The following is a 46,120-nucleotide window of genomic DNA, read 5'->3' as shown; positions in this document are numbered from 1 at the left end:
GCGGGCCGGTGAGCAGGCGGACGAGCGCGGCGTTCGCCGTGGGCGCGTCGAGGACCTCCAGCATCGCGACGATCTCGGCGACCTCCGGCACGGTGAGCAGCCCGGTCAGCCCGACGACCTCGACCGGCAGCCCGACGGCCTGCAACGCGGTCAGCAGCGGCGGGATGTCCCCGCGGGCCCGGACGAGGACGGCGATGTCGCCGGGTCCGGTTCCGGCGTCGACGACCTCGCGCAGTCGGCCGGCGATCCAGGCCACCTCGTCGGCCCAGCTCGCGTGCAGGGCGACGACCGTCTCGCCGCGCTCGGCGACGTCGGCCCGCGGGCGCAGCTTGACGACGCGATGGCGCGCGCGCAGCTGCGCCGCCACGGCGTTGGCGAGGTCGAGCAGCCGGCCGCCGCTGCGCTGGTTCACCGACAGCTCGTAGACGGCGGCCGGCTGGCCGTCCGCGCGCGGGAAATGGGTCGGGAAGTGGTCGAGGTTCGCCACCGACGCCCCACGCCAGCCGTAGATCGCCTGGCAGGGGTCGCCGACGGCGGTGACCGGGTGGCCGCCGCCGAACAGGCCGGTGAGCATGCGGCGCTGGGCGACCGAAGTGTCCTGGTACTCGTCGAGCAGGACGACGGCGGCCCGGGCCCGCTCGGCGCGGCCGACCTCCGGCATCGTCTCGGCGAGGCGGGCCGCGTAGGTGACCTGGTCGCCGAAGTCCAGCACGTCCCGCTCGCGGCGGGCGGCCCGGTACTCGGCCACGAGCGCGGCGAGCTCGCTGCGCCCGCGCGCGGCGGCCGCGAACCGGCGCAGCCGCTCCTGGACACCCTTGGTGCCCCGCCGGCCGCCGGCGGCGTCCAACGCGGCCAGCACCTCCTCGAGGAAGGCGGTGTCGAACGCGACGAGCTTCGCCGGGTCGATCAGGTGCTCGCTCATCTCCGCGTCGAGCGCGACCAGCTCGCCGACGACGGCCCCCAACGACCGGGTCAGCGCCTGCACCGGCCCGCCGTAGGCGCGGGCGACCCGCGCGGCGAGCTGGTAGCGCGCCGCCCCGGAGAGGAGCGCGATGTCGGGTTCCAGGCCGAGGCGCAGCGCGTTGTCGACGACGAGCCGCCCGGCGAAGGCGTGGTAGGTGGCGACGGTGGGTTCGCCATCCACCTCGGCGTCGACGGCCGATCCCGGGCCCGACCAGCCGCCGGGGTCGGCGGCGCCGGCCTTGCGCAGCGCGAGACGCACCCGGCCGGCCAGCTCCGCGGCCGCCTTCGTCGTGAAGGTCAGCCCGAGCACCTGCTCGGCGCGCACCTGGCGGGTCGCGACGAGCCAGACCACCCGGGCCGCCATCACCGAGGTCTTCCCGGAGCCGGCGCCGGCGACGATCACCCCTGGCTCCAGCGGGGCGGTCGCGGCGGCGATCTGCTCGTCGGTGTACGGGACCTCCAGCAGGTCGCGCAGGTCCTCCGGGTCGAGCCGGGGACCGGCGGGAACGCCGTGGGCGTCGGCGCCGGAGTCGACGCCGAATCCGGGCAGGAACGGCTGGCGGGACAGCGTCCCCCCGGCTCCCGCGTATCCCCGGCCGGCCGGCGGGGAACCGGAGCCGGACGCGCTCAATCGATCACCTGCCGTCCCTCGGGGCGGGCCGGGCAGCTCGTCTGGAACGTGCACATCGTGCAGTGCTCGCCCGGAGTCGGCCGGAACGCCTCCGCGTCGATGGTGCGCACCGCCTCGCCGAGGACCTCGTCCATCCAGGTGGGCCCCTCGGCGGGCAGCGCCTCCTGCGCCTGGACCTCGGGCGGGCCGGGCGCCTCCCCGGGCAGGCGGGGCCCGGCGCCGGCGCCCGGCGCGTCGCGGCGAAGCTGGACGAGCTCGGCGCCGCCGGGCACCGCGGGGTCCGCCGCGGCGGGGCCGCCGGCGGCGGCGATCGCCGCGTCGAGCGCGCCGGCACGCACGGCGAGCTGGTAGCTGCCGAGCTGCGGGTGGGTGGCGAGCTCGGCGCGGCCGGGCGCGGTCCGGCCGGTCTTGAAGTCGATGACGTGCACCCGGCCGGCGTCGTCGAGCTCCAGCCGGTCGATGAACCCGCGCAGCACTACCTCGCGCCCGGCGACGTGAAGCCGGCAGGTGAACCGGACCTCCGCGTCGACGACCCGGCGCCCGCGCTCACCGGCGTGCCAGGCCAGGAAGCGGGCCAACGCCTCCCGGGCGGCGGCCCGCTCCTGGTCGCTGCGCCAGCGGGCCTCGTAGTCCAGATGCCGCCAGACGGTGTCGAGCCGGGCGTCGAGGGCGGCGAGGTCCGCCGGGGTACGCCCGGTGGTGACCTCGTCGGCGAGGGCGTGCACCACCTTGCCGAAGCCCTGCGCGGTGGAGGCGACGGTGACCGCGTGCGCCTCGTGCTCCAGAAACCAGCGCAGCGAGCAGGTGCCGATGCTCGACAGCGACGAGCCGGACAGTCGCAGCGGCGCCCCCGGCGCGACGACCGGCACGTCGGAGTCGGTCACGTCGAGCAGCCCCCACCAGGTCGCCGGGTGCGCGGCGGGGACGAGCGGGCGGTGGGCGTCGTCGCGGGCGGCGGCGAGGGCGGCGAGGCGGCGGCGGGCGGCGGCGCGCAGGGCCAGGCTGGACGTCGGCTCGGTCGCCAGCCGGCGCAGCGTCGCGACGAGGCCGACGAGGGTCAGCGGCCGGGCCGGGCGGCCGGGGATGTTCTCGACGGCGACCCCGAGCTCGTCGAGCAGCCGGCTGGGCAGGCTGCCGTCGTCGTCCGGGCTGTTGACGGCGGTGACCAGCAGGCGGCGGCGGGCCCGGGTGAGCGCGACGTAGAACAGCCGCCGTTCGTCGGCGAGCAGGTCCTGGCGGGTCAGCGGCGGGCGCAGGCCGCCGCGGGCGGGCGCGTCGAGCTGCTCCGCGCCGAGCAGCGAATGCCGTTCCCGCAGGTCCGGCCAGATCCCGTCCTGGACACCACAGACCGCGACGACGTCCCACTCCAGACCCTTGGCGCGATGCGCGGTCAGCAGCCGCACACCGCGGCGGCGGGCGTCCTCCCCCACCGGCGCGATGGCGTCGGCGGCGATCTGCTGACGGCCCAGCTCGTCGACCAGCGACGCGGCGCCGGTGCCGGGCCCGCGCCGCTGGGCGAGGCGGGCGACGGCGTCGAACAGCGCCACCACCGCGTCGAGATCGCGGTCGGCCGCGCGCCCCGCCGCCCCGCCGGCCGCCGACGCCGCCACGAGCTGCTGCTGCCACCCGCTGGCCGACCACAGCGCCCACAGCGCCTGCTCGGGCGAGCCGGCCGGCTCCCGCAGCGCCCGGCGGGCCACGACGAGCAGGTCACCGACCCGACGGGCGGGCCGAGCGACCGGCTCGGCGACGCGCACCAGCCAACGGTCCGGATCGGCGACGGCCTGGCGGACCAGCTCGGCCGACGGGGCGGGCTGTCCGCTCCCAGCGCCGCGATCGCCGGCGCCGGTGTCGCGATCGAACGCGCCGGTGTCGCGATCGAACGCACGCAGCGCGCGCCCCAGCTCCCGCAGGCCCGCCGGGTCCGCCCCGCCGAGCGGGGAGGTGAGCAGGGTGCGGGCGGCATCGGCGGTGAGCGCACCGGCGGGGTTGTCCGCGCAGCGCAACGCCAGCAGCAGCAGCGCCGCGGCGGGCTCCTGCGCGACGGGCAGGTCGTCACCGTCGACGCTGACCGGCACGCCCGCGGCGGTCAGGACCCGGCGCAGCCGGGCGATGCGGTCCGCGGTGCGGACGAGGACCGCCATCGCGGGCCAGGGGGTGGCGTTCTCCAGGTGCTCGCGGCGCAGCAGGTCGGCGACGGCCTCCGCCTCCGCGCCGGCACTCGGATAGGTCCGGACCTGGACCCGGCCCGCGCCGAGGTCGGTGCGCCCGATCAGGTCGCGGTGGGCCCGGATCTCGGCCACCGGGAGGCCGGCCGCCGGGATCCGCCTGGCCACGTGCCGGCTCGCCTGCAGCGGGGCTGGCGCCATCCGCCGGCCGGTGCGCAGCGCGACGATCGGCGCGCCGCCACCGCGCCCCGGCGCGCCGAACCGCTGCGGGAAGTCGAGCAGGCCGGCGACCTCTGCCCCGCGGAAGGCGTAGATCGACTGGTCGGGATCGCCGAAGACGACCAGGTCGCGCCCGCCGCCGGCGACCGCGCGCAGCAACCGCTCCTGCGCCGGGTCGGTGTCCTGGTACTCGTCGACGAAGACGTGCCGGTAGCGGGCGCGCAGCGCCTCGCCCGCCTCGGCGCCCTCGGCGACGACGACGGCCCGGTGCACCAGGTCGGCGTAGTCGAGCGCGCCCTCGAAGCCCAACACGTCGAGGTACATCTCGTAGAACTCGGCGAGGGCGGTCCAGTCGGGCCGGTCGGTGCGCCGGGCGAGCTGGGCCAGGCCCAACGGCTCCAGGCCGACCTCGCGGGCCCGCGCCAGCAGCGCCCGCACCTCCTCGGTGAAGCCGCGGGTGCCCAGGGCGCGGGCGAGCTGCGGGGGCCAAACCGGACGGCCGTCCTCGCGCGAGCCCTCGATGAGCTCCCGCAGCCGGCTGTCCCGCTCCGGGCCCGACAGCAGCCGGAATCCACCGTGGGGCGCCGGCCGATCGTGCGCCCGCAGCAGCGCCAGGCACCAGGCGTGGAAGGTCCACGCCCCCGGGCCGCCCCCGGCGCCGGCGCCGGCCGGGCCGAGCCGGGCGGTGATCCGCTCCCGCAGCTCGCCCGCGGCCCGGCGACTGAAGGTGAGGACCAGGATCGACCGCGGGTCCGCCCCGGCCTCGATCCGGGCGGCGACCGCCTCGACCAGGGTGGCCGTCTTGCCCGTGCCCGGGCCGGCGAGCACCAGCAGCGGGCCGCCCGGGTGCTCGATGACCCGGCGCTGCGCCGGGTCGGCGACGAACGGGCGCGGCGGCGCGACCGGCGTCGGGACGAGCCGGTGGCCGGCGGGCGCGGCGGGGGCAGGTGCGACAACCACCCCGACAGCACACCACGCGGGTCCGACAGCCTCGCGGCGGCTCCCGACCGTGCCGCGCCACGCGGGGATGCGCCGGGATCGGGGTCGCGTGCACGCGCCGACCGCGACATGGCACTGTCATGGCCCATGACCGAATGCAGCGGCAAGGTTGCGCTGGTGACCGGGGCGGGATCGGGCATCGGCGCCGCCTGCGCCCGCCGGCTGGCGAGCGCGGGCGCCCAGGTAGTCGTCACGGATCGCCACCCGGACGGCGTCAAGGAGGTGGCGGCGCAGATCGAACGGGACGGCGGGGCGGCGATCGCGCTGGAGGCCGACGTCACCGACCCCGACGCGCTCGAACGGGCGGTGCAGGCCGCCGTCGGCACCTTCGGGCGGCTCGACCTGGCGGTGAACAACGCCGGCATCACCGCCGGACGCGAGCCGGTCGGGACGACCCCCGCCGAGGACTGGCAGCGGGTGCTCGACGTGAACCTGTCCGGGGTCTTCTACAGCATGCGCGCCGAGATCACGGCGATGCTGCACAGCGGCGACGGCGGCTCGATCGTCAACATGGCCTCGGTGTTCGGCACGGTCGGCTTCGCCGGGTCGGCGCCGTACGTCGCGGCGAAGCACGGCGTGATCGGGCTGACCAAGACCGCGGCCCTGGAATACGCGACGCGGCGGATCCGGGTCAACGCGGTCGCGCCCGGCTTCGTCGACACGCCGCTGCTGCACGTCGACGGGCGCCGCCAGCGCGGCGCGGCGCTGCTGGCGCCGGTCAACCGGCTGGGCACCGCCGAGGAGGTGGCCGAGGTGGCCGTGTTCCTGCTCTCCGACCGGGCGTCGCTGGTCACCGGCAGCGTCTACCTCGCCGACGGCGGCCTGACCGCCCGATGACCGGCGGCCGGACGGCCGGCGACCTCGCGCCGGCCCGGTCCGGCCCGCCCGGTCAGGCCGGCGAGACCGGCGTCCCGTCCCATCTGGCGGCGATGAGGTCGACCCGCTCGCCGTTCGCCGACAGTGGGGTGCGGTCGGCCGCGAGCCGGCGCAGCGCCTCGGCCGGCGCGGCCGGGTTCGGCTCGCCGGACGCCCGGATGACCCGGTGCCACGGCAGGTCGTCGTCCGCGTAGCGGGACAGCGCCGCGCCGACGGTCCGGCCGGTGCCCGCGCCGACGTACTCGGCGACGTCGCCGTAGGTCATCACCTTGCCGGCCGGGATCCGGGCGACCGCGTCGAGCACCTCGGCGGCGTGCGGGCTCGGCTCGGCCCCGCCGAGGCGGATCCGGGTGCCGAGCCCGGCGGACAGGCTCGCCGGCGGCGCGTCGCGCCGGGCGCGGGGCCGGCTCACCGCGACCCCGCGGACCGGCGCACGCCGGTGACGGACCCGCCCACGGCTCAGTAGACCGGCAGGGACTTGTCGACCTGGGTGGCCCAGGCCGTCACGCCGCCCTGGACGTGCACGGCCGAGGAGAACCCGGCGCCCTTGAGCGTCGCGAGCGCATCGGCGGAGCGCACCCCGGACTTGCAGTAGACGACCACCCGCCGGTCCTGGGGCAGCTCGGCGAGGTGGGCCGGCAGGTCGCCCTTCGGGATCAGCCGGGCACCGGGGATCCGGACGATCTCCCACTCGGCCGGCTCGCGGACGTCGACCAGCTCGATCGGCTCGCCGGCGTCCAGCCAGCCCTTGAGCTCGCTCGCGGTGATCGTCGAACCGGCGGCCGCGAGCTGGGCCTCCTCGGAGACGACGCCGCAGAACGCCTCATAGTCGATCAGCTCGGTGATCGACGGGTTCTTCCCGCACAGCGGGCACTCCGGGTCCTTGCGGACCTTGATCGAGCGGTAGGTCATCTCGAGGGCGTCGTAGACCATCAGCCGGCCGACCAGCGGGTCACCGATCCCGGTCAGCAGCTTGATCGCCTCGGTGGTCTGGATGGAGGCGATCGACGCGCACAGCACGCCGAGCACGCCGCCCTCGGCGCAGGACGGGACCATCCCGGGGGGCGGGGGCTCCGGGTAGAGGCAGCGGTAGCACGGACCGTGGTCCGCCCAGAAGACGCTGGCCTGGCCGTCGAACCGGTAGATCGAGCCCCAGACGTACGGCTTGCCGAGCAGGACGGCCGCGTCGTTGACCAGGTACCGGGTGGCGAAGTTGTCGGTCCCGTCGACGATGAGGTCGTACTGGCTGAAGATCTCCTTCACGTTGGAGGTGTCCAGCCGGGTCTCGTGCAGGACCACGTTGACGTACGGGTTGATGTTGCGGACCGAGTCCCGCGCCGACTCGGCCTTCGACCGGCCGACATCGGACTGACCGTGAATGATCTGACGCTGCAGGTTCGACTCGTCGACGGTGTCGAACTCCACGATGCCGAGCGTTCCGACGCCCGCGGCCGCCAGGTACATCAGGGTCGGCGAGCCGAGCCCGCCGGCGCCCACTGCAAGCACCCTGGCGTTCTTCAGCCGCTTCTGGCCGTCCATGGCGACATCCGGGATGATCAGATGCCTGGAGTACCGGCGAACCTCGTCGACGGTCAGGCCCTCGGCGGGGTCGACCAGGGGCGGAAGGGACACTCTTGCTCCTCGCGTTCGGTGTCGTTCTTCGACGATGCCACATCGCTGCGCGGCCTCGTCGGGAAGTGAGTCATCCAGCGCCGGATCCGCGCGCCCGCTGCCGCTTCCGCCCGGCGGACCTCGCGCTGAACCACTCCCTTCGGTGCAGCGTCTGGCACCCCCGGCGTGTTCCCCGGACCCCGCTGGGTACACCGACGATGACCAGATGACCACACCCCGTGGGGAGTTGAGTGCGGTGTCCTTCGTCGACAAGGTCAGGAACAAGGTGGACGAGCTGCGAGGACGGGGCAAGGAGACGGCCGGGAAGGCCACCGACAACCGGGACCTGCGGGCCGAGGGCACGGGCGAGCGCAGTGTCGCCGACCTGCGCAACGCCGGCGAGAAGGCCAAGGACTCCTTCCGCCGCTAGCCCCGGCCCCGCGCCGCCCACCCGGCCCGGTCAGGCGGAGCGCCGGGTGGGCGCGGCGGTCCTCGGGGGCGTCGCCTTCGGCTTCGCCGTGCCCTTGGTCGCCGTCCCCTTGGACGGCGCGGCCTTCGACGGCGCGGCCCTGGACGTTCTTCCCCTCGACGGCGCGGCCTTCGACGTTCTTCCCCTCGACGGCGCGGCCTCCGAGGACGCGCCGTCGGACGAGCCCGCGTCCTTCGAAGGTCCGTCCGACCCCTGACCATCCACTGCGCCCGTCCTGACCGCGCTTCTCCCGACCGCGGCCCCGTCGGCGGCGGCCTTCTCGCCACCCGCCGCGCCGGTGGGGGCCTCGTCGGCCCCGGCGTCGTCCGGGTGGTCCTGGCGGGCGGCGGTGATACTCGCACGCAGCGCGGCCATCAGGTCCCCGACCGGCTCCTCCTGCGGGCCGGCCGGCGGGCTGACCACCTCACGGCCGGCGATCTTGGCATCGATCACCGACTGCAACGCCTCCCGGTACCCGTCGGTGAACCGGGTGGGATCGAAGTCGGCGGCGAGGGTGACGATCAGCGAGGCGGCCATCGCCAGCTCCTGCGGGTGCACCTCGACGTCCTCCTCGAGGAACGGGAAGTCCGGTTCGCGCACCTCGTCCGGCCAGATCATCGTCTCCAGGACGAAGATGCCGCCGCGCACCCGGAGCGTCGCGAGCTGCTCGCGCTGACGCAGAGCTATCTTCACCAGCGCGACGCGACCCGATTCGGCCAGCGCGTCGCGCAACAGCACGTAGGGCTTCGCGCCGGTGCGGTCCGGTTCGACGTAGTAGCTCTTGGCGAAGTAGATCGGGTCGACCTGCTCCAGCGGGACGAACTCCAGCACGTCGATCGCCCGGGAGGTGGACAACGGCAGGTTCGCGAAGTCCTCGTCGGTGAGCACGACGGTCTGGCCGTCCGGCAGCTCGTAACCCTTGGCTATGTCGGCGTAGTTGACCTCGTCCCCGTCGGCCTCCGCCACTCTGCGATACCGGACGCGGGATCCGTCCGAGCGCCTGACCTGGTGAAACGCGACGTCTCGCTCCTGGGTCGCGGGGTAGAGCCGGACCGGGATCGACACCAGGCCGAAGGAGATCACACCCTTCCAGATCGAACGCATGTTTGCCCCTCACGTCGATTACCCACCATGGTGACCCACCGGACGCCCACGAGTAAGCCAGATGAGGGAAACGCCCGAATTTATCAGCAGACGCGAGCCAGGGCACGGCGGATCGCAAGCGGGGACACGGCACGGACGACACCGAGCGACCGCCGCCGGCACCGGCCGGAAGAGGTGCGGGCGTGACGGCGACAGCGGCGGGACCGATGCCGGGATGAGCGACGCGGTCCACCAGACGACGGTTGAGGTGGATGGGTGACCGGCGGGCGGCCCGACCGGGAGGGTCGGACGGTTCCGCGTGAGACGTCCCGATCCCGGGCACATCGCGATCCGGACCCGGTCCGGGTCTGGACCGAATCCGGCACCCGCCGCGGCGGGCCGCCACACCGACGAGCGCAGGAGGACGTCCCCATGGGAGTACCCACCGATCTGCCGGCCTCCGGCCTCCCCTTGGAGGCGCCGGACGCCGACGCGGCCGAGCAGGCCCAGGAGGTCCGGCCGCCGACGGGCGCACCGCCGGTGCCCCCCGTGCCGCCGAGCGAGGCCAACGAGTTCGACGTCGTCGAGCAGAGCATCGTCGTCGAGACCGATGAGGACGACGACTACCGCTGAGCGCGATCACCCGGTGTACGCAGCCATCCCGGTGCACGCAGCCATCCCGTGCACGCGAGCATCCCGTGCACGCGAGCATCCCCGTTCGGGCGACCACCGCCAGGCGAGCGCCGCCCGGTGAGGGAGTCGAACCCACCGATGGGTGCCGCACCACAGGACACGCGGCCGGCTCACTATGCGACAGTGGGCCGGCCCCGGGGCCCGGTGGTCGCGTTCCGGTGCCACCGCCGGGCCGGTGTTCGAAGGTAGGGTTGACCACATCGACCAGGAGGTGCGCTGGTGACCGCCGAGCCAGCCTCGCCCGGCACGCGCCCGGGACGGACTCCCCGGCTACCCCGCACCGCTCGCCGCTTCCAGCTCCTCGGAGCCGCCCGCGAGGTCTTCGTCGCCCAGGGCTACCACGCCGCCGCGATGGACGAGATCGCCGAGCGGGCAGGCGTCAGTAAGCCGGTGCTCTACCAGCACTTCCCCGGCAAGCTGGAGCTGTATCTCGCGCTGCTCGACGAACATGCCACCCAGCTCGTCACGAGCGTCCAGGAGGCACTCGCCTCCACCACGGACAACCACGCGCGCATCGCGCGCTCCGTGCGCGCGTACTTCGACTTCGTCAACGACCCGTCCGGCGCCCACCAGCTCGTGCTGGAGTCCGACCTGCGCAGCGTGCCCGCGGTGCGCCAGCGCATCGAGACCGCGTTCGCCCAGTGCGTGCGTTCCATCGCGGCGACCATCGTCGCCGACACCGGGCTCGCCCAGGACGAGGCCGACCTGCTCGCCGTCGGGCTGGTGGGACTCGCCGAGACGGCCTCCCGGTGGTGGCTGGTCCGCGGCGGCACCGTGGCGAAGGAGCGGGCCATCGAGTCGATGGTGGAGCTGGCCTGGCGCGGCATCGGCGGGTATCCCCGCCAGGACCACCACGACCCCCGCCCCGACCCGCACGACCCCCGGCCCGCGCACGAGGAGCCCCGCACGGGCCCATGAGCGGCGGATGTGCCGGGAGCGAACACGCCGATGCCGTCCCGGTGGAGAAGTCCCGGAAGCCATAGTGTGGGCGGTGATCCAACATCGGCGGCGCTCGTCCGCCGGGTGTAGGTCCGACAAAGGCGGAGGTCATCGGGTGGAGGTCAAGATCGGCGTGCGGCAGGTCAACCGGGAACTGGTGCTTGAGAGCGACCAGTCCGCGGAGGCCGTCGCCGCGCTGGTGGGTGAGGCGGTCAAGGCCGACAACGGCGTGCTGACCCTCACCGACGAGAAGGGTCGGCAGGTGGTGGTTCCGGTCGCCTCTCTGGCCTATGTGGAGATCGCCGCCAGCGGGCCGCGTCGCGTGGGCTTCGGCGCCTGATCGCGGGCTGATCGCGGGCTCGGCGTGCCGGGCGGCCTGTCCGCCCGGCACGCCCGGCGGCCGTGGTCAGGCCGACAGGCCCAGCGCCGCCATCCGGCGGCCGTGCGCGGCCATGATGCGGTTGAAGATCGCTGCCAGCGCATCCAGGTCGCCGACCCCGACCAGCAGGCCGGTCAGCGCGTCCCGGTCGACCCCCACCCGCTGCGCCTGGGTGAGCGCCTCGCCGACCAGCCGGCGGGCCCACAGCGCGAGGCGGCCGGCGACCGTGGGGTTGACCTCGATCGCCGCCCGCACCCGGTCGACCGCGAACGCGGCGTGACCGGTGTCATCGAGGACGCTCAGGACGAGTTCACGCGAGGGCGAGGGCGAGGGCAGGCGCTCGGCGATCTCGCGGTAGAAGTCGGCCGCGATGTTGTCGCCCACGTACGCCTTGACCAGGCTTTCCAGCCAGTCGGCCGGGGCAGTCGAGTTGTGGAACGCGGTCAGCGGGCCGATGAACGGTGCCATCGCGTGCTCCCGGTCGACGCCGAGCCGGTCGAGTTCCTCGCAGATGGCCTGAAAGTGGGAGAACTCGGCGGCGGCCATGGCCGCCAGGGCGATCTTGTCGTCAAGAGTCGGTGACATCCGCGCGTCGGTGGCCATCCGCTCGAAGGCGGTCAGCTCACCGTAGGCAAGCAGGCCCAGCAGGTCGACGGTTGCCTGGTCCGGCGGGGCCGCCCGGTCTCCGGGCACGTGGGTCGGCGGGGAGGATGTCTGCGTCACAGGCGCGATTCTGGCACCCGCCGCCGTTGCTGCCGGCAAACCTCGGCCAAGGAGCCCCCACTCGGCGTCACACCAGCTATGCTAGGTCGTAGCCAGAGGTCATTATGTCACCTCGGCTGTCGCGTAGCAGGCGTCGCCTCGTCACCTGTGCACCCAGAGTAGCCGTCCACGGCGCCGGGGCACACGGACTTCGGGTCGCGGGCGCCGCGCGGCTCACCGCGAGCGGGTTCAGCGTAGACACCGCTCAGAGAAGACCAGGAGCGTCCCGCTGTCCGTCACAGCCGCAGCACCCTCAGATGATCTCCCCACTTCCCAACCACTGACCGACACGCCCGCGACGCCGGCCGCGCCCACCTTCGCCGACCTCGGAGTTCGCACCGAGACGGTCGAGGCGCTGACCGAAGCGGGCATTGTGCACGCTTTCCCCATCCAGGAGCTGACGCTTCCGCTCGCCCTGGCCCGCAACGACATCATCGGTCAGGCCCGCACCGGCACCGGCAAGACCCTCGCCTTCGGCATCCCCGTCGTACAGACGGCGCTGGCGGCGAAGGAGGGTGCCGACGGCCGGCCGCAGGCCCTCATCGTCGTGCCCACCCGTGAACTGTGCGTCCAGGTGACGTCCGACGTCACCCGCGCCGGTGCGCGCCGTGGCCTTCGGGTGCTGTCCGTCTACGGCGGGCGGGCCTACGAGCCGCAGCTCACCGCGCTGCGCGCCGGTGTCGACATCGTCGTCGGCACGCCGGGCCGGCTGCTCGACCTCGCCCGTCAGCGGGTGCTCGACCTCGCCGGCGTGCGCACCCTGGTGCTCGACGAGGCCGACGAGATGCTCGACCTGGGCTTCCTGCCCGACGTCGAGCGCATCATGGCGCAGCTGCCGACCAGCCGACAGACCATGCTGTTCTCCGCGACCATGCCCGGCCCGGTCATCTCGCTGGCCCGGCGGTTCATGCAGCGGCCGGTGCACGTCCGCGCCGAGCAGCCGGACGAGACCCGCACGGTGCCGACCACGCACCAGCACGTCTTCCGCGCCCACGCGCTGGACAAGATGGAGGTGCTCGCCCGTGTCCTGCAGGCGGGTGGCCGCGGGCTCGCGATGGTGTTCGTGCGTACCCGCCGCACCGCGGACAAGGTCGCCGAGGACCTGGACAAGCGCGGGTTCGCCGCCGCCGCCGTGCACGGCGACCTCGGGCAGGGCCAGCGCGAGCAGGCGCTGCGCGCGTTCCGGGCCGGCAAGGTCGACGTCCTCGTCGCCACCGACGTGGCCGCCCGCGGCATCGACATCAGCGGCGTCACCCACGTCGTGAACTACCAGTGCCCCGAGGACGAGAACGTCTACCTGCACCGGATCGGCCGCACCGGCCGCGCCGGCGAGAGCGGCGTCGCCGTCACCTTCGTCGACTGGGACGACCTGCCCCGGTGGACGCTGGTGAACAAGGCGCTCGCGCTGCCGTTCGACGGCCCGCTCGAGACGTACTCCACCTCCCCGCACCTGTTCGAGGCTCTCGGCATCCCGACGGACGCCAAGGGCACCCTCCCGCACGCCGCGCGTACCCGCGCCGGGCTCGACGCGGAGGACCTCGAGGATCTCGGCGAGTCCCGTCGCGGCGGGCGCCGCGGAGCACGTTCCGGGCGCGAGGCGTCCCAGACGGACAACCCGCCGGTGTCCACCCGCACCCGCACCCGTCGCCGCACTCGCGGTGGCGGTGCCGCGGCCGCCGCGTCCGGCCTGACCATCGCCGCCGACGGCAGCGAACAGACCGACCCGGCCGCCACGGCACCGGACGTGGACACCTTCACCTCCGATGACATCGACACCGACACCGCCCACGTCGTCTCGACGCTGTCCCCCGAGTCGGTCGGCGAGCCGGTCCGTCGCCGCCGTCGCCGCCGCGGCAACCGCGGGCGCGGCTCCGGCGCGGGCGTGGAACTCACCGAGGCCGACACCGACGCGATCAGCTCGATCGGCGCGCTCGACGACGACGAGGCCCCTCGGGCCGAATCCGCCTGAGCGGGGGGCGGGTCACCACCGCCCATCCCGCCCAACGCCGGCCCGCGTGGCCCCCTGGCCCGGCGTTGGGATCTGGAAGCTCCTCAGCCCGCCGGCCGCAGGTGCAGCCCCAGCCGCACCCAGCTCATCCGCCGGCAGGTCGGGCAGCGCAGCAACGAGGGATGCCGCGGACGCACCAGCGGCAGGTGGACGCTGGGGGTGAGGATCCACAGCGCCTGCTTCGCCCCGAGCAGGCTCGTCTGCCCGCAGCGGGAACATTCCACGCTCAGGCTCGCGTTCGGCGGGGTCGTCGGTCGCAGCCCGCTGTACAGCGCGCGTTTGCCGTGCGCGTCCCGCCCCACCGCCGGGCCCGACGGGGTCTGCGTCACCGCCGGCGGCCTGGAACCCCGCGGCCGCAATCTGTCGAACCCGGCAGAGGCGCGCTGCTGGGCGCCCGGCGACCGCGGCGGGCCGCTCGCCCGCACACTCACACCCGGGCCCGGTCTGCCCCGATTGGTACCGGTTCGACCCGAACCGGTTCGAGGGCCACCGCCTCGAGAGCCACCGCCTCGAGGGGTACGGCCACCACTGTTTCCACCTCTACGGGCTCCACTTCGGCGGTTCCCGGTTCGAGGTGGGCTGGTTCGACCGCGACGACGGCGGGACCCGAATGTGGCGCGGCCTGCCCGCTCACCTCGGCGATGGCCCGGGCATGCGCCCGGTAGGCCTCGGCGCCCTTGGAGCGCCGCGCCGTCGACAGGATCGACCGCCCGGTGCCGGGCGCCTCCGCGAACCGCACGGAACGGGCGATCGGCGGTGCGAGCACGGCGATGTCGTAGCGCGCGGAGACGTCGGCGAGCACGGCCCGGCAGTGGGCCGTACGCCCGTCGAACAGGGTCGGCAGGACACCACGGACCCCGAGGCGCGGATTCGTCAGCCGCTGCACGTCGTGCACCGTGTCGAGGAGCTGGCCGACACCGCGGTGCGACAGCGTCTCGCACTGCAACGGCACGACCACCTCGTCGGCGGCGGTGAGCCCGTTGATGGTGAGCACGCCCAGCGACGGCGGGCAGTCGATGAGCACGAAATCGTAGGCGTCGATCACCTCGGCGAGGGCGAGCCGCAGCGCGTGCTCGCGGCCGGTGCGCGACAGCAGCACCGCCTCGCAGCCGGCCAGCTCGATCGTCGCGGGCAGCAGGTCCATGCCGTCGGAGGTCCTGGTGATCACGATGCCCGCGGAGAGTCGACCGAGGAGCACATCGTGCACGGACAGCTCGAGGGTGTCGGGATCCAGGCCGAGGGAGAAGGTCAGGCACGCCTGCGGGTCGAGATCCACCAGCAGCACGCGGCGACCCAGCTCGCTCAGTGCGGCGCCGAGGCTGGACACGGAGGTCGTCTTGGCGACGCCGCCCTTCTGGTTCGCTACAGCAAGTACGTGGGCCACACCGATCAGTGTGGATGCGTAATCGTGTGGTCACAACACTTGGCGTCCCGAAATCTCGACGCGCCCCGCCGCCCGAGCGCCAACCGCCACAGACCGGACGGCCGCCCGCCGAGCGTCGCCCACGCGAAACGCGGACGTACCGTGGCCCTGCCATGGTGTGCGGGCCGGCGTCGCCGGGTAGCGCAGCACCGTAGGCCCCTGCCCGCGGCCCCCTTCCGAGACCATGGTGATGCGACGATGACCATGCCCGCCGGCATCGGCGGCGCCGGGTGATCCAGGCGATCGTCTATCTCGCGGTCGTCGTGGTGCTGATCGCCGCCAACGCGCTGTTCGTGGCGGCGGAGTTCGCCCTGGTCGCGATCGAGCCGCACCAGGCGGAGCAGGCCGCCCGCACCGGTGACCGACGATCCCAGGCGGTACTGCGGGCCGTGCGCTCACTGTCGTTCCAGCTCTCCGGCGCGCAGCTCGGCATCACGGTGACCTCGCTGGCCGTCGGCTACCTCGCCGAACCGGCGCTGGCCACCCTCGTCCACCCGGCGTTGCACGCCGTCGGCCTGCCGGACGCCCCGAGCTCGGTGCTCGCGCTCGTCCTCGCCCTGTTCGTCGCGACCGTGAGCCAGATGGTCTTCGGCGAGCTGGTGCCGAAGAACTGGGCGATCAGCGAGCCGCTGCGGGTGGGCCGGGCCGTCTCCTGGCCGCAGGTGTGGTTCTCCCGGGTGTGCGGTCCGCTCATCAGGCTGCTGAACGGGGGCGCCAACGCGATCCTGCGCGCGCTGGGGGTGGAGCCCCAGGACGAGATGCACGCCGGCCGGTCCCCCGCCGAGCTCGGCTCGATCGTGCGCGCCTCCGCCCGCCAGGGCACCCTGCCGACCTCGACGGCCGCACTGCTGCGGCGGTCGCTGCGCTTCGGTGACCGCCACGCCGCCGACGTGATGACCCCGCGGGTACAGACCGTCTGGGCCGACGCCGACATGCACGTCGCCGATCTGCTCCAGGTGGCGCAGCAGTCGGGGCATTCCCGGTTCCCGGTGCGGGGAAGGGTCGAGGGAGATCGCGTCGACGGCGAACCCACCGAAGGAGCTCACGCCGAAGGAGATCGCGCCGAGGGAGATCGTGCTGACGGGGACCGGGCCGGGGACGTCGACGGCGTGGTCGGGGTCGTGCACGTCAAGGACGTCTTCCGAATCCCGGCCGAGCGCCGCGCGGCGGTGAGCGTGCGCGAGATCATGGTCCCGCCACTGCTCGTGCCCGCCTCGCTGGGCTGCGATGCCCTGCTCTCCCGGCTGCGCCGACACGGGCTGCAGCTGGCCGCCGTCATCGACGAGTACGGCGGGACCGCCGGCATCGTCACCCTGGAGGACCTCGTCGAGGAGCTGGTCGGCGAGGTGTCGGACGAGCACGACCTGCCGAGCACCCCCGGGGTGGTGCCCGACGGGCCGCGCTCCTGGCTGCTGTCCGGGCTGCTGCGACCCGACGAGGCGGCCGACGCCACCGGCGTCCGGCTGCCCGACGGGCCGTACGAGACGGTCGCCGGGCTGGTGCTCGCCCGACTGGGCCATCTCGGCGCGGTCGGGGAGCAGGTGGAGGTCGACGGCGTCACTCTGACGGTCGTGGCCGTCGATCGGCACCGCATCGACCGGGTGCGGCTGACCGCCCCGCCCCTGCAGACGCCCCAGACACGGCAGACGCCCCAGACACGGGCGGAGAGCGGGTCATGACCCTGCTAGCACTGCTCGCAGGACTCGCACTGATCGCCGGCAACGCGTTCTTCGTCGGCGCCGAGTTCGCCTTCGTCTCCGCGCGCCGCGACCGGCTGGAACCCATGGTCGAGGCCGGCGACAAGCGGGCTCGCTCGGTCATCGGCGCCCTGGAGCACCTCTCACCACTGCTCGCCGCGACCCAGCTCGGCATCACCCTGTGCTCGCTGGCGCTCGGCGCCGTCGCCGAGCCGACGGTCGCGCATCTGCTGACGGACCTGCTCCACGCGCTCGCCGTGCCCGAGGCGGCGCAGCACGCGATCGCCTTCGCGGTCGCGCTGACCATCGTGTCCGCGCTGCACATGGTGCTCGGCGAGATCGTGCCGAAGAACCTGTCGATCGCCGGCCCCGAACGGGCCCTGGTCTGGCTCGGGCCGCCGCTGATCGCCTTCGCCCGGGCCACCGCGCCGTTCGTGCTCCTGCTGAACTCCTTCGCCAACCGAGTGCTGCGGCTGCTGGGGGTCGAGCCCCGCGACGAGCTCGCCTCCGCCTACAGCCCGCAGGAGCTGGCCGCCATCATCGCCGAGTCGAAGCAGGAGGGGCTGCTCGAACAGGCCGAGCACGAGCGGCTCACCAGCGCCCTGGAGCTGTCCGACCGCGACGCGGGCGCGGTGATGATCCCGCTGTCGCAGGCCGTGACGATCGCCTGGACGACCACCGCCCGCGAGCTGGAGGACGCCGTCGCCCGCACCGGCTACTCCCGGTTCCCGGTGCGGGTGCCCGACGCCGGGTCCGGCTCCGGCCGGGGTGCCGCCGACGGCCTCGAGATCGCGGGCTTCCTGCACGCCAAGGACATCCTGGGGATCGCGCCCGAGGACCTCGACACCCCGCTGGCCCCACCGCGGCTGCGCCAGATGGTGGAGCTCGGCACGGACACGCCCCTGGACCAGGTGCTGCGCCGCATGCAGCGCGCCGGCAGCCACCTGGGCCGGGTCGTCGACGCCGCGGGGACGACCGTCGGCGTCATCGCGATGGAGGACGTGGTCGAGCAGTTCGTCGGCGAGGTCACCGACGCCAGCCACCACGACTGAGCACGGGCCGGCCACCCCCGGCGCGGCAACCCCCGCCGCCGGGCCTCAGTCGGAGCCGGGCGCCGCCGACTGCACCACCTCGAACGACCACAGCGTGGCCCCGGTCGCCGCGGGAGCACCGGTCCCACCGTGACCGCTCGCACCGCCATGACCGCCATGACCGCCGTGACCGCCGTGACCAGCGCCGCCGCCGTGACCGGCCGGCGCGCCCTGCCCGGCCGGCGCGTTCGCGCCAGCCGCGGCCTCGGCGGCCGCCCGGCGGTGGCCCTCCTCGAACGCCTGCGAGGACTGCCACTTCTGGAAGTCCTCCTCGCTACGCCAGCGGGTGTAGACGAGGTACGTGTCCGTTCCCTCGATCGGGCGCAGCAGCTCGAACCACTCGAACCCGTCGGCCTGCTCGACCATCCCGGCCCGGCCGGCGAACCGCTGTTCCAGGGCGGCCCGCATCTCGGCGGGCACGGTCAGCGCATTGATCTTGACGACGCTCATGTCTTCACCGTAGTGCGAAGGCCCCCGCGCGGCGCCACTAGAGTGCCCCAGCGTGACAGGTCTTCCCCGGGTCGCCGTTCTCGGCGTGGACGCGGCCACCGCCGCCGCGACGATCTCCCTCGTCGACGGGGGGCTCGCGGTCGCCGCCTTCTCCCCCGGCCCCGTGCCGCCCGCCGCCCATGCACGCCTCGCCGCGTACGGCTGCGCCGACCAGGTCGTCGCGGTGTCGCCCGACACCCTGCGCCTCGCGGCGGCCGGCCCGGCGGCGCCCTTCGAGGTCCACGGCGTGCGGGCCGATCCCCGGACCTCGGCGACGTCCGCGTCCCCGGCCGCCGCGGGAGCCGCCGAGGGAGCCGGGGCGGGGGGTGACCTGCTCGGCGTCTTCGACGCGGTCGTGCTGGGCGATGCCACGGCCCGGCTGGGGCCGGGCGGGCCGGACTCGCCCCGCTTCGGCGGCGTGTTCGACCTGGCGGCCGCCTGGGTCTTCCACGTCAGCGACTCCCCGGAGCTGGCCGGTGCGCAGGGCCGGTGGATCGGGGAGTATCTGCGTGGCCGGTACGCCCCGCCCGAACCCGCGGCGATGAGCGCCCGCCCGGCGCTGCTCGGCCGGTCGACACGCGGCGGGGTGCGCGCCGAGCTCGCCGAGCTGGACCGTGAGCTGCGCGCCGGGCACGCCCGCGCCGCCGGAATCGGCTACCGCCTGCCGACCCCGCCGGCCCGGCTCACCCCGGCGCCGTGACGCCCCCGCCCGAGCGCCGGATCAGCCGCCGGCGGCCGGGCGGCCCAGCCGGGCCAGGCGGTCCGCGGCGGCCTGCAGGGTGGAGAGCTTCTTGGGGAAGCCGAACCGGATGATGTGGCGTCCGTCGGCGGGATCGGCGAAGAACGACGAGCCGGGCACGGTCGCCACCCCGATCTCGGTGACCAGCCGCCGGGCCAGGGCCACGTCGTCCCCGGCCGGGTCGACCGCGCGGGTGTCGCACATCACGTAGTAGGCGCCGTCCGGCTGCCGGAACGTGAACCCGGTGTCGGCCAGCGCGGCGCACAGCAGGTCGCGGCGGGTTCGGTACTGCTCGGCGAGCCCGTCGTAGTAGGCGGGCGGCAGGCCCATCGCCGCCACGCCGCCGGCCTGCAACGGCGCCGCCGCACCGACGGTCAGGAAGTCGTGGACCTTGCGGATCGCCGAGGTGTAGGCGGGCGGCGCGATCGTCCAGCCGACCCGCCAGCCCGTGACCGCGTAGGTCTTCGACAGGGCGTTGATGGTGACGGTCCGATCCTCGAGGCCGGGGATCGTCGCCGGCGGGATGTGGCCGCCGGGTCCGAGGTAGTGGATGTGCTCGTAGATCTCGTCGGTGAACACCAGGGCGTCGTGGCGCTGGCAGAGCTCGGCGACCAGCTCCAGCTCGTCGCGGCGCAGCACCTTGCCGGTCGGGTTGTGGGGGGTGTTCAGGACGATGGCGCGGGTGCGGTCGCTGAAGGCCGCGCGCAGCTCCGCCGGATCGATCGACCAGTCGGGAGCATGCAGGCGGACCAGCCGCGGGCGGGCGCCGGACAGGATCGTGTCGGGGCCGTAGTTCTCGTAGAACGGCTCGAACATGATCACTTCGTCGCCGGGGTCGACCAGCGCCAGCATGGTGGCGATCATCGCCTCGGTCGAACCGCACGTCACGCAGATCTCGGTGTCCGGATCGACCGACCAGCCCGGGTAGATCCGCCCCACCTTCGCGGCGACCGCGGCGCGGAACTCCGCCGCCCCCCAGGTGATCGCGTACTGGTTCACGTCCGCGTCGATGGCGGCCTTGGCCGCCTCCTTGAGCTCGGGCGGGCAGGCGAAGTCGGGGAACCCCTGGGCCAGGTTCACCGCGTCATGCACGAGGGCGAGCCGGGTCATGTCCCGGATGACGGACTCGGTGAAGGTCATCGCCTTCGCGGAGACCCGCGGCTGGGCGGGTGCGGTGGTCTGCTCGGACACCGCCCCATGTTGACATCCGGCGGGCGACCGGGTCGCCGGATGGGCGGTGTCGCGCAGGCCGGCCGGGCGGGCGCCGGGCCGCGGGGCACTCAGGCGGCGGGCCCGGGGTCTTCACCGAGGGCGTCCCAGGGCTGGCGCTCGGGGCCGGCGGCCTGGCCCTGCGGACACAGCCGGCGGAAGTCGCACCACGAGCACAGCGAGCCGGGGCGCGGCGGAAAGGCGCGCTCGGGGTCGCCGCCGGCGCGCAGGGCCTCGGTCGCGGCGACGGCGTCGGCCGCGACGGACTCGGCGCGGCGGACGTGCCGGGCGATGCTGTCCTCGGTGTGCTCGGCGACGGCGACCCGGCCGGTGGGCACGTGGTGCAGCTCGACCCGCCGGCAGGGCTGGCGCAGCATCCGGCCCGCGGCCAGTGCGTACAGGGCAAGCGCCGGCGAGGTGCGGGCGTCGTCGTCGGTCACGGGCCGCCGGCCGGTCTTGTAGTCGACGACGACGAGCTCGCCGTCCCGGTCGTCGAGGCGGTCCACCCGGCCGGAGAAGGCCAGCGCCTCGGTGCGGGTGGCGACCGACCGCTCGACCCCGCGAGGCTCGGCCGCCGGGTCCAGGTCCGCGACGTACCCGCGGACCATCTGCGCGGCCCGCTCCCGCCAGCGCTGCGACTGCTCGGGGTCGCGAAAACCCTCGTCGACCCAGACCAGTCGCAGCAGCTCGGCGGCGCGCAGCGGGGTGCGCCGCTCGAACGGCTCCTCCCACCACCGGCGCAGCGCGTTGTGCACGCTCACGCCGAACGAGGTATGCGCCCACGGCGGGCCCTTCGGCGGGCGCGGCCGGTCCAGATAGATCATCCGGTAGCGGCGCGGGCAGTCCTCGAACGCGGCCAGCCGCGACGGCGTACAGGCGAACAGCCTACGGGGCATGCCGGCGAGCTCCATCTGTGCCATCGCCTGATCATCCCACCGGCCGCGCCGCATCCGTGGCCTCGGTCACCGCGGCCGGCCGGTCGTCGACCGCTGCGGCCGACGGCCCTCGAAGCGGCCACGCCGGCCGGGGCGACGCGGGATCATCCGGGGCGAGGGGGGTGGTTGCGGCGCCAGGCCGGTTCCTGGACGGATCCGCGCCGGACTGGCATGCTTGCTGCATGGAGTGCAGCCGAACCTCGCGCCACGGCGCGCTGCTGCCTCCGTTTTATGGGGACCGGGCACGGTCCCCGCTCCACCGCTGACCTCACGCGGTACGAGCGTCAGACCCAGGCCCGGTCCGCCCCGGGTCCTCTTGGCCTGGGCTGCGCCGGGCCTCCGATCGAAAGGCCCATTCGTGGACAACCTCGTCGACCGTCCCGACGCCGCGATTCCCGCGCCCACGGCGCCGGGCGCCGCCTTCACCGGCGCGGCGCGCGCGCCGATCGCGGGCGAGGCACTGACGATCAACAATATCGCTGAGGGACGCCAGTACATCGACGACATCGACGCCCAGCTGCGTGAGCTGCTCGCCACCCGCCGCGACCTGTCCCGGCAGATCCAGGGCCTGCGCTCGGCCGAGGGCGGCCCCCGCATCGAGCACGCCCGGGAAAACGAGATCATCGCCATCTGGGCGGACGAGCTGGGTCCCCGTGGCGTCGAGATCGCGATGGCGGTGCTGACGCTCTGCCGCGGCGCGGCGGGCCAGCCCTAGGACGGCCCCAGGCACTCCCGCGGTCAGCGCTCCCGCCGCCCGCCTAGTGACCCTCCGGCGGGCCGGGCCCTGTCCGGTCGGGGTCGCGCCCCGTTCCCCGGCGGGGGCCCGTTCCCCGGCGGGGGCCTGGTCCCCGGCGGGGGCCTGGTCTCCGGCGGGGGCCTGGTCGCGGCGTGACGAGCGCTCGCCGTCCCGACGCCGGCGCCGGTCGCGCCGTTCCCGATCGCGGTCGCGGTCCGTCGCGTCCAGCTCGGCGAGCAGGGCGCGCAGCTCGGAGCGCAGGAAGTCGCGGGTGGCCAGCTCGCCGATGGTGATGCGCACGGCGGCCAGTTCGCGGGCGAGGTACTCGGTGTCGTCGCGGGCGCGCACCGACTGCTCCCGGTCCTGGGCGAGGTTCGCCCGGTCCCGGTCGTCCTGCCGGTTCTGCGCCAGCAGGATGAGCGGCGCCGCGTACGCCGCCTGCAACGACAGCACCAGCGTCAGGAAGATGAACGGGAACCCGTCGAACCGCGCGGAGCCGGGGACGAAGACGTTGTAGGCGACCCACAACACGATGACGATGCTCTGGGCGACGAGGTAGCGGGCCGTCCCGATGAACCGGGCCACCCGCTCGGCGATCCGGCCGAACGCGTCCGGCTCGTAGGCGGGCCGTAGCGACGCGCGCCGCGACAGCCGCGGCTGGTCCAGACGCGAGCCGCGCCGGTGCCCCCTCACGGAGCCGCCGGCGGGCTGCTGCCCACCTCGCCCCTGGCGGCGGGTTCCCCACCGCCCGGGGGCGGGGCGGGCGCGCCTGGCGTCGTGCGGACGTCGACGTCGGATTCGAGCTGGCGCTCGCGCCAGTCGGCCGGCAGCAGGTGGTCGAGGACGTCGTCGACGGTGACCACGCCGACGAGCCGCCCGCCGCGGTCGAGCACGGGCGCCGCGACCAGGTTGTACGACGCCAGCAGCCGGGTGACCTCGGCGAGGGGGGTCTCCGGCCGCAGCGACGCGATATCCACGTCGATCACCCCACCGACCAGGGTGGACGGCGGCTCCCGCAGCAGCCGTTGGAAGTGCGCGAGGCCGAGGTAGCGCCCGGTGGGCGTCTCGTAGGGCGGGCGGACCACGTAGACCTGTGCGGCCAGCGCCGGGGACAGCTCCGGCTCGCGGATGCGCGCGAGCGCCTCGGCCACCGTCGCGTTCGGGGCGAGCACGACCGGCTCGCTGGTCATGATCCCGCCGGCGGTGTCGTCGGCGTAGCGCAGCAGGCGACGCACGTCGGCGGCCTCGTCCGGCTCCATCAGCCGCAGCAGCCGCTCGGCGTCCTCGGCGGGCAGCTCGCCGAGCAGGTCCGCCGCGTCGTCGGGGCCCATCGCCTCCAGCACGTCGGCGGCGCGCTCCTCGGCGAGCCCGCCGAGCAGCTCCACCTGCTCGTCCTCGGGCAGCTCCTCCAGGACGTCGGCGAGCCGTTCGTCGTCGAGGGCCGCGGCGACCTCGGCGCGCCGCTTCTCGGACAGGTCGTGCAGCAGGGTCGCGAGGTCCGCGGGGCGCAGCTTCTCGAACGCGGCCAGCAGGTTCGCCGCGCCCTGGCCCTCCTCTGCCAGCGACAGGCCGGTGACCTCGTCCCAGGCGACGGTGCGGACCTCACCGCGCCGGCCCCGCCCGGTCCGCACCGCCACCTGGTCGAGCACCCAGTCCCCGCCGCGGATCGGCTCGATGGCGGCGTCGACGACGGTGACCTCGGTGCCCGACGACAGCAGCGTCGCCCGACGGTCGAGCAGCTCGCCGAGGACCCGGGTCTCGTTCGGCCGCTGCTGGAAGCGCCGCCAGCTCAGCCGGGCCGAGGAAAGCACGACCGCGCCGGACTCCACGCCGGTGACCCGCCCGATCGGCACGAAGATCGCCCGGCGCTGCACCTCGACCGCCAGGCCCAGCACGCGCGGCGGCTCGTGGCCGAGGCGCAGGGTGACGATGACGTCGTGGACGCGGCCGACCTGGTCGCCGTTCGGGTCGAGGACCAGCAGGCCGGCCAGGCGGCGGCAGTACACCCTGGACTGGATCGGACGCGTGGGCATTGCGGTCACTGACCGTTCTCGGCATGGGCGGACATACCGCCCCGGGCCGGCGCCGCAGACCTGTTCACGGCCGGAGGCTACCCGCGCGGGCGCATCCCGCAACCCCGACCCCGACATACCCGCCCGCCTGGGCAGTCACCGGCCGGCTGGGCTCCGTTCGGGCGCCGGGTCACCGGCGGGCCCGGGTTGGCCGCGGCGGGCATGAGCGGAGCCGGAGATGCTCACCGACCGGATCCATCCGGGGATCCCGGGCCGCCATCGAGCACGAGGAGTGACTAGTCGATAGCATAAAGTTCATGCCGCAGCGTTCCCGCCGCTCGTGCCTGGCCGTCCCCGGATCCTCGACGAAGATGCTCGGCAAGGCCCAGGCCCTGCCCGCCGACCAGGTGTTCTGCGACCTGGAGGACTCGGTCGCGCCCGACGCGAAGGAGGCCGCCCGGGCGAACGTGGTCGCGGCGCTCAACGAGGGCGACTGGGCGGGCCGGACCCGGGTCGTCCGGGTCAACGACCTGACGACCCGGTGGACCTACCGCGACGTCGTCGAGGTCGTCGAGGGCGCCGGGGCGAACCTGGACTGCGTGATGCTGCCGAAGGTGCAGTCCGCCGCCCACGTGGCCTGGCTGGACCTGCTGCTCACCCAGATCGAGAAGGTGATGGGGTTCGAGGTCGGCCGGCTCGGGATCGAGGCGCAGATCGAGACCGCGCTCGGCCTGTCGAACGTGCGCGAGATCGCCTTCGCCAGTCCCCGGATCGAGACCATTATCTTCGGCCCGGCCGACTTCATGGCCTCGATCAACATGCCGTCGCTCACGGTCGGCACGCTCAGCCCGGACTATCCGGGCGACCCCTTCCACTACGTGCTGTTCAAGATCCTGGAGACGGCCCGCGCCCGCGGGGTGCAGGCGATCGACGGCCCCTTCCTCCAGATCCGCGACCTCGAGGGTTTCCGAGCGACCGCCGCCCGTTCGGCCGCGCTGGGCTTCGACGGGAAATGGGTGCTGCATCCCGGCCAGATCGAGGCGGCCAACGAGATCTACGCACCGCGTCAGGCCGACTACGACCACGCCGAGCTGATCCTGGACGCCTACGCCTGGCACACCTCGGCCGAGGGCGGGCTGACCGGCGCGGTGATGCTCGGCGACGAGATGATCGACGAGGCCAGCCGCAAGATGGCCGAGGTCGTCGCGGGCAAGGGCCGCGCCGCGGGACTCTCCCGCACGCGGAAGTTCGAGCCGCCGGTCGGCGTCGAGAGCTAGCCGGCCGCAGGAGGGGGACGACCGATGGGCAGGATCGCGCAGACCGATGACCTGACCGACGTGCAGCGCGACATCCTCGCGGCGGTGCGCACGTTCGTCGACAAGGAGATCCTTCCGTTCGCCACCGAGCTCGAACACGCCGACGAATACCCGCAGTCCATCGTCGAGTCGATGAAGGAGATGGGCCTGTTCGGGATCACCATTCCCGAGCAGTACGGCGGGCTGGGCGAGTCGCTGCTCACCTACGCGCTGGTCGTGGAGGAGATCTCCCGGGGCTGGATGAGCGTCGCCGGGGTCGTCAACACCCATTTCATCGTCGCCTACCTGATCGGCCGGCACGGTACCGAGGAGCAGCGCCGCCGGCTGCTGCCGGCGATGGCGACCGGCGAGCTGCGCGGCGCGTTCTCGATGAGCGAGCCCGGGTGCGGCTCGGACGTCGCGGCGATCACCAGCCGGGCCGACCGGGAAGTCGACGGCGACGGCTACGTGCTCAACGGGCAGAAGATGTGGCTGACCAACGGCGCGCGGGCCGGGATCGTCGCCACCCTGGTGAAGACCGACGAGGGCGCCGAGTCGGTCTACCGGAACATGACCACCTTCCTGCTGGAGAAGGAACCGGGCTTCGGCACCCACGGCGGGATCACCATCCCCGGCAGCATCGACAAGCTCGGCTACAAGGGCATCGAGACGACCGAGATGGTCCTCGCCGACCATCGGGTACCGGCCGCGGCGATCCTCGGCGGGGAGGAAGGCCGCGGTCAGGGCTTCTACCAGATGATGGACGGCGTCGAGGTCGGCCGGGTCAACGTCGCCGCGCGGGCCTGCGGCATCATGATCCGCGCCTTCGAGCTCGCCGTCGCCTACGCGCAGAGCCGGCGCACCTTCGGCCGGCCGATCGCCGAACACCAGGCCATTGCCTTCAAGCTCGCGGAGATGGCGACCAAGGTCGAGGCCGGCCACCTGCTGATGGTCAGCGCCGCGCGCAAGAAGGACAGCGGGCAGCGCAACGACGTCTCCGCCGGGATGGCGAAGTATCTGGCCAGCGAGTACTGCCACGAGGTGACGACGGAGGCGTTCCGCATCCACGGCGGCTACGGCTACTCGAAGGAGTACGAGATCGAACGCCTCTACCGGGAGGCGCCGTTCATGCTCATCGGCGAGGGCACCTCCGAGATCCAGAAGCGGATCATCAGCCGGGCCCTGCTGCGGGAGTACGAAGCGCCCCACTGACCCGCTCGGGGAGCGACCGCGGGCGCCGATCGCACCGGCCGCCCGGACCGACTTGCGTAATCTGCTCCTGACCGACCATCCGGGACAGGAGCACGCTGATGCAGGTTGCCTTCGTCGGCCTCGGCACCATGGGCTTTCCCATGGCCGGCCATCTCGCCCGCGCCGGATTCGACACGGTCGTGTTCAACCGCACGGCGGCGACCGCGGCGCGCTGGTCGGCCGCGTACCCGGGCCGGGTCGCGGCGACGCCGGCGCAGGCCGCCGCCGGGGCCGACGTGGTGTGTGTCTGCGTCGGGGCCGACGACGACGTCCGCGCGGTGCTGCTCGGGCCGGACGGCGCGCTCGGCGCGCTGGTGCCCGGGGCGACGATCGTCGACCACACGACGACGTCGGCGGAACTGGCCGTGGAGATCGCGCAGCGGGCGGCGGCGGCGGGAGTCGGTTTCGTCGACGCCCCGGTGTCCGGCGGCCAGGCCGGCGCCGAGGCCGGCCGGCTCAGCGTCATGTGCGGCGGCGAGGCGGACACGGTGGAGCGGGTCCGGCCGGTGCTGGCCGCCTACGGGGCGACGATCACCCGGATCGGCCCGGTCGGCACCGGCCAGCTGACGAAGATGGTCAACCAGATCCTCGTCGCCGGGGCGGTCGAGGGCGCGGCCGAGGCGCTGAACTTCGCGATGGCCGCCGGCCTCGACCTGGACCGGGTGCTGCCCGCCGTGTCGGGCGGCGCCGCGAGCTCCTGGTACCTGACCAACCGCGCCGCCACCATGATCCGCGACGAGTTCGACTTCGGCTTCGCCGTCGACTGGATGCGCAAGGACCTGCGGATCTGCCTGGCGGAGGCGGCCCGCCGCGGCGTCCCGGTGCCGCTGACCGAACTCGCCGAGAGCGATCTCGCCGCCTCCCAGGCGCGCGGCGACGGACAGCTCGACGCCACCGCCGTCATCCGCCTGCGCCGCCTCGCCACCGCCCAGCCCGCAGCCGACGACGCGGACGACGCCCGGCCCGCCGGCGCTGACCGGGCGGCGGACGTCAGAGGTACTGCTTCGACGGGTTGACCATCGCGCGGACGGTCTTGCCGTCGTGGAACTCGCCGATCGCGGTCATCGCCCAGGTCTGGCCGCCGCCCTCGCGCTGCACCCGGCACAGCACCAGCCCGGTGGCCGGCTTGGACTCGGACAGGTCGAAGCGGACGAGCTCCTGGCCGGTGACGTCGTCGTAGAGCCGGCAGTAGGCGTTGCGCACGTCGGTGAAGGGCTGCCCCTGGAAGCTGTTCACCGTGAAGATCAGCGTGACGACGCCCGGGGGCAACGCGGCGAGATCCACCAGGATCGTCTCGTCGTCGCCGTCGCCACGGCCGGTGAGGTTGTCACCGGAGTGGCGCACCGCGCCGCGCGCGCCCTTCTTGGACATGAACCAGACCTTGTCCACGTCCTTGCCGCGCTCGTCGAACAGGATGCAGGACGCGTCGAGGTCGATCGTCCGGCCGCGCTGCGCCGGGTCCCAGCCCAGGCCCATCCGCACCCGGGTGAGGGGCGGCGCGCCGGTTTTCACCAGCGACACGCTCTGGCCCTTGGTCAGCGAGACCCGGCCCTTGTCCAGGTTGACCCGGCCGCCGGGCTGGCCGGGAGCGGGCGGCGGCGGCCCCCACTGGCCGCCGGCCGGCGGCCCCCAGGGCTGGCCGGCGGGCGCGGGCGGCGGCACGCCGGGCGGCCCCCACTGCTGACCGGGCGGCTGCGGCGCACCCCACTGCGGCGCGGCGGGTGGTGGGCCCCACTGCTGGCCGGGCGGCGGCTGCGGGGCACCCCACTGTGGTGCCCCGCCGGCCGGAGCCGGCGGGACGGGCGGCGGGCCCCACTGGTGACCGCCGGGCGGCCCGGACGCCGGCGTCGGCGGCGCCGCGGGCGGCGCCCACTGCTGACCCGCGGGCACGGCGGGCTGCGGGTGGGGTGGGGCGGCCGGCGGCGCCGACCCGGCCGGGGCCTGCGACGCGGCGGACGGCCCGCCGGAGGTGCCGGGATCGTCGACGGCGATGCCGAAGTCGGTGGCGATGCCGGCGAGCCCGGAGGCGTAGCCCTGCCCGACCGCACGCGCCTTCCACGCGCCGGCCCGGCGATAGAGCTCGACGAGGATCAGCGCCGTCTCGGCGCCGAGCCCGGCGGGGTCGAACCGGACCAGCTCGGCGCCGCCGCGGGTGTCGCGCACCGAGATCCCCAGCCCCCGCACGCCCGCGAACGTCACCGGGCCGGTGCCGTCCAGGCTGCCCGTGACGACGACCTTGTCGATGTCCGGCGGGACGGCGCCGAGAGTGAACTCCAGCACCGACGGCGGCACCAGCCGCACCCCCGGGCCGGTCGGCTGGTTGAAGAAGACGAAGTCGTCGTCGGTGCGCACCTTGCCGGCGGCCGTCACCAGGATCGCGGCGATGTCCAGCGAGCTCGACGAGGCGATCTCAACCCGGACGTCGGTGGTGGGCAGCGGCGCATTGCCGCCCTTCGTCAGCACCTGTCCCATAGCCGTAGCCTCTCCGAGGTCGTCGCGCACCATGTTGAACGCCGGCGCCGGGTGCGACGGTTCCCGGGCGGGACCGGCGGCACGTGCGCTCCCGCCGACCCTACGATCGGAGCCATGCGAACAGCGGCACGGGTCCCGTGAGCGACAGCGCCCTGAGTCGATCGGTCGAGGGGCACGTCACGGCGCTGTTCGGCCGGGACACCGGGCGCGCCTCGGTGACCTTTCTCGGCACGGAGCAGATGGACGTGCTGCGGTTCGGCCCCGACCGCGGCGGCGTCGTCCGGTACCTCACCCTCGGCATGTCCCGGGAGCCGATGACGGCGTCCGACTCCGCCGTGCGCGACCCCGCCGGGCCGCGGGCCGAGCTCGTGCTGTCGCTGCGCGGCCGGCGCGACAGCGTGCTGCGCCGGCTCGCCGTGCTCGCGGCCGTCCCCGCGGTCGAGGGCCGGCCCATCGCCCCCGGCGCCGGCCTGGACCTCGGCGAGCCGCTGTGGGACGGCGCGCCGTTCACCGCGGTCCTGGTCGGCGAGCCCGGCGGCCTGATCCCCGACCTGCCGCTCGCGGACGCCGTGGACGACCCCGCGTTCGCCGCCGCCGCGCCCGTGCGCTTCCTGCCCGTCCTGCCGATGACCATGAACGAGGCGGCCTTCAAGCGGGTGCACGGCCCCGAGGCGCTGCACCAGCGCTGGCTGGCCGCGGGCACCGACCTGCGCGATCCGAACCGCCGCGAGGTCGACCTCGGCTGAGGCGGGCACCCCGATCGCGACGACGCAGCGTAAAAAGTAGCTACTCTCTGCGGTCAAGGGTGCGTGTGACGCGCCGTCACCGCCGCGTCCGGAGGGGGTCTGTCATGCGGTTCGGCCGCTGGTTCGAGGAGTTCGAGGTCGGGGACGTGTACCGGCACTGGCCGGGCAAGACGGTCACCGAGTACGACGACCACCTGTTCTGCCTGCTGACGATGAACCACCATCCGCTCCACCTGGACGCCCACTACGCCGAGCGGAGCACCCAGTTCAAGCGCAACGTGGTGGTGGGCAACTACGTCTACTCGCTGCTGCTGGGCATGTCGGTGCCCGACGTCTCGGGCCGGGCCATCGCCAACCTCGAGGTCGAGTCGCTGCGGCACACCGCACCGGTGTTCCACGGTGACACGATCTACGGCGAGTCCACCGTGCTCGACAAGGTCCCCTCCCGCAGCCGTGACGACCGGGGCGTCGTCGCCGTGGAGACCCGCGGCCACAACCAGGACGGCGTGCTGGTGTGCGTCTATCGACGCAAGGTGATGGTCCCGACGCGCGCCTACGGCGAGGCGCACGGCGGCGAGCAGCCCGGCCGCCCCCAGCCCGCCCGCGCCTGATCCGCGGCTGCCGGACCGGCCGGCGCCGACCCGGCCCACGGCGGTGAACACTCGAGGGCCGGTACGGCAGAGGGACGCAACCATGTGCGGGTCCGGAGGTCCCGCGTGATCCGCAGGCACTACTCTCATGACTCTGTGACCGGTTTTGCCGCGGCGGGCCCCGAGCGTCCCCTTCGATCCCGTCCGTCCGAGGCCGGTTCCGGGCCCACCCCGGGCGGGCGCCCGCACCGGCGGGCGGTGCTGCTCGGCGGGCTGGGGCTCGGGGGCGCGGCGGCGGCCGCGGCGGGGCTGGCGGCCTGCGGCGGCTCGGGCAGCACGACGCCGATCCCGGCACCGACGCTGCGCGCGCCGACCCCCGTCCCCGGGGTGACCGAGGGCGTGTTCGCCCTGGGTGTGGCCAGCGGCGACCCGCTGCCCGACGGCGTCATCCTGTGGACCCGCCTGGCGCCCCGCCCCAGCAAGGGCGGCGGGATGCCCTCGCGCGACGTCCCGGTCGACTGGCAGATCGCCACCGACGAGAGTTTCCGCTCGGTGGTGCGCGCCGGCACCCAGACCGCGCAGGCGGCGTTCGCGCACTCGGTGCACGTCGACGTCCGCGGCCTGGAGCCGGGACGCGAGTACTTCTACCGTTTCCGCGCCGGCACCGTGCTCAGCCCCGTCGGCCGCACCAGGACCGCCGCCGCCCCGCAGGCCGGCGCGGACGCGGCCGGCGGGGCGCTGACCCTGGCGCTGGCCTCCTGCCAGGACTTCCAGAACGGCTACTGGCCGGCCTTCGACGCCATCGCCGCGGACGCGCCGGATCTCGTCGTGCACGTCGGCGACTACATCTACGAGTACGACCCGGACAGCCGGTTCCCGGACCGGGTGCACACCACCCCGCAGCAGCCCGGACTCGACCAGCTCCAGACGCTGGCGGACTACCGCAACCGGTACGGCCAGTACAAGGCGGACCCGGCGCTGCAGGCCGCCCACCACGCCGCGCCCTGGGTCGTCACCTGGGACGACCACGAGGTCGAGAACAACTACGCCGGCCTCGTCGACGAGGCCGGCGACGCCGGCGACCGCCATCAGGATCCGGCCGCCTTCGCCCGCCAGCGGGCCGCCGCCTACCAGGCGTACTACGAACACATGCCAATCCGGGCGGAGCTCAACCCGGGCTCCCCCGACCTGCGCGTCTACCGCCGACTCGCCTTCGGCAGCCTGCTGACGCTCAACGTCATGGACACCCGCCAGTACCGGACCCCGGTGCCGGGCAACTCCCCGGAGGCCATCGGCCCGGCCGCCCTCGGCCTCGGTAACACCGGTGGCACGATGGCCGGGGCAGCCCAGGAGCGCTGGCTGCGCGCGGGGCTCGACGCCTCCCGGACCCGCTGGAACGTGATCGCGCAGCAGACGATGATGGCCCAGCTCGACGGCCAGCTGCCCGTCGGGGCGGGGAACACGCTGACCAACCTCGACCAGAACGACGGCTACCGCCCCTACCGGCGGCGGCTGCTGTCCGGCGTGCGCGACAGCGGGGCCCGCAATCCCGTGGTGCTCTCCGGGGACCTCCACTGCGCCTGGGTGAACGACCTGCGCGTCGACTTCGACCGCCCGGAGACACCGGCGGTCGCGACCGAGTTCGTCTGCACCTCGATCAGCTCGGCCTTCTTCCTCATCAACGACGACTTCGTCCGGGAGAACAACGCCCGCCTCAACCCGCACGTCCGCTACTTCCGCGGCGATCGCCGGGGATACACCCGGGTCCGGGTGACGCCGACGGAATGGCGCGCGGACATGCGGGTCGTCGCCGACGTCTCCCGGCGGGACTCGCCGGTCTTCACCGATGCCACCTGGGTCGTCGAGGACGGCCTTCCCGGCGCCCAACCGGCCTGACCGCCCCGCGGACCGCCGGCCCGAACGTAAGAAATTCCGCGAAATCCCCCGGACCGCCCAGCGGGGCATCGCGAAACATATTCGAAGAAAACTCGACCCGCATCCAACCAGAATCCCGACCGGCACGTTAGGCTGCCGCCGGCCGACCGCCCCTGGACCGCGGTCGCCGGCGGCGTTGTCGCGGCTTATGACCGCGGTTGCGCCCGGCCGCCGCGGCCCGCCCGCGGCGCCGCGGACGACGAGGAACCGGGAGCCGAGCGTGACGATTCTTGAGGAGCCGCGGGAACCGGCGTCATCCACCCGGCCCAGCCCGCAGGACACCGTCGCGGCGCACACGAGGCCGCGCACGAACCTGCTGGGCTACCTGCGGACGACGTCCCACAAGGACATCGCCGTGATGTACTTCGTCACCTCGTTCGGTTTCTTCCTGTTCGCCGGGATCCTGGCCGTCATGATGCGGGCGGAGCTCGCCCGGCCGGGACTGCAGTACTTCTCCAACGAGCAGTACAACCAGATGCTCACGATCCACGGCACGGTCATGCTGCTGCTGTTCGCGACGCCGCTGGCGTTCGCGTTCGCCAACCTGCTGGTGCCGTTGCAGATCGGCTCGCCCGACGTGGCGTTCCCCCGCCTGAACTCGCTGTCCTACTGGCTGTTCCTGTTCGGCGGGCTGACCGTCATCTCCGGGTTCCTCACCCCGGACGGCGCCGCCGACTTCGGCTGGTTCGCCTACGCCCCGCTCAACAGCAAGGCCTACTCGCCCGTGACCGGCGCCGACCTGTGGGTCGTGGGCCTGGTGGTGTCCGGTCTGGGCACCATCCTCGGCGCGGTCAACATGGTCACCACGACGTTGTGCCTGCGCGCGCCCGGCATGACGATGTTTCGGCTGCCCATCTTCTGCTGGACGTTCCTGGTGACGTCGATCCTGGTGCTGGTCGCCTTCCCGGTGCTGGCCGCGCAGCTGCTGTCGCTGGAGGCGGACCGCCGTTTCGGCGCGCACGTGTTCGACGCGCCGAACGGCGGGGCGATCCTGTGGCAGCACCTGTTCTGGTTCTTCGGCCATCCCGAGGTCTACATCATCGCGCTGCCGTTCTTCGGCATCATCAGCGAGATCCTGCCGGTCTTCTCCCGAAAGCCCCTGTTCGGCTACAAGGGGCTGGTCTTCGCCACGATCGGGATCGGCGTGCTGTCCATCGCCGTGTGGGCGCACCACATGTTCGTCACCGGCGCGGTGCTGCTGCCGTTCTTCGCGCTGCTGTCGTTCCTCATCGCGGTGCCGACCGGCATCAAGTTCTTCAACTGGATCGGCACGATGTGGCGCGGTCAGCTCACCTTCGAGACGCCGATGCTGTTCGCGCTCGGCTTCCTGGTGACCTTCCTGCTGGGCGGGCTGACCGGGGTGATGCTGGCCAGTCCGCCGATCGACTTCCACGTCAGCGACAGCTACTTCGTCGTCGCCCACTTCCACTACGTCGTGTTCGGCACCGTGGTCTTCGCCGCGTTCGGCGGCACCTACTTCTGGTTCCCGAAGGTCACCGGCCGGATGATGAACGACCGGCTGGGCAAGGTCCATTTCTGGACCATGTTCATCGGCTTCCACACCACGTTCCTGGTGCAGCACTGGCTCGGCGTGCGCGGCATGCCGCGGCGCTACGCCGACTACGGACCGACCGACGGGTTCACCACCCTGAACACGGTCTCGTCCGCCGGCGCGTTCCTGCTGGCCGTGTCGACGCTGCCGCTCATCTACAACCTGTGGCACTCCTACCGGCGTGGCGCGCTCGCCGCCGTCGATGACCCGTGGGGCTACGGGAACTCGCTGGAATGGGCGACGTCCTGCCCGCCGCCGCGGCACAACTTCCGGTCACTGCCGCGGATCCGCTCCGAGCGGCCCGCCTTCGACCTGCACTACCCGCAGCTCAGCGGCCTCGTCGACTACCACGCGTCGCCGGAGCTCGCCGACGCGCGCACGCAGCCCGCACAGCACGAGCAGTAGGCGACGGGCGCCCGGCGACTCGGCAACCGGCGGGTCAGCGCCAGGTGGGGACGGCTGCGCCGGCCGGGACGAGCAGGCGCAGGGCACCCGGGCGCACCACGATCTCGGCGGGCAGGTCGGCCAGCGGATCCCCGTCGGCGTACACCGCGAACGGCCGGTCGGCGCTGACGCGCACCCGCCGGCCCCGCAGCACCCGCACGTGGCGGGTGTGCACGTGCCGGCCGGTGAACACCCGTGGGAACAGCGCCAGGAAGGTCAGCCGGGACGTCCGCGAGATCAGCACGATCTCCAGCAGCCCGTCGGCGAGATCGGCGTCGGGGGCGAAGCGCATCCCGCCGCCGTAGTACGCCGCGTTGGCCGCGGCGACCGTCCAGCCGTGCAGCGCCCGGGGCGGAGCGTCGTCGACCGTCACCGTGAACCGCACCGGCCGCCAGGCCGCCACCGCCCGTAGCGCCGCGTAGGTGTAGACGTGCCGCCCGCGTAGCAGGCGGGTCCGGTTGGCGATGACCTGCACGTCGGAGTCGAATCCGACGCTGGCGATCCCCAGGTACGGCCGGCCGCCGACCTCGGGCAGGTCCCCCCGCCGCTCCCGAAACCCGGCGAGATCAGCGGCGACGCGGCGGGGGTCGGCGCTCAGTCCCAGGCCACGGGCGAAGTCGTTGCCGCGGCCGCCGGGCAGCACGGCGAGCAGCCCACCCGACCGGGCCACCGCCCCGGCGACCGCCCCGGCCAGGCCGTCCCCGCCGAGGGCCACCACCACCCGGCCCTGCGCGGTCGCCTCGGCGGCGAGCCGACCGGCGTGGGCGAGGTCACGGGTGGGGGCGACCCGCACGTCGGCCGCCCACCGGTCGAGCTCGGCGCGGACGCCGTCGAGCAGGCGCAGCGCCCGGCCGCGGCCCGCGCTCGGATTGACGACCACGGTGAGCAGGCCCCGGTCGACCTCCGCGGCGGCCGAGGGCGAGGGTGCCGGGGGCGAGGGTGCCGGGGGCGAGGGTGCCGGCGGGGAGGGTGCCGGCGGGGAGAGTGCCGGCGGGGAGAGTGCCGGCCGGGAGGACGGTTCCGTCATATTGGCCCGTTCCCTTCGCCGGCTGATCCGATCGGATCAGCCTACGGCCGCGGTGACCCGGCTCACCGCACCGCGGGCGGCCCGACGGTCAGATGCTCGCTGACGGCACCGAAGAACGACCGCTCGCCGATCTCGGGGGCGTCCCGCACGTCACGCAGCACCAGGTGCTCCAGCAGGATCAGCGCCGCGTCCGCCGGCCAGAGCACCAGCCACAGCCATACCCCGCGGGCTTCACCGACGAAGGCCGCCCGGTCGGGCGGGACGACCAGCGGCCACATCGCGGTGGGATGCCCGGCGGCCTCGACCTTGGCCTCGGGCACGCCCGGCAGCGCCTCCGGGTCGGGGCCGGCGATGCCCGCGAGCCGGGCGCCGAGGCCCACCCCGGGTTCCTCGGCCACGAGGATCATCTCCGCCGGGCCGCCCAGCGGGGAGGGGCCGGCGAGGGCGAGCGCGGTGGCCCGCGGCCCGGTGCGATCGTCACCGGCCCAGCCGACCCCGCTGACGTACCAGTGCACCGGCATGGGCTCCGGCAGCCACACGGGCACGGTCGAGGACGTGGCCAGGGCGTGCAACGACTGCTCGCGAGAGGAGACGGCCGTCCGGTACGGGCTCACCTCCCCGTGCTCGTCGCACCGGTACTGGCTGCTCCACAGGTCGGGCGGGCGGAGCGGGCCGAGACAACGAGGACAGGTGGCAGCAATGGTCACCGGGCGCCTCCTGGCGTAGGTGGACGGAGCCCGCCGGACGTCGACGGTTCCGATACCGCTGTTCCCGCCCCCTACCACGAGCAACCGTCCCACCAGCACAGATGTGCCGAACCTCCGGGCACGACGGGTCGGCGACGGGCCGGCGGGCCTGCCCGGGACACGCCGGTGCGCGAGCCTGCCGGACCCGGGGTCAGCGGCCCGCGGCGACCTCGGCGAACGCCTCGTCGAGGACGTCGAGGCCGGCGAGCAGCAACGACTCGCCGATCACCAGCGGCGGCAGCAGCCGCAGCACGTTGCCCCACGTGCCGGCGGTGAGCACGATCAGGCCGCGGCGGTGGCAGGCCGCCGCGACGGCCGCGGTCAGCTCCTTGTCCGGGGCGGTGTCGCCACCGCCGCGGACCAGCTCCAGGGCGAGCATCGCGCCCCGCCCGCGGACGTCCCCGACGACGTCGTGCCGCGCTGCCAGGGCGCGCAGCCGGGGCAGCGCGAGCTCGCCGATATGCCGCGCCCGCCCGGCGAGGTCCGCGGACTCGATGAACTCCATCGCGGCGAGCGCCGCCGCGCACGCCGCCGGGTTGCCGCCGTACGTGCCACCGAGCCCGCCGACCTGCGGGGCGTCCATGATCTCGGCCCGTCCGGTGACGGCCGCCAGCGGCATCCCGCCGGCGATGCCCTTCGCGGTGGCGATGAGGTCCGGCACGACGCCCTCGTCCTCGCAGGCGAACATCGTGCCGGTGCGGGCGAATCCGGTCTGTATCTCGTCGGCGACGAACAGGATGCCGGCATCCGCGCAGAACTGGGCGAGGCGGGGCAGGAAGCCGCGGCCGGGGACGATGAACCCGCCCTCCCCCTGGATCGGCTCGATGACCATCGCGGCGACCTCGCCCGCACCGATCTCGTCCCGGACGAGGTCGATCACCCGCGCCGCCGCCTGCTCGCCGCAGTGCTCCGGACCGGTCGGCCAGCGATAGGGGTAGGCCAGCGGCGCCCGGTAGACCTCGGGCGCGAAGGGCCCGAAACCGGCCTTGTAGGGCATCGATTTCGCCGTCATCGCCAACGTCAGGTTCGTCCGCCCGTGGTAGGCGTGCTCGAAGACGACGATCGCGTCGCGCCCGGTCGCGGAACGGGCGATCTTGACGGCGTTCTCGACTGCCTCCGCCCCGGAGTTGAACAGCGCCGTGCGCTTGTCGTGGTCGCCAGGGGTCAGCCGGTTGAGGGCCTCACAGACGGCGACGTACCCCTCGTACGGCGTGATCATGAAGCAGGTGTGCGTGAACCGGCCGACCTGTTCGCGCACCGCCTCGACCACGCCGTCCGCGGCGTTGCCGACGCTGACCACGGCGATGCCCGACCCGAAGTCGATCAACGAGTTGCCGTCGACGTCGACGACGACCCCGCCGCCGGCCGCGTGCACGTACACGGGCAGGGTCTCCCCCACCCCGCGGGCGACCGCGCCGGCCCGGCGGGCGGCCAGCGCGCGCGAGCGCGGCCCGGGGATCTCGGTGACGAGGTGACGGATCTGGGGCAGCCGCGGGCCGCCGTGGGCCGGCACGTTCGGAGGGTTCATCTCGTCTGCTCCCGCCTGCTCGCCAGCCCGCTCTCCACCTGGCCATCGTCCCCCGACCGCAGGCTCGGGGCCGGTGTGTCCGCCCAGGTCAGCACCACCGGGATGGCGGTGTGCGCCGATGGGCCGGTCGGGCGCGTTGGACCCACCAGGCCGCCGACGATGCGCCTAGGATGACGTGTGATGGCGACGACATGGGCGGATCGCGATGGCTGACGTCACCTCATTCTGGCTGGCGGGCAGCCGCGCCGAGAGTGCCTCGACGATCGACGTCCGGCACCCCTTCGACGACGGCCTCGTGGCCACCGTGGCGCAGCCCGACACCGACCAGGTCGAGCGGGCCGTCGCGGCCGCCGCCGAGGTCTTCCCGCGCTTCTCGGCGCTGCCGGCGCACGTGCGCGCCTCGGCGCTGGCGCACGTGTCCAGGGAGATCGCGGGGCGCGGCGACGAGCTCGCCCGGCTCATCACCGCGGAGAGCGGCAAGCCGCTGACCTGGGCTCGGGCCGAGGTGGCCCGGGCGAGCTCGACATTTCGCTGGGGCGCGGAGGAGGCCCGCCGCTTCACCGGCGAGCTGACCCGGCTGGACACGGACCCGACGGGGGAGGGGCGCCTGGCGCTGAGCCGGCGCTTCCCCCGCGGGCCCGTGCTGGGGATCACCCCGTTCAACTTCCCGCTGAACCTGGTGGCGCACAAGGTCGCGCCGGCGTTGGCGGTCGGTGCCCCGATCATCGTCAAGCCCGCCCCCCGCACGCCGCTGTCCGCGCTGTTCCTCGGCGACCTGCTCGCCGAGACCGACCTGCCCGAGGGGTCCTGGTCGGTCCTGCCCGTCCCGAACAGCGAGGTCGGCGGGCTCGTCACGGACCCGCGCCTGCCGGTGGTGTCCTTCACCGGCTCCGGCCCGGTCGGCTGGTCGATCCGCGACGCGGTGCCCCGCAAGCACGTCGTGCTCGAACTCGGCGGCAACGGCGCCGTGCTGGTGACGGCCGACTACGCGGCGCCGGGCGACCTCGCGCGGGCGGCCGGGCGCATCGCCCTGTTCGCCAACTACCAGGCCGGCCAGTCCTGCATCGCCGTGCAGCGGGTCTACGCCGACCGGTCCGTCTACGACGAACTGCTCAGCGAGATCGTCACCGCCGTGCGGGCGCTGCGCGGCGGCGACCCGACCGACCCGGCCACCGACGTCGGCCCGCTCATCGACGTCGCCTCGGCACGCCGCGTCGAGGAGTGGATCGCCGAGGCCGTCGCCGCCGGCGGGACGCTCGTCTGCGGCGGCACACGCACCGGCGCGAGCATCGCCCCGACCGTGCTCACCGACGTGCCCGCCGGCGCCCGGGTCGTGCGCGAGGAGGTCTTCGGGCCGGTCCTCGTCGTGTCCGCGGTGGACGGGTTGGACGACGGCCTCGCCCGGGTCAACGACAGCGAGTTCGGCCTGCAGACCGGCGTGTTCACCCACGACCTGGCCACCGCGTTCCGCGCCCACCGCGAGCTCGCCGTCGGCGGGGTCGTCATCGGCGACGTCCCCTCCTACCGGGCCGACCAGATGCCCTACGGCGGCACGAAGGGCTCCGGCATCGGCCGGGAGGGCGTCCGCGCGGCCATGACCGACCTCACCGAGGAGCGGGTCCTGGTCCTCACCGGCCTCGACCTCTAGCCGAACTTCCGGCCGATAGCCCCGAACCTCCGGCCGATAGCCCCGAACCTCCGGCCGATAGCCCCGAACCTCCGGCCGCCCGGACCACCAGCCGGCCGCGAGGCTCGGCCGGCCGAGCCTCGATGCGGTGCGGCCGGCGGGGATGAGCTGACAGCATGGACGGATGACCATCGACCTGCACACCCACTCCACCGCGTCGGACGGACTGGTCCCACCGGAGGATCTCGTCCGGCTCGCCGCCGAGACGGGGCTGACGGTCATCGCGCTGACCGATCACGACACCACCGCGGGCATCGGGCGCGCCGCCGCGGCGCTGCCCGCCGGCCTCACCCTGGTGCCGGGCGCGGAGATCTCCTGTTCCGTCGAGGTGACCGGAGGGTCGATCTCCCTGCACGTGCTGGCCTACCTGTTCGACCCGGCCGAGCCCGCCTTCGCCGCGGTCCGCGCCCAGGTCCGCGAGCACCGGGCCGTCCGCGCCCGCCGGATGGCCGACCGGCTGGCCGCCGACGGGCATCCGGTGCGCTGGGAACGGGTGGCCGAGCTCGCCGCCGGGACGGTGGGCCGCCCGCACATCGCGGCGGCGATGGTCGAGGCCGGGCTGGTGCCGACGGTGGCGGCGGCGTTCACCCGCGACTGGATCGGCGCCGGCGGGCCGTACTGGGTCGGCAAGGAGCAGCCGGACGTCTGGCAGACCCTGCGGCTGATCCGCGACGCGGGAGGGGTCAGCGTGTTCGCGCACCCGTTCGCGAGCCGGCGCGGGGCGACGGTCGGCCCCGACGTGATCGAGCGGATGTCCCGGGCGGGGCTCGGCGGGATCGAGGTCGACCATCCCGACCATGACGCCGACGAACGGCGCCGGCTACGCGGACTCACCGCCGAGCTCGGCCTGATCGTGACGGGATCGAGCGACTTCCACGGCAGCAGCAAGCCGCAGGGGCTCGCCGCCGAGACGACCAGCCGCGAGGCGTACGAGGAACTGGTGGCCGCCGCCACCGGCACGGCACCGATCACCGGGCCGTCCCCCGCCTGACCGCACCCCCAGCCCTGGACCGTACCCCCAGCCCTGGGCCGCACCCCAGCCCGGCCGCGCTCACAGCCCGGCCGCGCTCACAGCCCGGCCGCGCTCACAGCCCGGCCGCGCTCACACGCCCTTGCCGCACCCCCGTGCGCCGTCGTGCCCGTCGCGCGGCGGGCTCAGTCGCCCGAGCAGCTCGGCGAGCTGGTCCTGCTCCGCCCGGCTGAAGTGGGACAGCACGTGCCGGCCCACCCCCTTCAGATGGGTGCCGGAGGCCGCCCGCAGCCGATCGAGGCCCTGCGGCGTTAGGGTGGCAAGCGTGCCGCGGGCGTCGGACGGGCAGGACCGCCGGGCGACCAGCCCCTCGCGCTCCAACCGGTCGACCAGCCGGGTCAGCCCGCTGCGGGACAGCAGCACCGCCTGCGCGAGCTCGCTCATACGCAGCTCGTAGTTCGGCGCCTCGGCGAGCTGGACGAGCACGTCGTAGGAGGCCAACGGCAGATGGTGGACAGCCTCCAGCTCGGCCTCGAGCACCCGGGTGACGTGCGCGTGTGCCTGCAGCAGCCCCCGCCAGGCCCGCATGCCGCGCTCGTCGACCCAGTTCGCGTCGGTCTCGGAGCTGGCGCCGATCACCTCTTCGACTGCCATCGCGTCCTCCCGCTGCCGCCTCGATCAGCCTATGCCGTCATGTGCCCCCACCGGCTCCCCCGCCACGGCACCGGCCAGGGGCACGGCGGCGCCGCGCGGCCCAAAGTCCTGGTCACCGCGATCGGTCCGGTTTTGAGTCAGATACCCGACAGGTCGGTGAACCGACGGACCACACCGATCGACAACCACCGGTACCGCCCGATTCATCCGGGTTCTGGCACCCGTGGCTCACACCTGACCGGCGCGCGAACGCTGACGGGCTTTCCGCGGGCTATCGTGGACCCAACGGCGGCTCCGAGGGCCGCATCGGATGCCAATCAGTGACTGAGGTTTCCCTTGTCCCCATCCCGGCCTTCCTCCGACGCGATCCAGTCGGCTCTGGCGACGGTGCACGATCCCGAGATCGGCCGCCCCATCACGGAGCTGGACATGGTCTCGTCGGTCCACGTGCTCGACGACGGCTCGGTTGACATCACGGTGCTGCTCACCGTGTCCGGCTGCCCGATGCGCGATGAGATCATCAACCGTGTCAGCCGAGCCGTCAGCGCCCTGGAGGGGGTGCGCGAGGTCCGCGTCGACCTGCAGGTCATGACGGACGAGCAGCGCACCGCCCTGCACACGAAGCTGCGTGGCGGCGTCGCCCCCAAGATGATCCCGTTCGCCCAACCGGGCTCCCTGACCAGGGTGTACGGCGTGGCCAGTGGAAAGGGCGGCGTCGGCAAGTCCTCGATCACCGTGAACCTGGCCGCGGCGATGGCCCGCACGGGCCTCGCCGTCGGCGTACTCGACGCCGACATCTACGGCCACTCCGTGCCGCGGATGCTGGGCATCGAGCGCCCCCCCACCCAGGTCGAGAAGATGATCATGCCGCCCCAGGCGCACGGCGTCCGGGTCATCTCCACCGGCATGTTCACTCGCGGGAACCAGCCGGTGACCTGGCGCGGGCCGATGCTGCACCGCGCCCTCGAGCAGTTCCTGTCCGACGTCTTCTGGGGTGACCTCGACGTCCTCCTGCTGGACCTGCCGCCCGGCACCGGCGACATCGCCATCTCCCTAGCGCAGCTCGTGCCCTCCTCCGAGCTGCTGATCGTCACCACCCCGCAGCTCGCCGCGACCGAGGTCGCCGAGCGAGCCGGCACGATCGCCGTGCAGACCCGGCAGAACGTCGTCGGCGTCGTCGAGAACATGGCCTGGTTGCCCTGCCCGCACTGCGGGGAGCGCGTCGACGTCTTCGGTTCCGGCGGCGGCGCCGCCGTCGCCGAGCGCCTGACCCGCGTCCTCGGGCACGACGTCCCCCTGCTCGCGCAGGTCCCGGTGGACGTCCGCCTGCGCGAGGGCGGCGACAACGGCGTCCCCCTCGTCGTCGGTGAGCCGGACAGCGAGGCGAGCAAGGCCCTGCGCGCGATGGCCGACCGGCTCACCTACCGCTCCCGCGGCCTCGCCGGCCGCAGCCTCAACCTCACCCCCGCCGGTCGCTGAGGCCCAGCCCCGCGGGCGCCCGGCCCCGGTGACACCCACCGAGGCGGGTCGCCCGCGGGCGTTCGCACCTTCGCGATCATCGCGGCAGGAACCGAGCCCCCACAACGACGGCTCCCGCCCGGTGACATCGCGGCCCCCACACGCGTTGCCACCCACCGGGTGAAGTCTGGCAGCCCACCTCTTGATCGCAGGCTGCCTGGCCGGTCGAAGTCCGATCCCTTCAGCATGATCAGCGACCCTGGCGTGCCCCTCGCTGTCAACGACGTCTACTCGGCCGGATAGCGGCCACATCATGCCGAGGCCTCATCACGGTTTCGGCCCCACAAACCGCAACTACCCCTCGGCACGTCTGTGCACCCACCCGATGACGGACAGCACGGCAGCCGACAGCGGTTCGTCCCGGCCTGCGGCCCACGGGGCAGCAGGTGGCGGCGCCGACCTCGGACTCTCTCGCCTGGCGATGATCAGCAGCCCGCACTGCCGCACCCAATGCGCGCAGCTTCGGCTGTTGCCATCCCTCTAGGGATGATCAGGTGCGCGGTGTGGGGCCCGGGTCGCGCCGGAAGCATCGCAACCGGCGATCCCCCCGCAGCGGTGGCGCGACTCCAAGGCGAGGCCGGCACGGAGGCGGGCTGCGGAGTCTCACCGGTAGGAGCCCTGGGCGGGGCGCGCACCACTCAGCAGGCGTCCGACCTGTACTGCTCTCCCTAGGCGCCGGGGTGCGTCGAGCACCCGAGGCCGCGGGCGGCTTGGCTCAGGTGGCGTCGGGGTCGAAGGGGGTGGCGTTCGGCTGGGGCGGGACAGCACGGGACGCGGTCGCCTTCGGCGGGGAGGACTTCGACAGCAGCGCGGGCGTCGACGGGGCCGGCGGCGTGGGAGTGTCGGTGGGGGCGCGGCCCGGCTCGCGGGCGGCCTCCTTCGGCAGGGAGGACTTCGTCAGCGACGGGGTCGCGGGCGCCTCGTCGCCGAGGAGCAGCGCATCCAGCGCGGTCCGCTTGGTCAGGTACGGGGGCAGCGGGGGCTCGTCCTCGAACAGGTGCTTGCGGACGAAGGTCTTGGGATGCAGATCCCGGATGTCGAGATCGGCGAATTCCGGGCCGAGCTCGGATCGGAGATCATTGCGCATGCCGTTGGCCATCTGCCGAAGCTGGCGCAGCATGCGCCCCGCGTCCCGGGCCGCCTTGGGCAGCCTGTCCGGGCCGAAGACGAACAGGCCGATCAGCAGCAGGACGACGACTTCACCCCACCCGACACCGTTGAACACCGGCTGAGCGTACCTCTCCCCCTGTTGCTGCGCGGAACTCCCGGGCAACGAAAAGATGTCCAATGCTCAGTTCTGTTGTTCCTGGAGTGTCATTTGGGTGGTTGCGGTGACACGGCCGCGCACGTAGGTGACGGTGACCTTGTCGCCTACCCGGTGCAGCCGGGCCGCCACGAGCAGATCGTTCGTCCCGCGGATCGTGTTCGCGTCGATCCGGGTGATGACGTCGCCGACCCGCAGCCCGGCGCGGGCCATCGGGCCGTCGGAAACGAGGCTCACCAGCCGGGCGCCGGGCACCCCGCCGGTTGCCGTGGCCTCACCCGTCGTGACGGTGGCGGCCGAGGCGCCGACGTAGGGATGGGTGGCCCGACCGGTCGCGATGAGCTCCTGGGCGACGGAACGCGCGAAGTCCACCGGGACGGCGAAGCCCACGCCGATGCTGCCGCTCTGCGCCTGCTCCTCGTGCCCGGGCACCGCCGCGATCGCCGCGTTGATCCCGACGACCTGCCCAAGCGCGTCGAGCAGGGGACCACCGGAGTTCCCCGGGTTGATCGCCGCGTCGATCTGGATCGCGCCGATGAGCACCGTCGGGGCGCTGCCGTTCTCGGCCGGGACGGTCGGATTGCGGTCCAGGGCGCTGACGACGCCGGTCGTCACCGTGCCGGACAAGCCCAGCGGCGCCCCGATGGCGACGACCGGCGCCCCGACCACGAGCGAGCCGGACTGGCCCAGCGTCGCCGCCGGCAACGGGGTCGGGGCCGGAATGCGCAGCACGGCGAGGTCGGTCTGCGGGTCACGCCCGACGAGCTGGGCCCGGATCTGGCCGAACTCCTGGTAGCGGCGCACCGAGATCGGGCTGCCGCCGGCTACCGCGGACGCGATGACATGGTTGTTCGTGAGGATGTAGCCGTCCGAGCTGATGATCACTCCGGAACCGGTGCCGCCGCTGCCGTCGTCGCCCGCCCCGCCGACGTCGACCGTCACCACGGTAGGCAGCGCGGCTGCGGCGATCGCGGCGACCGTCCGGCGGTCGGTGACGGGAGCCGGGCTGCCGACGCCGAGCGTCTTCACCGGCTGAACGCTGGTGTCGCCCGAGGTGATGGCGACGGCCAGGCCGCCGATCCCACCGCCCAACAGTCCCGCGACGAGCACGCAGGCCAGCAGCGCCCGCCAGCCGAGGACGACCGGGCGACCCCCCGGCCCCGCGCCGGCACCCGTCCCCGACCGCTGCGCCGGGGACGCGGGGGCGGCATCCCGATCGCCGTCGCCATCACCGCCGGCCCACGGATCCGGCTTCGCGTCCCCGCCGGGACCGGCGATCCCGACGCGCCGAGCGGGCCGCAGGGCCGTCACCGACCCGGCACCCCGGCCGGGTACCCGTGCCGGCGCGACGGTCACCGCCGGCCTGCCGCGCTCGCCCGGAGCCGGCGCTGACTCGGCGGCTCGGCCAGCATCCCGCGTCGACGCGACGGCCGCCGCCGACCCGCCGCGGCCGCCCGGAACCGGCTGCGACCCGGCGGCCACGGTGGCTTCCGCTGACGCCTGCGTGGTGGGCAGCCGGCCACCGGGAGTCGCCGGTGTCGCCGGTGTCCCCGACCCTGCCGGCCGCTCCACCCGGCTCGCGGTCGTCGGGGCGCCGATGGGCTCGCCGCCGGAGTCGGCGTTGGCGGCGGCGTTGGCGGCGGCGTCGCGCTCGGCACCAGCGCGCAGGCTCCAGGTCCGACCGCCGCCTCGGGCAGCTCGGTTTATGCCATCGGGTGTAGCCACCGTAGCGCCGCCGGTGCCGCCGGTGCCGCCAGTGCCGCCGGTACCGCGGCCGGAATGTCGCGCGTGCCGGGCGCCGGTCGACGGGCGCTGCCTGCCCTCGCCGGGCGGGGGCACGGGCGGCCGCCGGGCCGGCGGGCGCGATGCGGGGGCAGGCGCCACCCGTTCCTGCCCGACCGCCTCCGGCCCTGCTACCTCAGGACGCGGACGAGGAGTCCCGCCGGTGTGCATCTCGTCGAGCACCTCGAGCCTGTCCGGAACGCTGGACGGGCTCGGGGTGCTCGCCCGCAGCCCGGCTTCGTCCCTGGTGGGCAGCGCGCCGTCCCTCGACGGCAGCGCGACGCTGTCGGCCGGCGAGACGCCCTTGGACGTCCCAGCCCCCGGTGCGGGCTCACCCCCCCGTACAGACCCAACTCCACCCGCCGACCTAACGCCACCCGCCGGGCCAACTCCACCCGCCGGGCCAACTCCACGCGCCGGCACGGTCTCCTGCGCCGGGACAGTCCCTGCAGCCAGCACCGCCTCCCGGGCCGACGCGCCACCCGGGGTGGAGACGGCACCCGGGGTGGACCGGACGCCCGCGGCCGG

The 46,120-nt window shown here is 74.1% G+C and carries 39 protein-coding genes and 2 pseudogenes; 21 read left to right on the top strand and 20 right to left on the bottom strand.

Going from position 1 to position 46,120, the window contains the following annotated elements; all coding sequences use genetic code 11:
- Both FRAQA3DRAFT_RS26440 and FRAQA3DRAFT_RS26435 read right to left on the bottom strand, forming a co-directional pair.
- Positions 1 to 1,594: ATP-dependent helicase (locus tag FRAQA3DRAFT_RS26440; protein ID WP_009742121.1), on the bottom strand; the 1,594-nt coding region annotated here is incomplete at its 3' end.
- Positions 1,591 to 4,941: an ATP-dependent DNA helicase gene (locus tag FRAQA3DRAFT_RS26435; RefSeq protein ID WP_009742120.1), complete on the bottom strand. Its 3,351-nt coding sequence runs from the start codon at positions 4,939 to 4,941 to the stop codon at positions 1,591 to 1,593. The genes FRAQA3DRAFT_RS26440 and FRAQA3DRAFT_RS26435, both read right to left, overlap by 4 nt.
- A gap of 126 nt (positions 4,942 to 5,067) precedes the next feature.
- Between FRAQA3DRAFT_RS26435 and FRAQA3DRAFT_RS26430 the strand changes: the two genes are divergently transcribed.
- Positions 5,068 to 5,817 (top strand): SDR family NAD(P)-dependent oxidoreductase, encoded by a 750-nt coding sequence (locus FRAQA3DRAFT_RS26430; RefSeq protein WP_009742119.1) that lies wholly within the window; start codon positions 5,068 to 5,070, stop codon positions 5,815 to 5,817.
- Positions 5,818 to 5,869: 52 nt separating this feature from the next.
- Here the strand turns inward: FRAQA3DRAFT_RS26430 and FRAQA3DRAFT_RS26425 are convergent, their stop codons facing one another.
- Together FRAQA3DRAFT_RS26425 and moeZ are read right to left on the bottom strand one after the other, a co-directional pair.
- Entirely contained in the window at positions 5,870 to 6,268 is a 399-nt protein-coding gene (locus FRAQA3DRAFT_RS26425; protein WP_009742118.1) for an MGMT family protein, read from the bottom strand.
- A 47-nt stretch (positions 6,269 to 6,315) separates the two neighbouring features.
- Positions 6,316 to 7,488 carry an adenylyltransferase/sulfurtransferase MoeZ gene (gene moeZ, locus FRAQA3DRAFT_RS26420; RefSeq protein ID WP_009742117.1) on the bottom strand — a complete coding sequence of 391 codons (1,173 nt, stop codon included), beginning with the start codon at positions 7,486 to 7,488 and terminating at the stop codon, positions 6,316 to 6,318.
- A gap of 205 nt (positions 7,489 to 7,693) precedes the next feature.
- Between moeZ and FRAQA3DRAFT_RS26415 the strand changes: the two genes are divergently transcribed.
- Complete coding sequence (locus tag FRAQA3DRAFT_RS26415) at positions 7,694 to 7,897, top strand: CsbD family protein (RefSeq protein WP_051054489.1); 204 nt, start codon at positions 7,694 to 7,696, stop codon at positions 7,895 to 7,897.
- Between the two features lie 30 nt (positions 7,898 to 7,927).
- Here FRAQA3DRAFT_RS26415 and FRAQA3DRAFT_RS26410 read toward each other — a convergent pair whose 3' ends face one another.
- Positions 7,928 to 9,040, bottom strand: coding sequence for a Ku protein (locus FRAQA3DRAFT_RS26410; protein ID WP_009742115.1), 1,113 nt, complete (start codon positions 9,038 to 9,040; stop codon positions 7,928 to 7,930).
- Between the two features lie 411 nt (positions 9,041 to 9,451).
- On the opposite strand from FRAQA3DRAFT_RS26410, the gene FRAQA3DRAFT_RS26405 reads away from it, so the two are divergent.
- The 3 genes from FRAQA3DRAFT_RS26405 (at position 9,452) to FRAQA3DRAFT_RS26395 (ending at position 10,991) form a co-directional block, all read left to right on the top strand.
- The gene (locus FRAQA3DRAFT_RS26405; RefSeq protein ID WP_009742114.1) at positions 9,452 to 9,652 is read left to right on the top strand and encodes a hypothetical protein; all 201 of its coding nucleotides are present in this window, start codon (positions 9,452 to 9,454) and stop codon (positions 9,650 to 9,652) included.
- Positions 9,653 to 9,931: 279 nt separating this feature from the next.
- Positions 9,932 to 10,630 (top strand): TetR/AcrR family transcriptional regulator, encoded by a 699-nt coding sequence (locus FRAQA3DRAFT_RS26400; protein ID WP_009742113.1) that lies wholly within the window; start codon positions 9,932 to 9,934, stop codon positions 10,628 to 10,630.
- Between the two features lie 136 nt (positions 10,631 to 10,766).
- Positions 10,767 to 10,991 (top strand): DUF3107 domain-containing protein, encoded by a 225-nt coding sequence (locus FRAQA3DRAFT_RS26395; protein WP_009742112.1) that lies wholly within the window; start codon positions 10,767 to 10,769, stop codon positions 10,989 to 10,991.
- Positions 10,992 to 11,057: 66 nt separating this feature from the next.
- On the opposite strand, the gene FRAQA3DRAFT_RS26390 is transcribed toward FRAQA3DRAFT_RS26395, so the two are convergent.
- Entirely contained in the window at positions 11,058 to 11,753 is a 696-nt protein-coding gene (locus tag FRAQA3DRAFT_RS26390; protein ID WP_009742111.1) for a ferritin-like fold-containing protein, read from the bottom strand.
- A gap of 412 nt (positions 11,754 to 12,165) precedes the next feature.
- Here FRAQA3DRAFT_RS26390 and FRAQA3DRAFT_RS26385 point away from each other — a divergent pair, with 412 nt between their 5' ends.
- Complete coding sequence (locus FRAQA3DRAFT_RS26385; RefSeq protein ID WP_051054488.1) at positions 12,166 to 13,761, top strand: DEAD/DEAH box helicase; 1,596 nt, start codon at positions 12,166 to 12,168, stop codon at positions 13,759 to 13,761.
- An 83-nt stretch (positions 13,762 to 13,844) separates the two neighbouring features.
- Here FRAQA3DRAFT_RS26385 and FRAQA3DRAFT_RS26380 read toward each other — a convergent pair whose 3' ends face one another.
- Both FRAQA3DRAFT_RS26380 and FRAQA3DRAFT_RS26375 read right to left on the bottom strand, forming a co-directional pair.
- Positions 13,845 to 14,129 carry a hypothetical protein gene (locus tag FRAQA3DRAFT_RS26380; protein WP_009742109.1) on the bottom strand — a complete coding sequence of 95 codons (285 nt, stop codon included), beginning with the start codon at positions 14,127 to 14,129 and terminating at the stop codon, positions 13,845 to 13,847.
- 98 nt (positions 14,130 to 14,227) lie between these two features.
- The gene (locus tag FRAQA3DRAFT_RS26375) at positions 14,228 to 15,184 is read right to left on the bottom strand and encodes a ParA family protein (protein WP_009742108.1); all 957 of its coding nucleotides are present in this window, start codon (positions 15,182 to 15,184) and stop codon (positions 14,228 to 14,230) included.
- A gap of 269 nt (positions 15,185 to 15,453) precedes the next feature.
- On the opposite strand from FRAQA3DRAFT_RS26375, the gene FRAQA3DRAFT_RS26370 reads away from it, so the two are divergent.
- Positions 15,454 to 16,902 (top strand): hemolysin family protein, encoded by a 1,449-nt coding sequence (locus FRAQA3DRAFT_RS26370; RefSeq protein ID WP_009742107.1) that lies wholly within the window; start codon positions 15,454 to 15,456, stop codon positions 16,900 to 16,902.
- On the top strand, positions 16,899 to 17,972 hold the full coding sequence (locus tag FRAQA3DRAFT_RS26365) for a hemolysin family protein (protein WP_009742106.1): 1,074 nt from the start codon (positions 16,899 to 16,901) through the stop codon (positions 17,970 to 17,972). The genes FRAQA3DRAFT_RS26370 and FRAQA3DRAFT_RS26365 overlap by 4 nt, the downstream gene beginning before the upstream one ends.
- Before the next feature lie 45 nt (positions 17,973 to 18,017).
- Here FRAQA3DRAFT_RS26365 and FRAQA3DRAFT_RS26360 read toward each other — a convergent pair whose 3' ends face one another.
- The gene (locus tag FRAQA3DRAFT_RS26360) at positions 18,018 to 18,461 is read right to left on the bottom strand and encodes an antibiotic biosynthesis monooxygenase (RefSeq protein ID WP_009742105.1); all 444 of its coding nucleotides are present in this window, start codon (positions 18,459 to 18,461) and stop codon (positions 18,018 to 18,020) included.
- 52 nt (positions 18,462 to 18,513) lie between these two features.
- On the opposite strand from FRAQA3DRAFT_RS26360, the gene FRAQA3DRAFT_RS26355 reads away from it, so the two are divergent.
- Positions 18,514 to 19,200 carry a hypothetical protein gene (locus FRAQA3DRAFT_RS26355; protein ID WP_009742104.1) on the top strand — a complete coding sequence of 229 codons (687 nt, stop codon included), beginning with the start codon at positions 18,514 to 18,516 and terminating at the stop codon, positions 19,198 to 19,200.
- Between the two features lie 21 nt (positions 19,201 to 19,221).
- Here FRAQA3DRAFT_RS26355 and FRAQA3DRAFT_RS26350 read toward each other — a convergent pair whose 3' ends face one another.
- Positions 19,222 to 20,430: a pyridoxal phosphate-dependent aminotransferase gene (locus tag FRAQA3DRAFT_RS26350; protein ID WP_009742103.1), complete on the bottom strand. Its 1,209-nt coding sequence runs from the start codon at positions 20,428 to 20,430 to the stop codon at positions 19,222 to 19,224.
- 89 nt (positions 20,431 to 20,519) lie between these two features.
- Positions 20,520 to 21,368 (bottom strand): PD-(D/E)XK nuclease family protein, encoded by an 849-nt coding sequence (locus FRAQA3DRAFT_RS26345; RefSeq protein WP_035921550.1) that lies wholly within the window; start codon positions 21,366 to 21,368, stop codon positions 20,520 to 20,522.
- A gap of 373 nt (positions 21,369 to 21,741) precedes the next feature.
- On the opposite strand from FRAQA3DRAFT_RS26345, the gene FRAQA3DRAFT_RS33710 reads away from it, so the two are divergent.
- Positions 21,742 to 22,098, top strand: a complete 357-nt coding sequence (locus tag FRAQA3DRAFT_RS33710) for a chorismate mutase (protein WP_083873783.1) — start codon at positions 21,742 to 21,744, stop codon at positions 22,096 to 22,098.
- A 348-nt stretch (positions 22,099 to 22,446) separates the two neighbouring features.
- On the opposite strand, the pseudogene FRAQA3DRAFT_RS37725 reads toward FRAQA3DRAFT_RS33710, so the two are convergent.
- Together FRAQA3DRAFT_RS37725 and FRAQA3DRAFT_RS26335 are read right to left on the bottom strand one after the other, a co-directional pair.
- Positions 22,447 to 22,650, bottom strand: a pseudogene (locus FRAQA3DRAFT_RS37725) (DUF1003 domain-containing protein); the annotation flags it as partial.
- A 158-nt stretch (positions 22,651 to 22,808) separates the two neighbouring features.
- Positions 22,809 to 24,152: a magnesium transporter MgtE N-terminal domain-containing protein gene (locus FRAQA3DRAFT_RS26335; protein WP_035921548.1), complete on the bottom strand. Its 1,344-nt coding sequence runs from the start codon at positions 24,150 to 24,152 to the stop codon at positions 22,809 to 22,811.
- Between the two features lie 296 nt (positions 24,153 to 24,448).
- Here FRAQA3DRAFT_RS26335 and FRAQA3DRAFT_RS26330 point away from each other — a divergent pair, with 296 nt between their 5' ends.
- The 3 genes from FRAQA3DRAFT_RS26330 (at position 24,449) to FRAQA3DRAFT_RS26320 (ending at position 27,693) form a co-directional block, all read left to right on the top strand.
- Positions 24,449 to 25,408 (top strand): CoA ester lyase, encoded by a 960-nt coding sequence (locus FRAQA3DRAFT_RS26330; RefSeq protein WP_009742099.1) that lies wholly within the window; start codon positions 24,449 to 24,451, stop codon positions 25,406 to 25,408.
- A 24-nt stretch (positions 25,409 to 25,432) separates the two neighbouring features.
- Positions 25,433 to 26,638, top strand: a complete 1,206-nt coding sequence (locus FRAQA3DRAFT_RS26325; RefSeq protein ID WP_009742098.1) for an acyl-CoA dehydrogenase family protein — start codon at positions 25,433 to 25,435, stop codon at positions 26,636 to 26,638.
- A gap of 98 nt (positions 26,639 to 26,736) precedes the next feature.
- Positions 26,737 to 27,693, top strand: a complete 957-nt coding sequence (locus FRAQA3DRAFT_RS26320; RefSeq protein WP_009742097.1) for an NAD(P)-dependent oxidoreductase — start codon at positions 26,737 to 26,739, stop codon at positions 27,691 to 27,693.
- Here the strand turns inward: FRAQA3DRAFT_RS26320 and FRAQA3DRAFT_RS26315 are convergent.
- Positions 27,668 to 29,149 (bottom strand): TerD family protein, encoded by a 1,482-nt coding sequence (locus FRAQA3DRAFT_RS26315; protein ID WP_009742096.1) that lies wholly within the window; start codon positions 29,147 to 29,149, stop codon positions 27,668 to 27,670. The two genes, FRAQA3DRAFT_RS26320 and FRAQA3DRAFT_RS26315, sit on opposite strands and share 26 nt — an antisense overlap.
- A gap of 137 nt (positions 29,150 to 29,286) precedes the next feature.
- On the opposite strand from FRAQA3DRAFT_RS26315, the gene FRAQA3DRAFT_RS26310 reads away from it, so the two are divergent.
- From FRAQA3DRAFT_RS26310 to ctaD, 4 genes are all read left to right on the top strand, one after another.
- Positions 29,287 to 29,895, top strand: a complete 609-nt coding sequence (locus FRAQA3DRAFT_RS26310) for a suppressor of fused domain protein (RefSeq protein ID WP_035921547.1) — start codon at positions 29,287 to 29,289, stop codon at positions 29,893 to 29,895.
- A gap of 104 nt (positions 29,896 to 29,999) precedes the next feature.
- On the top strand, positions 30,000 to 30,506 hold the full coding sequence (locus FRAQA3DRAFT_RS26305) for a MaoC family dehydratase (RefSeq protein ID WP_009742094.1): 507 nt from the start codon (positions 30,000 to 30,002) through the stop codon (positions 30,504 to 30,506).
- A gap of 135 nt (positions 30,507 to 30,641) precedes the next feature.
- A complete protein-coding gene (locus tag FRAQA3DRAFT_RS26300; RefSeq protein WP_051054487.1) occupies positions 30,642 to 32,381 on the top strand; it encodes an alkaline phosphatase in 1,740 nt (579 codons plus the stop codon).
- A 259-nt stretch (positions 32,382 to 32,640) separates the two neighbouring features.
- Positions 32,641 to 34,377, top strand: coding sequence for a cytochrome c oxidase subunit I (ctaD, locus tag FRAQA3DRAFT_RS26295; protein WP_009742092.1), 1,737 nt, complete (start codon positions 32,641 to 32,643; stop codon positions 34,375 to 34,377).
- A gap of 34 nt (positions 34,378 to 34,411) precedes the next feature.
- Here the strand turns inward: ctaD and FRAQA3DRAFT_RS26290 are convergent, their stop codons facing one another.
- From FRAQA3DRAFT_RS26290 to gabT, 3 genes are all read right to left on the bottom strand, one after another.
- Positions 34,412 to 35,443, bottom strand: a complete 1,032-nt coding sequence (locus FRAQA3DRAFT_RS26290; protein WP_009742091.1) for a diacylglycerol kinase family protein — start codon at positions 35,441 to 35,443, stop codon at positions 34,412 to 34,414.
- Between the two features lie 62 nt (positions 35,444 to 35,505).
- Positions 35,506 to 36,150, bottom strand: a complete 645-nt coding sequence (locus tag FRAQA3DRAFT_RS26285; RefSeq protein ID WP_009742090.1) for a DUF6758 family protein — start codon at positions 36,148 to 36,150, stop codon at positions 35,506 to 35,508.
- Between the two features lie 190 nt (positions 36,151 to 36,340).
- Positions 36,341 to 37,717, bottom strand: a complete 1,377-nt coding sequence (gene gabT, locus FRAQA3DRAFT_RS26280; protein WP_009742089.1) for a 4-aminobutyrate--2-oxoglutarate transaminase — start codon at positions 37,715 to 37,717, stop codon at positions 36,341 to 36,343.
- A 205-nt stretch (positions 37,718 to 37,922) separates the two neighbouring features.
- Between gabT and FRAQA3DRAFT_RS26275 the strand changes: the two genes are divergently transcribed.
- Together FRAQA3DRAFT_RS26275 and FRAQA3DRAFT_RS26270 are read left to right on the top strand one after the other, a co-directional pair.
- Positions 37,923 to 39,365, top strand: a complete 1,443-nt coding sequence (locus tag FRAQA3DRAFT_RS26275) for an aldehyde dehydrogenase family protein (protein WP_009742088.1) — start codon at positions 37,923 to 37,925, stop codon at positions 39,363 to 39,365.
- 163 nt (positions 39,366 to 39,528) lie between these two features.
- Positions 39,529 to 40,395 carry a PHP domain-containing protein gene (locus FRAQA3DRAFT_RS26270; protein ID WP_009742087.1) on the top strand — a complete coding sequence of 289 codons (867 nt, stop codon included), beginning with the start codon at positions 39,529 to 39,531 and terminating at the stop codon, positions 40,393 to 40,395.
- A 111-nt stretch (positions 40,396 to 40,506) separates the two neighbouring features.
- Here the strand turns inward: FRAQA3DRAFT_RS26270 and FRAQA3DRAFT_RS26265 are convergent, their stop codons facing one another.
- Complete coding sequence (locus FRAQA3DRAFT_RS26265; RefSeq protein ID WP_009742086.1) at positions 40,507 to 41,028, bottom strand: MarR family winged helix-turn-helix transcriptional regulator; 522 nt, start codon at positions 41,026 to 41,028, stop codon at positions 40,507 to 40,509.
- Between the two features lie 336 nt (positions 41,029 to 41,364).
- On the opposite strand from FRAQA3DRAFT_RS26265, the gene FRAQA3DRAFT_RS26260 reads away from it, so the two are divergent.
- Positions 41,365 to 42,507: an Mrp/NBP35 family ATP-binding protein gene (locus FRAQA3DRAFT_RS26260; protein ID WP_009742085.1), complete on the top strand. Its 1,143-nt coding sequence runs from the start codon at positions 41,365 to 41,367 to the stop codon at positions 42,505 to 42,507.
- Positions 42,508 to 43,261: 754 nt separating this feature from the next.
- Here FRAQA3DRAFT_RS26260 and tatB read toward each other — a convergent pair.
- Both tatB and FRAQA3DRAFT_RS26250 read right to left on the bottom strand, forming a co-directional pair.
- The gene (tatB, locus tag FRAQA3DRAFT_RS26255) at positions 43,262 to 43,771 is read right to left on the bottom strand and encodes a Sec-independent protein translocase protein TatB (protein ID WP_009742084.1); all 510 of its coding nucleotides are present in this window, start codon (positions 43,769 to 43,771) and stop codon (positions 43,262 to 43,264) included.
- Positions 43,772 to 43,837: 66 nt separating this feature from the next.
- Positions 43,838 to 45,121 carry a S1C family serine protease gene (locus FRAQA3DRAFT_RS26250; RefSeq protein WP_232291778.1) on the bottom strand — a complete coding sequence of 428 codons (1,284 nt, stop codon included), beginning with the start codon at positions 45,119 to 45,121 and terminating at the stop codon, positions 43,838 to 43,840.
- Between the two features lie 634 nt (positions 45,122 to 45,755).
- On the opposite strand from FRAQA3DRAFT_RS26250, the pseudogene FRAQA3DRAFT_RS37720 reads away from it, so the two are divergent.
- Positions 45,756 to 46,120, top strand: a pseudogene (locus FRAQA3DRAFT_RS37720) (hypothetical protein); the annotation flags it as partial.

The organism is Frankia sp. QA3 (assembly GCF_000262465.1).
GTDB lineage: Bacteria > Actinomycetota > Actinomycetes > Frankiales > Frankiaceae > Frankia.
The sequence above is the reverse complement of the archived record's forward strand: the minus strand, read 5'-3'. Positions and strand labels throughout refer to the sequence as shown.

What these genes read in the sequence shown, in the direction of transcription:
- FRAQA3DRAFT_RS26430 (WP_009742119.1), top strand. Translation starts at nt 5,068, where the DNA reads ATGACCGAATGCAGCGGCAAGGTTGCGCTGGTGACCGGGGCGGGATCG.
- FRAQA3DRAFT_RS26415 (WP_051054489.1), top strand. Translation starts at nt 7,694, where the DNA reads ATGACCACACCCCGTGGGGAGTTGAGTGCGGTGTCCTTCGTCGACAAG.
- FRAQA3DRAFT_RS26410 (WP_009742115.1), bottom strand. Translation starts at nt 9,040, where the DNA reads ATGCGTTCGATCTGGAAGGGTGTGATCTCCTTCGGCCTGGTGTCGATC.
- FRAQA3DRAFT_RS26405 (WP_009742114.1), top strand. Translation starts at nt 9,452, where the DNA reads ATGGGAGTACCCACCGATCTGCCGGCCTCCGGCCTCCCCTTGGAGGCG.
- FRAQA3DRAFT_RS26365 (WP_009742106.1), top strand. Translation starts at nt 16,899, where the DNA reads ATGACCCTGCTAGCACTGCTCGCAGGACTCGCACTGATCGCCGGCAAC.
- FRAQA3DRAFT_RS26360 (WP_009742105.1), bottom strand. Translation starts at nt 18,461, where the DNA reads ATGAGCGTCGTCAAGATCAATGCGCTGACCGTGCCCGCCGAGATGCGG.
- FRAQA3DRAFT_RS26345 (WP_035921550.1), bottom strand. Translation starts at nt 21,368, where the DNA reads ATGGCACAGATGGAGCTCGCCGGCATGCCCCGTAGGCTGTTCGCCTGT.
- FRAQA3DRAFT_RS26335 (WP_035921548.1), bottom strand. Translation starts at nt 24,152, where the DNA reads ATGCCCACGCGTCCGATCCAGTCCAGGGTGTACTGCCGCCGCCTGGCC.
- FRAQA3DRAFT_RS26330 (WP_009742099.1), top strand. Translation starts at nt 24,449, where the DNA reads ATGCCGCAGCGTTCCCGCCGCTCGTGCCTGGCCGTCCCCGGATCCTCG.
- FRAQA3DRAFT_RS26325 (WP_009742098.1), top strand. Translation starts at nt 25,433, where the DNA reads ATGGGCAGGATCGCGCAGACCGATGACCTGACCGACGTGCAGCGCGAC.
- FRAQA3DRAFT_RS26320 (WP_009742097.1), top strand. Translation starts at nt 26,737, where the DNA reads ATGCAGGTTGCCTTCGTCGGCCTCGGCACCATGGGCTTTCCCATGGCC.
- FRAQA3DRAFT_RS26315 (WP_009742096.1), bottom strand. Translation starts at nt 29,149, where the DNA reads ATGGGACAGGTGCTGACGAAGGGCGGCAATGCGCCGCTGCCCACCACC.
- FRAQA3DRAFT_RS26305 (WP_009742094.1), top strand. Translation starts at nt 30,000, where the DNA reads ATGCGGTTCGGCCGCTGGTTCGAGGAGTTCGAGGTCGGGGACGTGTAC.
- FRAQA3DRAFT_RS26290 (WP_009742091.1), bottom strand. Translation starts at nt 35,443, where the DNA reads ATGACGGAACCGTCCTCCCGGCCGGCACTCTCCCCGCCGGCACTCTCC.
- gabT (WP_009742089.1), bottom strand. Translation starts at nt 37,717, where the DNA reads ATGAACCCTCCGAACGTGCCGGCCCACGGCGGCCCGCGGCTGCCCCAG.
- FRAQA3DRAFT_RS26275 (WP_009742088.1), top strand. Translation starts at nt 37,923, where the DNA reads ATGGCTGACGTCACCTCATTCTGGCTGGCGGGCAGCCGCGCCGAGAGT.
- FRAQA3DRAFT_RS26270 (WP_009742087.1), top strand. Translation starts at nt 39,529, where the DNA reads ATGACCATCGACCTGCACACCCACTCCACCGCGTCGGACGGACTGGTC.
- FRAQA3DRAFT_RS26265 (WP_009742086.1), bottom strand. Translation starts at nt 41,028, where the DNA reads ATGGCAGTCGAAGAGGTGATCGGCGCCAGCTCCGAGACCGACGCGAAC.